Annotated in this window: 44 protein-coding genes (2 of these 44 running past the window's edge); 26 read left to right on the top strand and 18 right to left on the bottom strand. The window is 71.9% G+C overall.

Annotated features, from left to right (window positions below):
• Together ACSSS0_RS10635 and ACSSS0_RS10630 are read right to left on the bottom strand one after the other, a co-directional pair.
• Window positions 1–2043: the 5' portion of a DUF6049 family protein gene (locus tag ACSSS0_RS10635; RefSeq protein ID WP_487231127.1), read on the bottom strand. Its footprint begins 387 nt before the window's first position; only the first 2043 of its 2430 coding nucleotides appear in the window; it begins with the start codon at window positions 2041–2043; the stop codon falls past the left edge of the window.
• 53 nt (window positions 2044–2096) lie between these two features.
• Window positions 2097–2582 carry an NUDIX hydrolase gene (locus tag ACSSS0_RS10630; RefSeq protein WP_435984004.1) on the bottom strand — a complete coding sequence of 162 codons (486 nt, stop codon included), beginning with the start codon at window positions 2580–2582 and terminating at the stop codon, window positions 2097–2099.
• A gap of 178 nt (window positions 2583–2760) precedes the next feature.
• Here ACSSS0_RS10630 and ACSSS0_RS10625 point away from each other — a divergent pair, with 178 nt between their 5' ends.
• The 15 genes from ACSSS0_RS10625 (at window position 2761) to ACSSS0_RS10555 (ending at window position 29477) form a co-directional block, all read left to right on the top strand.
• On the top strand, window positions 2761–4260 hold the full coding sequence (locus tag ACSSS0_RS10625; protein WP_435984005.1) for a CCA tRNA nucleotidyltransferase: 1500 nt from the start codon (window positions 2761–2763) through the stop codon (window positions 4258–4260).
• Window positions 4261–4492: 232 nt separating this feature from the next.
• The gene (locus ACSSS0_RS10620) at window positions 4493–5029 is read left to right on the top strand and encodes a hypothetical protein (RefSeq protein ID WP_487231126.1); all 537 of its coding nucleotides are present in this window, start codon (window positions 4493–4495) and stop codon (window positions 5027–5029) included.
• On the top strand, window positions 5026–5838 hold the full coding sequence (locus tag ACSSS0_RS10615) for a PP2C family protein-serine/threonine phosphatase (RefSeq protein WP_487231125.1): 813 nt from the start codon (window positions 5026–5028) through the stop codon (window positions 5836–5838). The genes ACSSS0_RS10620 and ACSSS0_RS10615 overlap by 4 nt, the downstream gene beginning before the upstream one ends.
• A gap of 2 nt (window positions 5839–5840) precedes the next feature.
• Window positions 5841–8534, top strand: a complete 2694-nt coding sequence (locus ACSSS0_RS10610) for an FHA domain-containing protein (protein WP_487231124.1) — start codon at window positions 5841–5843, stop codon at window positions 8532–8534.
• A 43-nt stretch (window positions 8535–8577) separates the two neighbouring features.
• On the top strand, window positions 8578–10278 hold the full coding sequence (locus ACSSS0_RS10605; RefSeq protein WP_435984009.1) for a serine/threonine-protein kinase: 1701 nt from the start codon (window positions 8578–8580) through the stop codon (window positions 10276–10278).
• A gap of 176 nt (window positions 10279–10454) precedes the next feature.
• Window positions 10455–11240, top strand: coding sequence for a hypothetical protein (locus tag ACSSS0_RS10600; protein ID WP_487231123.1), 786 nt, complete (start codon window positions 10455–10457; stop codon window positions 11238–11240).
• Complete coding sequence (locus ACSSS0_RS10595) at window positions 11237–17584, top strand: Ig-like domain-containing protein (RefSeq protein ID WP_487231122.1); 6348 nt, start codon at window positions 11237–11239, stop codon at window positions 17582–17584. Before ACSSS0_RS10600 ends, ACSSS0_RS10595 begins: the two co-directional genes overlap by 4 nt.
• Window positions 17585–17648: 64 nt before the next feature.
• A complete protein-coding gene (locus tag ACSSS0_RS10590) occupies window positions 17649–18641 on the top strand; it encodes an AAA family ATPase (protein ID WP_435984012.1) in 993 nt (330 codons plus the stop codon).
• A gap of 31 nt (window positions 18642–18672) precedes the next feature.
• A complete protein-coding gene (locus tag ACSSS0_RS10585; RefSeq protein WP_487231121.1) occupies window positions 18673–20172 on the top strand; it encodes a DUF58 domain-containing protein in 1500 nt (499 codons plus the stop codon).
• Window positions 20169–22928, top strand: a complete 2760-nt coding sequence (locus ACSSS0_RS10580; RefSeq protein WP_487231120.1) for a transglutaminase domain-containing protein — start codon at window positions 20169–20171, stop codon at window positions 22926–22928. The genes ACSSS0_RS10585 and ACSSS0_RS10580 overlap by 4 nt, the downstream gene beginning before the upstream one ends.
• Window positions 22925–27325: a type VII secretion EssC family protein gene (locus ACSSS0_RS10575; protein WP_487231119.1), complete on the top strand. Its 4401-nt coding sequence runs from the start codon at window positions 22925–22927 to the stop codon at window positions 27323–27325. Before ACSSS0_RS10580 ends, ACSSS0_RS10575 begins: the two co-directional genes overlap by 4 nt.
• A gap of 284 nt (window positions 27326–27609) precedes the next feature.
• The gene (locus ACSSS0_RS10570; protein WP_081633740.1) at window positions 27610–27885 is read left to right on the top strand and encodes a WXG100 family type VII secretion target; all 276 of its coding nucleotides are present in this window, start codon (window positions 27610–27612) and stop codon (window positions 27883–27885) included.
• Between the two features lie 54 nt (window positions 27886–27939).
• Window positions 27940–28215, top strand: a complete 276-nt coding sequence (locus tag ACSSS0_RS10565) for a WXG100 family type VII secretion target (RefSeq protein WP_435984016.1) — start codon at window positions 27940–27942, stop codon at window positions 28213–28215.
• 192 nt (window positions 28216–28407) lie between these two features.
• Window positions 28408–28992, top strand: a complete 585-nt coding sequence (locus tag ACSSS0_RS10560) for an RNA polymerase sigma factor (protein WP_435984017.1) — start codon at window positions 28408–28410, stop codon at window positions 28990–28992.
• Window positions 28992–29477: a carboxypeptidase regulatory-like domain-containing protein gene (locus ACSSS0_RS10555; RefSeq protein ID WP_487231118.1), complete on the top strand. Its 486-nt coding sequence runs from the start codon at window positions 28992–28994 to the stop codon at window positions 29475–29477. Before ACSSS0_RS10560 ends, ACSSS0_RS10555 begins: the two co-directional genes overlap by 1 nt.
• A 22-nt stretch (window positions 29478–29499) precedes the next feature.
• Here the strand turns inward: ACSSS0_RS10555 and ACSSS0_RS10550 are convergent, their stop codons facing one another.
• Window positions 29500–31872: a CHAT domain-containing protein gene (locus ACSSS0_RS10550; RefSeq protein WP_487231117.1), complete on the bottom strand. Its 2373-nt coding sequence runs from the start codon at window positions 31870–31872 to the stop codon at window positions 29500–29502.
• A 322-nt stretch (window positions 31873–32194) separates the two neighbouring features.
• Between ACSSS0_RS10550 and ACSSS0_RS10545 the strand changes: the two genes are divergently transcribed.
• Window positions 32195–33517, top strand: coding sequence for a S8 family peptidase (locus ACSSS0_RS10545; protein ID WP_487231116.1), 1323 nt, complete (start codon window positions 32195–32197; stop codon window positions 33515–33517).
• Window positions 33518–33590: 73 nt separating this feature from the next.
• Here the strand turns inward: ACSSS0_RS10545 and ACSSS0_RS10540 are convergent, their stop codons facing one another.
• Complete coding sequence (locus ACSSS0_RS10540) at window positions 33591–34229, bottom strand: peroxiredoxin (RefSeq protein ID WP_487231115.1); 639 nt, start codon at window positions 34227–34229, stop codon at window positions 33591–33593.
• Between the two features lie 174 nt (window positions 34230–34403).
• On the opposite strand from ACSSS0_RS10540, the gene ACSSS0_RS10535 reads away from it, so the two are divergent.
• Window positions 34404–35078: a DedA family protein gene (locus ACSSS0_RS10535; RefSeq protein WP_487231114.1), complete on the top strand. Its 675-nt coding sequence runs from the start codon at window positions 34404–34406 to the stop codon at window positions 35076–35078.
• A gap of 126 nt (window positions 35079–35204) precedes the next feature.
• Window positions 35205–36038, top strand: a complete 834-nt coding sequence (locus tag ACSSS0_RS10530) for a DUF4190 domain-containing protein (protein WP_487231113.1) — start codon at window positions 35205–35207, stop codon at window positions 36036–36038.
• 92 nt (window positions 36039–36130) lie between these two features.
• On the opposite strand, the gene ACSSS0_RS10525 is transcribed toward ACSSS0_RS10530, so the two are convergent.
• The 4 genes from ACSSS0_RS10525 to ACSSS0_RS10510 form a co-directional block, all read right to left on the bottom strand.
• Window positions 36131–37222, bottom strand: coding sequence for an inositol-3-phosphate synthase (locus ACSSS0_RS10525; protein ID WP_435984024.1), 1092 nt, complete (start codon window positions 37220–37222; stop codon window positions 36131–36133).
• Between the two features lie 3 nt (window positions 37223–37225).
• Window positions 37226–37882, bottom strand: a complete 657-nt coding sequence (locus ACSSS0_RS10520) for a PadR family transcriptional regulator (RefSeq protein WP_487231112.1) — start codon at window positions 37880–37882, stop codon at window positions 37226–37228.
• Window positions 37883–38037: 155 nt separating this feature from the next.
• Window positions 38038–39117, bottom strand: coding sequence for a hypothetical protein (locus ACSSS0_RS10515; protein ID WP_487231111.1), 1080 nt, complete (start codon window positions 39115–39117; stop codon window positions 38038–38040).
• Entirely contained in the window at window positions 39114–39629 is a 516-nt protein-coding gene (locus ACSSS0_RS10510; RefSeq protein ID WP_487231110.1) for a SigE family RNA polymerase sigma factor, read from the bottom strand. The genes ACSSS0_RS10515 and ACSSS0_RS10510 overlap by 4 nt, the downstream gene beginning before the upstream one ends.
• Before the next feature lie 261 nt (window positions 39630–39890).
• Here ACSSS0_RS10510 and ACSSS0_RS10505 point away from each other — a divergent pair, with 261 nt between their 5' ends.
• From ACSSS0_RS10505 to rplI, 6 genes are all read left to right on the top strand, one after another.
• Window positions 39891–42125, top strand: coding sequence for a transglycosylase domain-containing protein (locus ACSSS0_RS10505; protein ID WP_487231109.1), 2235 nt, complete (start codon window positions 39891–39893; stop codon window positions 42123–42125).
• A gap of 45 nt (window positions 42126–42170) precedes the next feature.
• Window positions 42171–43514: a glycosyltransferase 87 family protein gene (locus ACSSS0_RS10500; RefSeq protein WP_435984036.1), complete on the top strand. Its 1344-nt coding sequence runs from the start codon at window positions 42171–42173 to the stop codon at window positions 43512–43514.
• A 261-nt stretch (window positions 43515–43775) separates the two neighbouring features.
• Window positions 43776–44063: a 30S ribosomal protein S6 gene (rpsF, locus tag ACSSS0_RS10495; RefSeq protein WP_028785248.1), complete on the top strand. Its 288-nt coding sequence runs from the start codon at window positions 43776–43778 to the stop codon at window positions 44061–44063.
• Between the two features lie 60 nt (window positions 44064–44123).
• Window positions 44124–44741, top strand: a complete 618-nt coding sequence (locus tag ACSSS0_RS10490; protein WP_487231108.1) for a single-stranded DNA-binding protein — start codon at window positions 44124–44126, stop codon at window positions 44739–44741.
• 115 nt (window positions 44742–44856) lie between these two features.
• Window positions 44857–45093, top strand: a complete 237-nt coding sequence (gene rpsR / locus ACSSS0_RS10485) for a 30S ribosomal protein S18 (RefSeq protein WP_013494395.1) — start codon at window positions 44857–44859, stop codon at window positions 45091–45093.
• Between the two features lie 27 nt (window positions 45094–45120).
• Window positions 45121–45567: a 50S ribosomal protein L9 gene (gene rplI, locus ACSSS0_RS10480; RefSeq protein ID WP_435984038.1), complete on the top strand. Its 447-nt coding sequence runs from the start codon at window positions 45121–45123 to the stop codon at window positions 45565–45567.
• Between the two features lie 216 nt (window positions 45568–45783).
• Here the strand turns inward: rplI and ACSSS0_RS10475 are convergent, their stop codons facing one another.
• From ACSSS0_RS10475 to ACSSS0_RS10455, 5 genes are all read right to left on the bottom strand, one after another.
• Window positions 45784–46812 carry a LacI family DNA-binding transcriptional regulator gene (locus tag ACSSS0_RS10475; RefSeq protein ID WP_487231107.1) on the bottom strand — a complete coding sequence of 343 codons (1029 nt, stop codon included), beginning with the start codon at window positions 46810–46812 and terminating at the stop codon, window positions 45784–45786.
• On the bottom strand, window positions 46809–48344 hold the full coding sequence (locus ACSSS0_RS10470; RefSeq protein ID WP_487231106.1) for a GH1 family beta-glucosidase: 1536 nt from the start codon (window positions 48342–48344) through the stop codon (window positions 46809–46811). Before ACSSS0_RS10470 ends, ACSSS0_RS10475 begins: the two co-directional genes overlap by 4 nt.
• Entirely contained in the window at window positions 48341–49222 is an 882-nt protein-coding gene (locus ACSSS0_RS10465; RefSeq protein ID WP_487231105.1) for a carbohydrate ABC transporter permease, read from the bottom strand. Before ACSSS0_RS10465 ends, ACSSS0_RS10470 begins: the two co-directional genes overlap by 4 nt.
• Complete coding sequence (locus ACSSS0_RS10460) at window positions 49219–50214, bottom strand: carbohydrate ABC transporter permease (RefSeq protein ID WP_435984042.1); 996 nt, start codon at window positions 50212–50214, stop codon at window positions 49219–49221. Before ACSSS0_RS10460 ends, ACSSS0_RS10465 begins: the two co-directional genes overlap by 4 nt.
• An 81-nt stretch (window positions 50215–50295) precedes the next feature.
• Window positions 50296–51621, bottom strand: coding sequence for an ABC transporter substrate-binding protein (locus tag ACSSS0_RS10455; RefSeq protein WP_487231104.1), 1326 nt, complete (start codon window positions 51619–51621; stop codon window positions 50296–50298).
• Between the two features lie 200 nt (window positions 51622–51821).
• Here ACSSS0_RS10455 and iolC point away from each other — a divergent pair, with 200 nt between their 5' ends.
• Window positions 51822–52787 (top strand): 5-dehydro-2-deoxygluconokinase, encoded by a 966-nt coding sequence (iolC, locus tag ACSSS0_RS10450; protein ID WP_487231103.1) that lies wholly within the window; start codon window positions 51822–51824, stop codon window positions 52785–52787.
• A 270-nt stretch (window positions 52788–53057) separates the two neighbouring features.
• On the opposite strand, the gene ACSSS0_RS10445 is transcribed toward iolC, so the two are convergent.
• On the bottom strand, window positions 53058–54029 hold the full coding sequence (locus ACSSS0_RS10445) for an AraC family transcriptional regulator (RefSeq protein ID WP_487231102.1): 972 nt from the start codon (window positions 54027–54029) through the stop codon (window positions 53058–53060).
• An 89-nt stretch (window positions 54030–54118) separates the two neighbouring features.
• Between ACSSS0_RS10445 and ACSSS0_RS10440 the strand changes: the two genes are divergently transcribed.
• Window positions 54119–54601 (top strand): anthrone oxygenase family protein, encoded by a 483-nt coding sequence (locus ACSSS0_RS10440; protein ID WP_435984046.1) that lies wholly within the window; start codon window positions 54119–54121, stop codon window positions 54599–54601.
• 3 nt (window positions 54602–54604) lie between these two features.
• On the opposite strand, the gene ACSSS0_RS10435 is transcribed toward ACSSS0_RS10440, so the two are convergent.
• The 4 genes from ACSSS0_RS10435 to ACSSS0_RS10420 all read right to left on the bottom strand — a co-directional run.
• Window positions 54605–55945 carry an MATE family efflux transporter gene (locus tag ACSSS0_RS10435; RefSeq protein WP_487231101.1) on the bottom strand — a complete coding sequence of 447 codons (1341 nt, stop codon included), beginning with the start codon at window positions 55943–55945 and terminating at the stop codon, window positions 54605–54607.
• Window positions 55946–55952: 7 nt separating this feature from the next.
• The gene (locus tag ACSSS0_RS10430; RefSeq protein WP_487231100.1) at window positions 55953–56663 is read right to left on the bottom strand and encodes a DNA alkylation repair protein; all 711 of its coding nucleotides are present in this window, start codon (window positions 56661–56663) and stop codon (window positions 55953–55955) included.
• Between the two features lie 109 nt (window positions 56664–56772).
• On the bottom strand, window positions 56773–57402 hold the full coding sequence (locus tag ACSSS0_RS10425; protein WP_487231099.1) for a class I SAM-dependent methyltransferase: 630 nt from the start codon (window positions 57400–57402) through the stop codon (window positions 56773–56775).
• A 21-nt stretch (window positions 57403–57423) separates the two neighbouring features.
• Window positions 57424–57671, bottom strand: the end of a protein-coding gene (locus ACSSS0_RS10420; protein ID WP_487231098.1) for a metallophosphoesterase. The gene runs 877 nt beyond the window's last position; 248 of the gene's 1125 nt are visible here — the last part of the coding sequence; its start codon lies beyond the right edge, outside the window — the gene reads right to left on this strand; it ends in the stop codon at window positions 57424–57426.

The raw sequence follows: 57671 nt of genomic DNA, 5'->3' as shown, positions 1-57671 counted from the left end.
GACGGTGTAGTCGAGGCCGTTCTCGACGGTGATGCGCAGCGTGCCGTTCTCGGCGAGCAGGTTGATCGTGCTCGTGCGGGGCACGACGCGGATGGCGCTCGTCGCGGCTTTGATGTCGGCGTCGACGGAGTTGGCCAGGGTGACCCACCCGGCAGGGTTCCAGCGCCACCGCGCGCTCGCGAGCTCGTCGAGCACCTCGCGGTAGGTGCGCTCGAACTCCTCCCCGTCGCGCAGCACCGACGAGACGCTGAGGAGCGTGTCGCGCTGCTCGGCCATCCGCGCGAGGCGGCGCGCGTTGAGTACGGGCCTCGGCGCGGCCGAGGCGACGGGGGCGACCGGCTTCGTCTGTGGCACGGCCTTGTCGTTGCCGCTGTCGGTGAGCAGTGACGCGGCATCGACGGTCTGGAGCCACGGCGCGCTCGAGGTGGCGGAGAGGAACGTCGCGAGGCCCGCGGCGTCGGGGTCGTAGGTACGCGGAGCCGCGACGAGCACGGAGCGCGGCGTGCCGGCGCGCTCGCCGAGCAGCACGAGCGTCTCGGCGAGGTAGCGCTGCACCGACAGGACGGGGCTGGCGTCGGTGCGCTTGGGCAGCAGGGCGGACAGGCGCGTGTCGTACGCGAGCAGCCGGGTCCCGCTCGCCGTGACCCGCCGCGCGGTGGGGGTGTATGCCGTCGCCTTGGTCACCGCGGGCGCGCTGACGACGATCCCGGCGGGCCTCTTGACCGTCGTGCCGGACAGGAGCGTCTTGATGCCCTGCTCGCGCCCGGCCGGCATCAGCCCGTCGACGGGCCAGACGATGTCGGCCCGCGCCGGCTGCCCCAGGCGGGCCGCGAGGGTCGAGGCCCGGCTGACGAGGTCGCGCACGAGGGAGTTCGCCGGGTCGATGCCGACGGTGGCGGCGATGTCGGCATCGGCGTACGGCAGGGCCCAGACGCTGCGGCCGCTCAGCTGCGCGGCGACCGCGTCGCCCAGGCGCGCGATGGCGAGCGTGGCCTCGGACGGGGTGCCGCCGGGTGGAGCGGACGTGGTGGTGGACGGAGTGGCCGACGGGGTGGGTGTCGTGCCGCCCGGGGCCGGGGTGCTCGTGGCGGACCCCGGCGCGGGGGTGCCCGTGGCGTCCGGGGTGCCGGTCGCGTCCGGGGTGCCGGTCGCGGACGGGGAGGGGGTGCCGGTCGCGGACGGGGAGGGGGTGCCGGAGGTGGCGGACGGCGACGTGGTCGTGCCGGTGCCGCCGGGTGTGGACGTCCCGGTCGGCGTGGGGCCGGTCGTGCCGGAGTCGGCGACGAGATCGGGACCGAGCACGGACGGGTCGACGGCGAGGTCGACCGGCGTGCCGCGAGTGCCCTCGAGGATGCGGGACACGCGCGAGTCGGGACCGATGGCCTGCTCCCAGGCCGACTGCCGCACCGCGTCGTCACGCGAGGCGAGGTCGACGTCGGGGTCGAGCGTCACGGGCACGACGGTCGCGACCTTGAGCGGGACGTACTCCTTGCGGCCGTTCCAGGCGATGAAGGTCCGCGTCATCCCGGTGGGCTCGCTCGCACCCTCCTGGACGACCTCGACGGAGATCGGCAGCGCCGCGAACGCGTCGTCGGACCTCAGCCGCTCCCACGGGACCGTCGCGGTGAAGGGCCGCGTCTGGCCTGCGGCCACCGTGGCCAGGGACGTCGTGTCGACGGTGCGCCCGGAGGTGTCCGTGCGGCCGCTGGCCCAGTCGTCGAGGGCGCTGCGCTGGTTGACCGTCACGTCGCCGCGCACGACCCGGACCTCCGGACCCGAGAGCGGTCCGGTCAGCGGCGCCGTCACCGTGCCGGTGATCGTGACGTCCTTGCCCGGGCCGACCACGGCGGGCGTCAGCGTCTCGAGCACGATGACGGCGACGTCCTTGGCGGGCACCACGGCGGGTCGGTGGGCGGTGGACGAGCCGGGCCCGGCGGCATACGCGCTCGGCACGGCGGCGGACGGCGCGGCGCTCGCCAAGGCACCGCCGGCCGTCATCCCCAACGCCACCAGGGTGGTCGCCGTGGCGGTCAGGTGGCGCACGAGGCGGGTCCCGCGGCGCCCGCTGGTGTCCGGACGCCGCGACCTTCGAAGGATCACGCCGTCCCCGCCAGCCGGTTCCACGCCGCCTGCGCGATGCGGCGCTCGTTGGGGAAGGTGAGCCTGCGGTGCACCTCGTCGAGCCGCATCCACGCGACGTCGATGGCCTCGTGGTCGGGGTCGTTCTCGATGGAGAGCTCACCGCCCGTGGCCTCGAGCAGGTAGTGGTGCACGAACTTGTGGACGCGCTTGTCGGTCGTCGCGAACCAGTAGTCGATGGTGCCGAGCTCGACGAGCACGCGGCCGACGATCCCGGTCTCCTCGGCCACCTCGCGCGCGGCCGTCTCGACGAGCGTCTCGCCCGGCTCGACGTGCCCCTTGGGCAGGCACCACTCGACGCGCCCCGCACGGTTGCGCCGGGCGATGATCGCGATGAGGGCCAGACCCTCCTGGACGTCCACGACGATGCCGCCCGCAGAGCGCTCCTCGACGGCGGGCAGACGCCTCCCCGGCACGGGGCTGGGGACGGGCTGCGCGCTCACATCGCCACCATAACGGGCGGGGCCCGGACCGCTCTCGTCGTCGCGGAGACCGGCACGCGAGCGGTGCGTCCGGCGGTTCGGGTCGGGTGCCGGTCGTCTCCCTCGCGCGTGGGTCCGCGCCCACCCCTCGCGGATGCGGGCGGTCAGGAGCCGGGCGAACGCTCACTAGGCTGGTCGCGTGCCAGACCGACCCGACACGCCTCCCGCCGACGGCCACGAGCCGGCCGACGCCGGACTCCCGCTCCTGCGGGCCGCCGTCGCCCGGCTCGCGCCCGTCCTGCCGATGCTCACCGAGCTGGGGGAGCGGTTCGCCGCCGCCGGGCACGAGCTGGCGCTCGTCGGCGGGCCGGTCCGAGACGCCTTCCTCGGGCGCGTCTCGCCCGACCTCGACCTCACCTCGGACGCCCGCCCCGACGACATCCTGGCCATCGTCGTCGGCTGGGCCGACGCCCACTGGGACATCGGTCGCGAGTTCGGCACCATCGGGCTGCGCAAGGGCTCGCACGTCATCGAGATCACGACCTACCGCGCCGACACCTACGACCGCACGTCGCGCAAGCCCGAGGTGATGTTCGGCGACAGCCTCGAGGGCGACCTCGTCCGGCGCGACTTCACGGTCAACGCCATGGCGATCCGGCTGCCGAGCCTCGAGTTCGTCGACGTCCACGGCGGCCTGTCCGACCTCGTCCGGCAGCGGCTCATGACACCTGCCGCGCCCGAGGAGTCCTTCGCCGACGACCCGCTGCGGATGATGCGGGCCGCGCGCTTCGCCTCCCAGCTCGGCTTCGACGTCGCGCCCGAGGTGCGGGCTGCCATGGTCGAGCGCGCCGGGACCCTCTCGATCATCTCGGCGGAGCGGGTCCGCGACGAGTTCGTCAAGCTGCTCCTGTCGCCCCGGCCGCGGCTCGGGCTGACGCTCCTCGTCGACACCGGCCTCGCCGACGTCTTCCTGCCGGAGCTGCCCGCGCTGCGTCTCGAGCTCGACGAGCACCACCGCCACAAGGACGTCTACGACCACTCGCTCATCGTCCTCGAGCAGGCGATGGACCTCGAGGGCCCCGCCGACGGCCCGCCGGAGTCGGTGCCGGGCCCCGACCTCGTCCTGCGTCTCGCCGCGCTGCTCCACGACATCGGCAAGCCCGCCACCCGGCGTTTCGAGGACGGCGGCGGGGTCTCCTTCCACCACCACGAGCTCGTCGGCGCCAAGCTCGCGAGCAGGCGGATGAAGGCGATGCGCTTCGACAAGGACACGACCAAGCAGGTCGCCCGCCTCGTCGAGCTGCACCTGCGCTTCCACGGCTACGGCGACGGACAGTGGACCGACTCGGCCGTCCGGCGCTACGTCAACGACGCCGGACCCCTGCTGACGCGGCTGCACCGGTTGACGCGCTCGGACTGCACGACGCGCAACGCCCGCAAGGCCCAGCGGCTGTCGCGGGCCTACGACGACCTCGAGAAGCGCATCGAGCGCCTCGCCGCCGAGGAGGAGCTGGCGAGCGTCCGCCCCGAGCTCAACGGCAACGAGATCGCCGAGACGCTGGCGATCCGTCCCGGGCCGGTGCTGGGCGAGGCCTACGACTTCCTCCTGTCGGTCCGCCTCGACGACGGACCGATCGGCAAGGACGCCGCCCGCGAGAAGCTGCTCGCCTGGTGGTCCGCGCGCGAGTCGGTGGACTGACGGTCGGGTCGGTCGACCACGGCCGCACGGCCGCACGGCCGCACGGCCGCCATGGGGAGCTCTCCCCATCGCGACGCCCGGCGACGCCGTCGTACGCTCGACGGGACCTCGCTCCCGCGCCGTCATCGCCGCCGGGACGGGTGCGTCGCCCGATCTGACACGGCACCTCGTGAATGATTGACTGACCGCGCCGTCCCCGACCCCTGCGGGAACGACCGAAAGGAACGAGCCCATGAGCACCCTCGCCTACCCGAGCGCCGACTTCCCGGGCCAGCCGTCGGTGGCCCTCGAGGTGCCGGAGGGATGGGAGCCCGCGCACGCACCGGGCACCACGATGGCGGCCCGGCTCCCGCGCGAGGGTGCGTTCGCGCCCAACGTCGTCGTCACCATCGAGCAGTGCGGGCCGTCCTTCCGCATCGAGGACTCCCTCGAGCAGATCGCCTCCCTCGCCACCTCGCGGGGCGGCGCCGTCTCCGAGCCGTATGCCGCCGACCTCGGTGGCGCCCGGTTCGTCGGGTGCGACGCGACCTGGCCCGACGACGACGTCGAGACCGTCCTGCAGGCCAACCTCTTCCACCTCGTGACGTCCGGTGCCTCGGGGCCGTCGGACGCCCCCGCGCACCTCGTCCAGCTGACCGGTGCCGTCGGCGGCGCCGATGCCGTGGCCGACTACGAGCTCATCCGCCAGGTGCTGACGACGGTGCGCGTCACGCCGTGGGGGGCTGCTGTCGATGCCGGCGCCGACACCGGGACGGACGCCGACGCATGAGCACGACCCTCCCGGCCATCGCGGCGGGCCTGGCGACCGACGTGGGTCGCGTCCGAGCGCACAACGAGGACTCGGCCTGCACCCGGGGCACCGTCTACGTCGTCGCCGACGGCATGGGTGGCCACGCTGCCGGTGAGGTCGCGAGCCGCATCGCCGCCGAGACCGTCGCCGAGCTCGCCGACCGACCCGTCGTCCAGGTGCGCGACATCGTCGCCCAGGTCGGCGAGGCCAACCGCCGCATCCTCGCGTCCGCGGCCCGGCACCCGGAGCAGACCGGCATGGGCACCACCGTCGCTGGCCTCGCCCTCGTGTCCGTCGGCGGCTCGCGCCACTGGGCGGTCTTCAACATCGGCGACTCCCGGGTCTACCGCTGCCTCGACGGCCGGCTCTCCCAGGTGACCGTCGACCACTCGGAGGTCTGGGAGCTCGTCGAGCGTGGCCTCATCACGCCCGAGCAGGCGCACCGGCACCCGGGACGCAACGTCGTCACGCGGTCGCTCGGGCGCGACCCGATGGGCGTCGTCGACACCTGGGTCTTCCCGCCCTACCCGGGCGAGGTCTTCGTCATCTGCTCCGACGGCCTCTCCAACGAGCTCACCCGCGAGGAGATCGAGGCCGTCCTCGCCGAGCACCCCGACGCCGCCGCCGCCGCGAACGAGCTCGTGCGCCGTGGTGTCGCAGCCGGTGGACGCGACAACGTCACTGCTATCGTCGTCGCGGTGCAGGGCGAGGACTCAGACTCCGACGTCGACGAGGACACGACCCCGCGCGAGAACGTGAACGGCTCATCAGGGGAGAGCAGGTCGTAGACGTGAGTGGCCCGTCCGTTGTGGTCGACCGGGCCCCCGAAGGCTGGACGCACATCGGGGGCCCCGGCATGCACCTGCTCATCGGCCTCGACGAGGACGACGAGCGCACCATCGCCGCGAGCGACGCGGCTGACGGCGGTGACATCGACGACGTCGTCGAGGTGCTGACGGCCGGTGGGATGCGCAAGGCGCACCACTTCGTCGGCGTCCACTGGCAGCCCCGCACCCGCATCGTCGCCTTCGGCCCGGTGTCGGCCGTCGTGACGCTCGCCGACGGCAGCGAGCACGACGTGCGCGCCACGAGCAGCAAGGTCTGGACCGACCTCGAGCTGCCCGACCACCCGGACCGGGTCGTGCTGCGGGTGCTCGAGGAGTCCGAGCGCGCCCAGCCCGTGCCGCCCCAGGGCCTGACGGCCGGACCGCCCTCCGCGGGTGCCGGAGCAGTGTCAGGTGCCGGCGACGAGGCGGTGCCGGTCGCGGTGCCAGACGAGCCCACCGAGCCCGCCGAGCCGCCCACCGAGGCGACCCCGGCCACCGAGACCATGCCGCAGTCCGCCCCGGTGACGGAGGCCCACTCGGAGGCCCGCTCGGACGCCCGGCCCGAAGCGGCCGCCGCGTCCGCCTCGGTGCCCGTGCCCGACGGCGCCGCACCGTCCGGCGGCATCCCGACCTTCGCCGCGTCCGTGGCCGGCGGCGTCACGTCGACGGATCGCCCTGACGGGCAGGACGGCCCGAGCCGGTCGCCGTGGGGACGCAGCTGGGTCCGGGACGACTCCGCGTCCACGACCTCCGACGATGGTGCGCGTGGCGTCGAGTCCGGCGCTGCCACAACGAGGCCCGATGGCTCCGACGCGAAGGCGCTTGTGGCACAGGCAGATTCGGACGTGCAGCCCGAACGGGCGCTGGCGGCCGAGTCCGTGGCACCCGAGCCTCCTGCCGCTCCGGTGCCTGCGCTCCGCCCGTGGACGTCGGTCACCCCTGCCGTGCCCGTGCGTGCCACGCCGCAGACCAGTGGAGGCGTGAGCGGCGAGGCCGGCGCGTCCGGCGGGGCGCCGACGCCGCCGGCCCCCGTCCGCGACGAGGCCGCACCGGAGCCGGGGCGCGCGGAGCCCTCGGCTCCCGCGTCGCCGGAGCCGGCCGCGGCCCCGGCGTCACCAGAGCCCGCGGTCCAGGCGCCCCCGGCGTCACCCGCGCCGACGCCGACAGCAGTCGCGGCACCGGCTGCACCAGCCGCACCGACGGCACAGCCGGCACCCGCGTCACCCGTGGCCGACGACCTGCCCGTCGCGGCACCCCGTGACGTCGACTCGACGTGGGCGGCCCGCCCGGTGCTCGACGCGGACCCCGCGTCCCCGCCGTCCTCGGCACCATCGGCCCCGGCCGCGTCCGGCCCCGGCCGTCCGCCCGTCCCCTCGGCCGACCCGGCCGAGACCGATGGCGCGGACGACGACCAGCCCGCTGCACCGCCGAGCTACGACTACCTCTTCGGGCACACCACGGCCGCCGACGAGCACCGCAAGGTGCTCGCGTCGCTGACCCGGCCCGACGACGACGAGACCGGGCACGACGAGGACGACCACCTGCCGGACCCGTCCGTCCCCGTCGTCGCCGACGCGTCCGACGTCGCCGTCACGAACGAGCCACCCGCGCCCGAGGTGCCGGCGCGACCGATCCCCTCGGCCCCCGTCGTGCCCGAGGGCGGTCTCATCTCCTCGGTGCCGTGGGCCCGTTCGACCCCGGCTGCAGAGGTCCCCAAGCTCGAGCCTGAGCCACAGGTCCCGACGTTCTCGGGTCGGCACACGCCGCCGCCCGCCCCGAGCCTGCTGCCCCCCATGAACACCCCGCCGCCCGGGGTCCGTGCGCCCGAGGCGACTCCGCTCATCTCGACCGGACCACCACCGGCGACCACCGGCCCCGCGCCGACTCGGGCACCCACCTCGGTGCCCGCTAGCCCCGCCCCCCCGCCTGCCACGCCCTCGACGCCGACGGCATACTCCGGCACGGCCCAGCCGCCCGCGGAGCCGACCTTCGACGTGCCCATCTCGCTCCCCGGCGCCGTATCCCCGGCCGCACCGGTCGCCCCGGCGACCCCGGTCGCGGAACCGATCACGCCCACGTCCGCTCCCACCCCCGACGTCGGCGCCGTGACCGACGAGGACGAGACGGAGCTGACCGTGGACCGAAGCGCCCTGCTCGAGGCCCGCAACGCCGCGCAGAACCAGACCTTCTCCGGCCCCAGCGTCCTGGCCGTCCTCTGCTCCACCGGTCACCCGACGCCGCCCCACAGCGACCGCTGCCGGGTGTGCGGCTCGAGCATCCCGCCCCAGGAGCCGTTCACCATGCCGCGCCCACCGCTGGGCGTGCTGCGCCTCTCGACGGGCGACGTCGTGACCCTCGACCGCAGCGTGCTGCTCGGCCGGGCGCCCAAGCTCGGCGACGGCCTGGCCGTCCACGACCGACCGCACGTCGTCAAGGTGCCGAGCCCCGAGCGCGACGTCTCGCGCAACCACGTCGAGGTCATCCTCGAGGGCTGGCACGTGCTCATCCGTGACCTCGGGACGACGAACGGCACGACGGTGACGCTGCCGGGCGAGAGCCCGCTCCGCCTGCGCGCCAACGACCAGCAGGTGCTCGAGCCCGGGTCGCTCGTGTCCATGGCCGACGAGGTCTCCTTCATCTTCGAGGCGGCGTCGTGACGCGCACGCCCGACCACCTGCCGGCCGCGGACGGAGGTGTCTCGTGAAGAAGGGCGCGCCTCCGAAGATCCCGGGCCTCGTCTTCGTCCAGCCGCTCGGCTCGGGCGGCTACGCCGACGTCTTCCTCTACGAGCAGCAGAGCCCCCGCATGCCGGTCGCGGTCAAGGTGCTCAAGTCCGAGGGCCTGACCGACGCGCTGCGCCAGCAGTTCGTCGAGGAGGCCGACACCATGGCCGCCCTCGGCGACCACCCGTACATCGTGCAGGTCTTCCGTTCCGGTGCCTCCGACGACGGCCGTCCCTACCTCGTCATGAAGTACTACCCGCCGCCCAACCTGGCGATGCGGGCCCGCGCCGAGCGCTTCTCGGTCGAGGACGTCCTGCGCACCGGCATCCAGCTCGCGAGTGCCGTCGAGACGGCGCACCGTGCCCGCATCACGCACCGTGACATCAAGCCGGCCAACGTCCTCATCAGCGCCTACGGCGCGCCGGGCCTGACTGATTTCGGCATCGCCGGTCGCGGCGCCCGCGAGGGTGACGTCGAGGCCGAGACCACCGACGACGTCGGCGTCTCGGTGCCGTGGGCTCCGCCGGAGGTGCTCTACGGCCAGAGCAACGGCGACGAGCGCTCCGACGTCTACTCGCTCGCCGCGACGCTCTGGCAGCTGCTCGTGGGCCGTTCACCCTTCGAGATCCCGGGCGGCGACAACTCGGCGTACGCGCTGATGCCGCGGATCCGCAGCACGGCGCCGCCCGCGACGGGTCGCCAGGACGTGCCGGCCGGCCTCGAGCGCCTGCTGGCCCAGGCGATGGCCAAGGACCCCGCGCACCGACCGGCCTCGGCCCTGGAGTTCGCCCGGGCGCTGCAGGCGGTCGAGCAGCAGCAGCGTCTCAACCGCACGCCCATCGTCGTCCTCGACGAGCAGGGCCACACGACACTCGTCAGCCAGACCCAGGGCTCACCGACCGGCCGGGGCGGTGACGACGACGACCGGACGCGCATCAAGGCGCCGCAGACCGTGGTCGCGCAGCCCGTCGGTCCGTCGCCGACGATGCTCGACGACGAGACGCGACGCCGCTCGGAGGCCGGGGCGCAGCGCTGGTCGCCGGCCCCGATGCCGAGCCCGAGCCGCCCGGCCGCGGCCGCTCCGGTCCGCCCGGCCGCCGTGACCGATCCGGTCAGGAGCCAGACCGCACCGCTCGGGGCGGACTCGGCCGAGGAGGCGACGGTCCGCCGCGCCGCGAGCGCGCCCGGGACACAGGCCCTTCCGGCTGCCGCGCCGGCATCGACGTCTCCGCTCGCGAAGCCGGCAGTGCTCTGGGGCCTGGCCGCCGGTGTCGTCGTCCTCGTCGGTCTCGTCGTCTTCCTCCTGCTCCGATCGGGGTCCGGCGACCCGACCCCGGCGACGCCCACACCGAGCGCCACCGTCTCGATGCCGGGTGACGACAGTGCCATCGGCGACGGGGTCTTCGAGAAGCCGACCATCTCGGCGAGGTCCGGTCAGGGCAGCGTCAGCTTCACGTGGAGCTACCCGCAGCCCTCGAAGAAGGACACCTTCCGGGTGTCCTACGGACCGACGCCGTCCGACGCCGGGAACCCGGAGCGGGCCAAGCTCGTCTCCGTCACGGCCAGGACCTACACGGTCAAGGCCCCGAAGGGGACCAAGGTGTGCGCCACGGTCGTCGTGGCCCGCTCGGGCCAGGCCTCTCCGGGGTCCGACGTGCAGTGCGAGACCGCGCAGTGAGGCGGGCGGTGTCAGCTGCCTGAGTATGCCGGCGGGTGGACACGAAACGGTCGGAACGGCAACCTCGACACAGACACCAGCAAACCACCACAGACGTCCGTAACGCGCAGCGACTGGACATCGTTAGCCGCAGCGCCCGCGCGAGAGCGTGTCGACAGGGATTAGGGGACCTGATCGTGATCCACAGCAAGGTGACCGTCGTGTTCTGCGGCGAGGAGTACTCCGTGTCACCCGACACCGGACTGACCATCGGTCGGACCGGCGACGTCGAGGTGGATGACAACCCCTACCTGCACCGCACCTTCCTCGTCGTGTCGTTCGAGAACGGCTTCTGGTGGCTGAGCAACACCGGCTCGACCCTGACGGCCACGGTCGCCGACGAGCAGGGCCTCTTCCAGGCGTGGCTCAACCCGGGAGCGAAGATCCCGCTCGCGATGAAGCAGCTCATCGTCTGGTTCACCGCCGGCCCGACGACCTACGACTTCGAGATCCACGTGGCGAGCCCGGCCTTCAAGTCGGTGACGGCCGAACCTCCGGCCGAGTCCGACGACGACGAGGTCGGCGCGGCCACGGTCGGGCGGGTGTCGTTCACCCCCGACCAGAAGCTGCTCATCGTCGCGCTCTGCGAGCCGTTCCTGCGCCGCCGTGAGGCGGGTACGAGCCAGATACCCTCCTCGGCGGCCGCCGCCGACCGGCTCGGCTGGACCATCACCCGTTTCAACCGCAAGCTCGACAACGTCTGCCAGAAGCTCGCCGACGCCGGCACGCGCGGCCTGCACGGCGGCGTCGGCAAGCTCGCCACCAACCGCAAGGCACGGCTCGTCGAGCATGCGCTCTCGACCAAGCTCGTCACCGAGGACGACCTCGCCCTCCTCGACGACCCGGACACCACCGTCACCACGCCAGATGAAGAGAACCGGCCCGACGACCGCATGGCCGTCGCCGAACAGGGGAACGCATGAGCACCGCCGCCACCAAGCGACGGGTCGGAGTCATCTCCACCGTCGTCGTCGCCCTCGTCGCGAGCCTGCTCGTGTGGCTCGCCACCCGCAGTGACGGTGAGATCGTCCGCAAGGCCGACCTCAACGACGGCGGCATCTGGGTCACGAACTCCGAGCAGGCGCGCTACGGCCGCATCAACAAGCCGGCCGGCCAGCTCGACGCCGGTGTCCTGTCCGACGGCTCGACCGGGTCGGGTCTCGACATCTTCCAGGACGGCGCGGCGATCGTCGGCTACTCCAAGGCGAGCAACCAGATCGTCCCGATCAACCCGGCCGAGGGCACCCTCGCCCCCGAGCAGTCGATCGTCGTGCCGAAGCCGAGCACGGCGACCGGCAACCGCGTCTTCACCGCTCCTCTCGTCGACGTGCGGGGCGGCACCATCGCGATGATCGACCCGGCCAAGGGCGAGCTGCGGGCGCAGCGCGTCGACGACCGGAGCGGCATCACCGGCCTCGACGCCCTGCAGACGCAGGCCAAGCCGCTCGCCAAGGTGGGCGGCAACTCCGCCGTCGCCGTCGGCGTCGACGGCACGGTGTATGCCGTGTCCGCCGAGGTCGGCACGGTCACCCTGCTGAGGCCCGAGGGCAACGCGTTCGCGAAGCCCGTCACGACGAAGCTCGGGTTCACGTCGAAGTCGGCGCAGGTGACGGCCGTCGGCAGCCACTGGGCCGTCTGGGACTCCGCCACGGGCAAGCTCTACTCCGACGCCCTCGCCGAGCCCGAGCAGCTGTCGGTCGGCAACGCCGAGCCCGGCAACCCCGCCTTCGCGGCGCTCCAGCAGCCCGGCCCCGACGCGGCCTCCGTCCTCATCCAGGACGAGACGCAGCTGACACAGGTCTCCCTGACCGGCGACAGTCCGACCACCGATGGCGTGAAGCTGAGCCAGGGCGCTCCGGGGCAGCGGCTCTTCCTCTCCGCGCCCGTGCGCCTGGCGAGCTGCATCCACGCAGCGTGGGCCGGGGCGTCCAACGTCTACTACGGCCGCAACTGCGGCGCCCCCACCGACGCCGACACGGTCGACCTCGGCGCGATGAAGAAGGGCGTGCGCACCGACGGCGTCAAGCTGCGCGTCAACCGCGGACTCATCGTCCTCAACGACCTCGACTCCGGTGACGTGTGGGACATCGACCGCAACCGCGTCAAGATCGACAACTGGAACTCGGTCATCCCGCCGCCGCAGACCGACGACAAGAACAAGAAGAAGGACGAGAACCTCGTCGACGACGAGGTGAGCCGCACGCCGCCCAAGGCGCAGCCGGACAACCTGCAGGTGCGCCCGGGGCGCACCTCGACCCTGCACGTCCTCGACAACGACTCCGACTCGCAGGGCTCGATCCTCGCGATCTCGCCCGGTGACGTCAGCCAGCCGGGGGCCACCGGCATCTCGACGAGCGCCTCGGCCGACGGCCAGACCGTCCAGGTCACCGTGCCCGAGGAGGCCAGCGGCTCGTTCTCCTTCGACTACACCGTCAACAACGGCACGACGGCCAAGAACGGCCGCGCCACCGCGAAGGTGAACGTCCGTATCGTCGGCGCCGACGTCAACACCGCGCCCAAGCTGCGCTCGGGCCAGGCGAAGCTCGCGCAGGCGAAGTACCCCGTCGTGGCCAGCGGCTCGGTGCGCGTCGGCGTCATCGCCGACTGGCGCGACGCCGAGAACGACCCGATCCAGGTCTCGGCACTCGACCCGACGACGACCAGCGTCGACGGCTCGGGTGCCCTCACCGTCAAGGCGCAGGGCGACAAGGGCGACCAGGTCGTCGACTACCAGGTCGACGACGGCCGCGGTGGCACGCAGAAGGCGTCGGTCACGCTCGACGTCCTGAGCGAGCAGGACAGCAAGGCGGTGCCGCCCAAGACCCAGCCCGACGTGCTGCGCGCCGTCGTCGGCAAGCCGGTGCAGCTCCAGCCGCTCGGCAACGACATCGCCGGTGCCGACCCGACCGACCCGCAGGCCCGCATGCGCCTCGCGCAGGCCGTCAAGGGTCCGGGCCAGCTGACGCTCGACACCAACCTCGACACCAACGTCCTCACCGTGACGGGCCAGACGCCCGGCACCTCGACGGTGACGTATGCCGCCCAGGTGGGTTCCGGTGTCAGCGTCGGTCGCATCCGCGTCGACATCATGCCCAACCCCTCGGTCGACCTGCCGCCGGTCGCGACCCCCGACGCGGCCGTGCTGCGCGGGCAGACGCCGGTCATCGCCGACGTGCTCTCCAACGACTACAGTCCGCGCAGCGACGTGCTCGTCGTGCAGCGCGTCGTCACGGGTGACTCTTGGCTCCGCGTCTCGGTCGTGCAGGGTCGCTGGGTCCGGGTTCAGGCACTGGAGCCACTCGAGGCCACGTCCGCACGACGGGGCACCGTCAGCTACACGATCAGCGACGGTACGAAGTCGGCGGTCGGCCAGCTGTCCGTCGTCCAGAAGCCGGACCCTACGGACAAGGTGCTGCCGACGGTCGTCGACGACGTCGCGACGGTCCGGGTCGGCGACGCCGTGACCATCCCGGCTCTCGACAACGACTCCATGAGCGAGGGCATCCCGCTCAAGCTCGACCCCGCCAGCGTCAAGGTGCTCTCCGGTGGTGGCCAGGCCTTCGCGTCGGGCACCGTCGTGCGCTACGTCCCGGACCAGGAGACCCTCAAGGGTCCCAAGTCGGCGATCCTCGAGTACGCGACCTACCCCGAGGGCCTGCGGGCCCGGGCGGTGACCGGTCGCATCAACGTGACGATCAACCCGCTGCCCGACGCCGTGAAGTACCCCAACCAGCCTCCGGCGGCGCGCAGCTTCTCGGCCAGCGTCACCGCCGGTGACACCCTGGCGATCACGGTGCCGACGAGCGGCGTCGACCCGGACGGTGACCTCACCTTCGTCAGCGGCATCGTCGGTGAGGACGGCAAGGCCGTCGACCTCAAGCTGGGCCGCGTGCTCGGCTTCGGGGCGGCGACGATCCGCTACGAGGCCTACCCGCGCAGCGCCGGCACGGAGGTCATCCGCTACCAGCTGCGCGACCGCTTCGGCCTGACGAGCGAGGGCTTCGTCCGTGTCGGTGTCGTCCAGCCGGGCGACCCGCAGCCTCCGGTGGCCGTCGAGGACGACATCGTCGCCGCCCCCGGTCGCACCGTGCGCGCCGACGTCCTGTCCAACGACCTCATCGCGGCCGGCGACTCGGTCTCGTTCGTCGACCTGTCGACGCTCAACGACGCCGACGTCCTCAAGGACTTCCAGAAGCAGAAGGACGACACCTTCAAGGTCGTCGCGCCCGACGACGGCCCGGCCAAGGTGCTGACCTACGGCATCACCGACGGGCTCTTCGACGCCTCGAAGTCGACGCTGACCGTCCGCGGCCAGAAGGACTTCAACAACCCGCCGATCGCCGTCGACGACACCGGTCTGGCCAAGCAGGGCGAGACCTCGATCCTCGTCGACGCGCTCGCCAACGACCGCGACCTCGACGGGGACCAGGCGAGCCTCAAGATCACGAAGTTCATCGGCGACGGCGTCGTCCGCGAGGGACGCAAGCTGCGCATCCAGCTGCGTCCGCAGGCCCGCGTCGTGCCCTACGTCATCGAGGACGCCGACGGCGCCTCGGCCATGGCGCTCATCTACGTGCCGGCCGGCACCAACGGTGCGCCCTACGTCGTCGACGGGAAGACCATCAAGATGGGCGCCGACTCCACGGTCGACGTCAGCCTCGCCGACTTCGTCGTCGACCCCCGCGGCGGCAAGGTCTCGGTCACGTCTCCCGAGACGATCTCGACGTCGCCCGACGAGGACCTCCAGTCCGCGCTCTCGTCCGGCACCGAGCTCAAGCTCACCTCGACCAACGGCTACGTCGGTCCGGCCGCCCTCATGCTCGAGGTGACGAACGCGACGGGTCCGGCCGACAAGGCGGCCCAGACGACCTACGTGACGGTCCCGGTCCAGATCGGGCCCGACGTGCCGGTGCTGCGCTGCCCCGACCACGAGGTCAGGCTCGTCGCCGACGGCCCGGCCCGCACCTTCGACATCCCGCGACTCTGCCACGCCTGGCTGCCCACCGGGATGGACGCGAACAACGCCCAGTACGAAGCCACGTGGGACCCGGCCATCGACCGCGTCGACCTGAACCAGGCCGGCGCCGGTGGGCGCCAGGTCGTCCTCCGGGCCGAGCCGGGCGCCCAGGAGGGCTCCACCGGTGCGGTCACGGTCAAGGCCAAGGGTGGCGCGGAGTCCTACAAGATCAAGGTCCGGGTCGTCAGCGCCCCGCCCGCCGCGACCCTGCGTCCCGTGCGGATCGAGGGCCTCATCGCCGGGACGAGCCGCACCGTCAACCTGTCGCAGTACCTCGACAGTCCGCTCACGGCCCCCCGGTGCCAGGTGCAGTCGGCCCGGGTGATCTCGGGCACGGGAGTCAGCGTCACGCAGAACGTCTGCCAGATCACGGTGTCGGCATCCGACAAGGGCCGCGGCGACGCTCGCATCGCGGTGCAGGCCGTCGACGCACCCGGTCGACCCGCGGCGCTCGGCCAGGTCTCCGTCAGCGTCCGCAGCAAGCCCGACCCGATGGCCGCCCCGACCGCGGTCGCCGACCGCATCCTCGGCAGCAGCGCGCGGGTCGACTTCCGCCCGCCCGCCTACGACGGCGGCCTGCCGATCCAGGGCTTCGAGGTCACCGCGATCGGACCGGGAGGCGGCACGAAGGCGTGCTCGTCCTCCCCGTGCACGATCACCGGGCTGACGAACGGTCAGGACTACTCGTTCACCGTCCGCAGCCTCAACCCCGTGGGCTGGTCCGACCAGAGCCCGCGGAGCAACACGGTGCGCCCGGACACCAAGCCCAAGGCGACGTCGATCACCGACATCACGCCGGGCGACCGCAAGCTGACGGTGCGCTGGAGCGAGCCGCCGAACGAGGGCAGCAAGGTGCTCAAGTACCGCGTCCAGTGGGTCAACATCGGCGGCAGCGCCGGCGCGACCGGCCAGGCGGAGGTGCCCGCGCCGGGCCTCACCAAGGTCATCAGCGGCCTCATCAACAACGACGCCTACAACGTCCGCGTCCAGGCCAACAACGAGGCCGGCTGGGGCCCCTTCGGCGCCCAGGTCAAGGCCCAGTCCTTCGGCAAGCCGGCCGCGGTGCCCGCTCCGACGTTGAGTCCCCGGGAGCCCGTGCCCGGCGAGACCAACGCCCAGGTCTCCATCGCCTGGCCCTCGACCGACCCGAACGGCCCGCCCATCACGAAGTACGACGTGTTCCGTCGCACCGCCGGAGGGGGGTGGAACCTCATCGCGACCCGCTCCGGCGGTGACTCGCGCGTCGCGAGCGACACCATCCCCTACGAGGGCCAGACGGTCCAGTACGTCGTGACGGCCACCAACGGCGGGCCGGCAACCTCCGACAAGGCCAACTTCTCGAGCTACACGGCCAACGGCTACCCGGACACCCCGACCCTCCTGACGGCAACGACGCCACGTGAGGACAAGACGATCGACATCACCTACCGGATCGGGAGCCCGCACGCCGCCGGCTACGACCGGATCCACTGGACGACCGACGGAGTCACCGGCTCGTTCCCGTGCTCGGGTGCCAGCTGCCCGACGGCAGGGACGACGCGGCCCCTCGACACAACGTCGAGGACCATCGCCATCCGGGCCTGCAACTCCGCCGGCTACTGCTCGCCGATGTCCAACGCGATCCGGGTGCACCCGTACGGGCCGACCAACGCCATCCGCAACCCGGGCGAGAACCACGACAACAACAGCATCACGTTCACGTGGAACGCCCCGGTCAACAACGGCCGCCCCATCACGCAGTACCAGGTGGCCGGTGACAAGAGCGAGACCTTCGGCGCCAGCCGTGAGTCGACGACGATCGGCGGCCTCGGCTACAGCGACACCCGCACCATCCGGGTGCGCGCCTTCGCGACCGACTCGGGCTGGGGTCCGTACACCTCGATCACCGGCAGGACGAACGCCGCGCCTCCACCTGTGAACCCGACCGTCGACTCCGTCGGCCACGGAGACAGAACGGGCACCGTGGCCGGGTGCGACAGCGGTGACTGTTACAAGATCAGGTACCACTTGTCGAACTTCAAGCCTGGTACCCCGATCAGTTGCTTCATCACTACGGATCACTACCCCGGGGACTTTCCAAACAACTACGACGACGGTACGAACTACACCCACGAACCGACCAATGGCCCGAATCAGTCCAGCAAGTATTACGGATTCGGCAGTGGGTGGGTGAACGTGGAGTGCACCGGTACCGGTCTGGACGGGAAGAAGCACTCGCCGTCTGGTCGGGCGCAACCTTGGGGTTGGTGAACGGCAGCGCCTCCGCATTCCAATCCCCACGATCGATGAAACACATGACAGGAGAACGACACCCATGACGGCCACGCCCACCACAGGTCGCATCACGCAGGAGCAGGTCACCTGGTTCGCGCACACCTTCGACCAGCTCGTCGGCAACATCGAGAAGGCCGTCCTCGGCAAGCAGCACGTCACGCGCCTCGCGCTGACCTGCCTGCTCTCCGAGGGCCACATGCTCCTCGAGGACTTCCCGGGCACCGGCAAGACCCAGCTCGCCCGCGCCCTCTCGGCGACGGTCCAGGGCACGCACAGCCGCATCCAGTTCACGCCCGACCTGCTCCCGAGCGACGTCACCGGCGTCACGATCTACGAGCCGACGAAGCAGACCTTCGAGTTCCACCCCGGCCCGATCTTCGCGACCATCGTCCTCGCCGACGAGATCAACCGCGCCTCGCCGAAGACCCAGTCGGCGCTGCTCGAGGTCATGGAGGAGGGGCGGGTCACCATCGACGGCAAGCCGCACTCCGTCGGTGAGCCCTTCATGGTCATCGCGACGCAGAACCCCATCGAGCAGGCCGGTACCTACCGCCTCCCCGAGGCGCAGCTCGACCGCTTCCTCATGAAGGCGAGCGTCGGCTACCCCGACCACGAGGCGACGATCGCCGTCCTCGCCGACGCCAAGACGCGTGACCGCGCCAAGACGCTGAGCCCACTCATCGCGAGCAACGTCATCGTCGAGATGTCCAAGCTCGCCGACGAGGTGCACGTCGACCCGGCGATCCTCGGCTACGTCAGCCGCATCGCCGAGGAGTCGCGTCGTCACCCGTCGCTCAAGCTCGGCCTGTCGGTCCGTGGCTGCCTCGCCTACGTGCGCTGCGCCAAGACGTGGGCCGCGAGCCAGGGCCGCACCTACGTCGTGCCCGACGACATCAAGCTGCTCGCCGAGCCGATCCTCAGCCACCGCCTGCTGCTCAACGCCGAGGCGCAGTTCGCCGGCACGACCGTCGAGCAGTGCGTCGACCAGATCCTCGGCGACATCGCGCCGCCGGCCGAGCGCGCCTCGGCCTGACCGCGTCCGCAGAAGCAACCAAGGGGACCGCATGACCCAGCAGGACCAGGGGGCCACGTCGTCGCGTCGCGGCGGCCGCTTCCGTATGCCGTCACGCAAGGGAGCGCCGGCCGGTGCCGGCGCGCCCGTGGCGGCGTCCGCGTCGGCGGCAGGCCCGTCGGCCGGCTCGTCCGCAGCCACGACCGGCGGACGCGCGCGGGCCGTCACGGGCACGACGAGCCGTGGCATCCGCCAGATCACCGCGCCGATCACGCGCTCCATCGAGCAGGTCGCGGGTCAGACCGAGGACGTGTGGCGCCCGGTCGCCGGCGTCCTCCGGTGGGTCTCGCCGCTCGGGTGGACGATCCTCGCGCTCGGTCTCGTCTGCTGGTTCGTCGGGGCCCGCTGGGGCTGGACCGAGCTGCTCATGGTCGCCGCGGCGGCCCTGCTCCTCTTCGCGATCTGCTTCGTCCTGGCCCTCGGTCGCACCAAGGTCCGCATCCTCGCCGAGGTCGACCCGCGCCGGGTCGTCGTCGGCGACCCCGCGACCGGTCGCATCCTCGTCACCAACGAGGCCCGCACCCCGATGCTGCCGATCCTCGTCGAGCTGCCCGTGGGGCTGTCGGCCGCGCGCTTCGCGCTGCCGGCCCTGACCCCGGGCAACGCCCACGAGGAGCTCTTCGTCGTGCCGACCTCGCGCCGCGGCGTCATCCAGGTCGGCCCTGCCACGACGGTCCAGGGCGACCCGCTCGGCCTCATGCGCCGCACGCTGACGTGGACCGAGCGCACCGAGCTCTTCGTCCACCCGCGCACCGTCGCGCTCGAGTCCCTCGGCGCCGGCCTGCTGCGCGACCTCGAGGGCAGCACCACCGAGGACGTCTCGATGAGCGACCTCGCCTTCCACGCGCTGCGCGAGTACCAGCCCGGCGACGACCGCCGCTACATCCACTGGCGCAGCTCGGCCAAGGCGGGCAAGCTGCTCGTGCGCCAGTTCCTCGACACGCGCCGCTCGCACGTGACGATCCTCGTCGACCCCGACCCGGAGCAGTACCGCTCGGGTCACGGCAAGACGGGCCGGGCCGACCGCGACGTCGAGCGCGACGTCATGGCGGCGAACGCCCCGACGGCGATCCAGGCCGACGTCGAGACGGCCATCTCGGTCGGCTCCTCGATCATGGTCCGCGTCATGCTCGACGAGCAGGACTGCACCATCGTCTGCGGCCCGCAGAAGGTCACGAAGTCCGTCCCGCAGATCGGTCTCGACGCCATGTCGCGCGTCGAGCCCGGTCCCGTCGACCTCTTCACGACCTCGCTCGACGCCGCCGAGCTGGCCCCCGACACAAGCACCTGCTTCATCGTCACCGGTCCGCACCGTCCGTTCATCGAGCTGCAGCGCGCGGCCGGGCAGTTCCCGCCCGAGGTGACGCGCGTCATCGTCGTCATCGACCCGCAGGCCGACCACGGCATCCGTCGTGGTGGCGGCCTCGTCATCCTCACGCTCGCCGCGCTCGAGGACCTCCGCACGCTTCTCGTCTCAGGGGTGGCCCGATGAGCTCTCCGCTGTCCGCCGGCGCCGCCGGGTCGATCCCGGCCCCGCCCCCGTCCGCACTCGTCACGCCCCCGACCGCGGGTGAGCGCGTCCGCACGCAGCTGGCCCGCCTGCGACCCAGCACCGCCCACCTCGTCGACGCCGGCTTCACCGTCGTGCTCGTGGGCCTGGCCCTCGTCGGCTTCCGCACGACGTTCTTCGGCCTCGGCTGGCTCTGGGTCGGCCTCGCCGGTCTCGTCATCGGAGTGCTCGTCGCGCACGTGACGGCGACCTTCCGGGCACCCGGGGTGCTGACGCTGCTCGCGGTCGCGGCGGCATACCTCCTCCTCGGCGGGCCGCTCGCCGTCCGCGAGGACCTCATCGCGGGGTTCATCCCGTCGGGCGAGACGTTCGCGACCCTCGTGCACATGGCCGTGCCCGGCTGGAAGGAGCTGCTGACCGCGCTCCCGCCCGTCGACTCGGAGGGCCCCTACATGGCCCTGCCGTTCCTCTTCGGGCTCGTCGGGGCGTCACTGACCTACGGCGTCGCGCGCCGGTGGACCGGCGCCGTCACGGCCCTCGTCGCCCCGGTGCTGCTCCTCGTCGCGTCGATCGTGCTCGGCACGCTGACGCCCGCGGCCGTGCTGCTCCAGGGCGCCGTCTTCGCGCTCGTCGCCATCGGCTGGACGGCGCTGCGCAGCAACCGCAACCGGCCCGCCCTGCAGAACGGCGCCGGGCGCACGACCCGCGCCGTCACGACGGCGGCGCTCCTCGCCGTCGCCACCGTGGGTGGCTTCTTCGTCGGCCCGATGCTGCCCGGCGCCGCCGGCGCGGAGCGCACCGTCTTCCGTGCCTCGCTCGTGCCGCCCTTCGACGTCACCCAGTACGCCTCCCCGCTCGCCGGCTTCCGCCAGTACACCGAGCCCAACGGGGCCGAGCTCTTCGACAAGACGCTGCTCACCGTCAAGGGGCTGCCGGCCGGGGTGCCCGTGCGCATCGCGGCGCTCGACTCCTACGACGACTTCGTCTGGGGCGCGGGCAACGTCGCCAACCTCGGCACGGGCGACGACCCGGAGGGGACGAGCTTCCGCAAGGTCGGCAGCCACATCGCCGCCGAGGGTGTGGGCGACCCGGTCACCGCGACGGTCGGCGTGCCGGCCGGCGGCTACAGCGACGTCTGGCTGCCGACCTTCGGCACCGTCACGGGCCTCGACTTCGGCGGCTCGCGCGGGGACCAGCTCGCCGACGACCTGCGCTTCAACGTCGACAGCAACACCGGTGTCCTGCCCGAGAAGCTCCAGGCCGGCGACACCTACACCGTCAGCGCGCTGGCCCAGAAGGTCGACGCCGAGCTGCCCAAGAACGTCGAGGTGGCCGACGGCACCGTCGTCGACAGCCAGAACCTCACCTTCGTCGACGACAAGATATCGCCGTGGACCGAGCGCGTCGACGGCCAGTGGCAGAAGGTCGTCGCCGTCGCCAAGGCCATGCAGGACGGCGCCTACACCGACGGCGGCGCCCCGGGCGACTACCAGAACGTCTTCCTCCCCGGCCACAGCCTCCGGCGCATGACCCAGTTCATGAAGGCCACCCAGCTGGCCGGCAACGACGAGCAGTACGCCTCCGCCCTGGCCCTGGCCGCCAACCGCCTCGGCGTGCCGGCCCGCGTCGTCCTCGGCGCCGAGCCCGACGCCACCGGCGCCATCAAGGGCAAGGACGTCCACGCCTGGGTCGAGGTCGCCAGGGCCGACGGATCGTGGCAGCCGATCTACTGGAAGCAGTTCATCCCGGACCGCAACAAGAAGCCGCAGCAGCTGATCCAGAAGTCCGAGGAGAAGAAGACCGGCGCCCAGGTGCCGCCGCCCGCGGCCAACAACCCGCCGAGCGTCCTCCAGGGCCCCGACCAGGCGCAGAACGCGACGCAGCTGAAGAACCCGCCCAAGGACGACGAGAACCCGCTCAACCCCGACAACTGGCCGGACTGGCTGCGCTGGCTCATCTTCTTCGTCGTGGTGCCGCTGCTCGTCCTGCTCGTCGTCTACGGCGCGATCCGGCTCGCCAAGTGGCTGCGGCGTCGTCGCCGGCGCACGATCGGCGAGACGGCGAGCCGCGTCAGCGGCGGGTGGCGCGAGGTCGTCGACACCGCCCGGGACATGCGGATGCCGCTGCCGGTCAAGGGCACCCGTCTCGAGCAGGCGCGTGCCCTCGAGGAGCACGTCTTCGGGCCGCCGCCGCAGAAGCCGAGTCCCGTCGTCGACGGTGCCCTCATGGGCGCCCCCGTCCGTGCGACGTCGTCGGTCTCCGAGCTGACCGACCCGGGCCGCACCGAGCCGCTCCGCCCGGGCGAGGCCCCACAGACCCAGGCGGTGCCCACGGCGGCCCCGAGCCTGGCGCTCGTGCCGCTGGCGGCTGCGGCCAACGGGCACGTCTTCGACATCGCGCAGCCGACCCCTGAGGAGGTCGACGCCTTCTGGGCCGACGTCGAGACGGCGCGCAAGCGGATCCGCAGCGAGCAGTCCTTCTGGCAGAAGCTGCGCGGCGACGTGTCCTTGCGCACCTTCCGCGACCACCTGCCCACCGGCGCCGGTCTCGGCCCCGCCCTCGCACGGACCTCGCGCCGGCAGGATCGGCCGCAGCAGCCCACCCGTCGGGGCAAGCCCACCAAGGCCGGGATCGGCACGACCGCACCGAGCACCGGTGACGCAGGACGCCGCGGCGGCAGCCGTCGCGGACCGGGCTCGACCTCGAACGCCTCGAAGAGCACGAAGGGTGACGCGTGAAGCTGAAGTTCGTCCTCCGGTCGGGAGACCGTGAGACCGACCTCGTCGCGACGACGGACTCCGCCACGACGGTCGGGGACCTCGCCGCCTACCTCGCGGCGGCCGACCCGCACCGCTCGACCGTGCTGGGTATCGACGCGGCGATGACACTCGCACTCGTCGACCAGGACATGCGCGGCCTCGACCCCCGTGCGACCGTCGCCGAGAGCGGACTCCAGTCCGGCATGCGCGTCACGACGACCCGCGCCGGGGAGGGCTTCGTCGACCGCGGCCGTCCCGCGGCCGTCGCCTCCATCCGGTCGGGCCCCGACGCGGGGCGCGAGTTCCCGCTCACCCGCGGGACGGCATACATCGGCCGCGGACGCGGCTGTGAGGTGCAGCTGTCCGACGAGTCCGTCTCGCGCAAGCACGCCAAGCTCGTCATCCAGGAGGTCGTCGAGGTCGTCGACCTCGGCTCGGCCAACGGCATCACCGCGGGCGGCCAGCAGGTCACCCGCGCCCACCTCAAGAGCGGCGACGTCGTGCGCGTCGGCGACACCGAGCTCGAGGTGCACCTGCAGGGCGACGGCGTCGTCAGCCGCCCCGGCAGCGGCGTGCTGTCGGGCGACGCCGGCACGGTGGCGTTCTCGCGGTCACCCCGCGTCGCGCCCCTCTTCGCCGGCCAGGAGTGGCAGGTCCCCGACCTGCCCGAGCGCGGCAAGCTCCAGCCGATGCCGCTCGTCGCGATGATCGTGCCGCTGCTCATGGGCATCGTCATGTACCTCATCACCCGCAGCGCCTTCTCGATCATCTTCATGCTGATGATGCCGATGATGATGGCGGGCACGTACTACGAGTCCCGCCGCCAGCAGAAGAAGGACTTCAAGCAGGCGATGGAGGACTTCACGGAGGACCTCGCCCTGCTCTCGCAGCGCATCCGCGGCTCCCTCGAGGTCGAGGGCCACACCCGTCGCGGGGAGCACCCCAGCGGCGTCGACTGCCTGACGGCCGTGCGCGACCGCAGCGCCCTGCTCTGGACCCGCCGTCGTGACGGCAACGGCTACGCCGAGCTGCGGCTCGGGCTCGGCACCCGCCCGTCCCGCTCGGCCATCAAGATGCCGGCCGTAGGCCGCTCCAAGGCCGAGGCGTGGCTCGAGGTCTCCGAGCAGCTGCACGGCCTCGAGGTCGTGCACGACGTGCCGATCGTCGCGACCCCGCTCGCCGACGGCGCCATCGGTGTCGCGGGCCAGCGGGCCAACGCCCTCGGTGCCGCGCGCTCGGTCGTGCTCCAGACCGCGGCGCTGCACTCGCCCGCCGAGCTCGTCGTCTGCTCGTTCGCCTCCGGCAGCTCGGCCCGCGACTGGGACTTCCTCAAGTGGCTGCCGCACACGACCTCGCCCCACAGCCCGATCGGCACCGACCACCTCGCTGCCAGCGCTCCGGCCTGCTCGGCGCTCGCCGACGCCCTCGAGGACATCATCGAGGCCAAGGGCACCGCGAAGGAGCGGGAGCAGGCCAGCGCCGAACGCCCGACCGTCCTCGTGCTCGTCGAGAGCGACGCGCCGATCGACCGCAGCCGCCTCGTCGCCATCGCCGAGCGCGGCCACCACCAGGGCATCGTCGTGCTCTGGGTCGCCGAGACCCAGCAGCTGCTGCCGGCCGCCTGCCACACCTTCCTCGTCGTCAGCGACGACCAGAGCTCGCTCGCCGGCTACGTCCACGCCGGCGAGGAGGTGCAGCCCGTCGCCGTCGACCGCATCGGCTACGACGAGGCGATGGCCTGTAGCCGCCAGCTCGCCCCCGTCGTCGACGCCGGCGTCCCCGTCGACGACGCGAGCGACCTGCCACGCGCCGTCTCGCTCCTCACCCTCGCCGGCACCGACCTCGCGAGCTCCGAGGAGGCCGTCATCGAGAAGTGGGGCGAGTCGCGCTCGATCCTCACCGGTCCCTACGCGCCCGCCGTCCTGCCCCGCAAGCCCGGCAACCTGCGCGCCATCGTCGGACAGTCGAGCCAGGGCACCTTCTCCGTCGACATCCGCTCCGACGGCCCGCACGCCCTCGTCGGCGGCACGACCGGTGCCGGCAAGTCCGAGCTGCTCCAGGCCTGGATCCTCGGCATGGCCGCGGCCCACTCGCCGCAGCGCGTCACCTTCCTCCTCGTCGACTACAAGGGCGGATCGGCCTTCCGCGACTGCGTCAAGCTGCCGCACACCGTCGGTCTCGTCACCGACCTCTCGCCGCACCTCGTGCGCCGTGCGCTCGCCTCCCTCGCGGCCGAGCTGCACTACCGCGAGCACCTGCTCGCGCGGCACAAGGCCAAGGACCTCGTCGAGCTCGAGCGCCGCGGCGAGGTCGACGCCCCGCCGTCGCTCATCATCGTCGTCGACGAGTTCGCGGCCCTCGTCCAGGAGGTGCCGGAGTTCGTCGACGGCGTCGTCAACGTCGCGCAGCGAGGCCGGTCGCTCGGCCTGCACCTCATCCTCGCGACGCAGCGACCCGCGGGCGTCATCAAGGACAACCTCCGGGCCAACACCAACCTCCGCATGGCGCTGCGCATGGCCGACGAGAACGACTCCGACGACGTGCTCGGCTCCAAGGAGGCCGCCTTCTTCGACCCCGCGCTGCCCGGCCGCGCCGTGTCCAAGACCGGCCCGGGGCGGCTCGTCCCCTTCCAGACGGGGTATGCCGGTGGGTGGACCTCCGACGTCCCGCCGCCGCCCGACATGAAGGTCGAGACGCTCACCTTCGGCCGAGGCGTCGAGTGGGAGCCGCCGCGCGTCGAGGGCGCCGACGAGGCCGCCGACCTCGGGCCCACCGACATCCAGCGGCTCGTCAGCACGCTCGGCCGCGCCGCCCGCGTGGCCGAGCTGCCCAAGCCCCGCAAGCCGTGGCTGCCCGACATGCGCTCGGTCTACGACCTCGCGACCCTGCCGACGCAGCGCCGCGACGACGAGCTCGTCTTCGGCGTCGCCGACGACCCCGACAACCAGGCCCAGCCCGAGATCGCGTTCCGCCCCGACAAGGAGGGCAACATCGCGATCTACGGCACGTCGGGCTCCGGCAAGTCCGTCTTCCTCCGGTCGATGGCGATCGCGGCCGGCTACACGGTGCGCGGGGGGCCCTGCCACGTCTACGGCCTCGACTTCGGCAACCGCGGCCTCGCGATGCTCGAGTCCCTGCCGCACGTCGGCTCGATCATCCCCGGCGGCGACCACGAGCGCGTCATCCGCCTCATCCGGACGCTCCGGGCCACCATCGACGAGCGCGCCTCGCGCTACTCGGCCGTCAGCGCCGCGACGATCACCGACTACCGGCGCCTCGCCGGCCGTCCCGACGAGCCGCGCGTCATCGTCCTCATCGACAACATGACGGCCTTCCGCCAGGCCTACGAGGTCGGCGGCCGCTTCCAGTGGCTCGACATGCTCGCCGGTCTCGCGGCCGACGGCCGACCCGTCGGCGTGCACTTCATCATCGCGTCCGACCAGCGCACCGGACTGCCGACGAACCTCGCCGCAGCCGTGCAGGGCCGGATCATCCTGCGCATGAGCAACGTCGACGACTACTCCGTCTTCGGCGTGCCCGGTGACGTCCTGACGATGGCCTCGCCCCCCGGCCGCGGTCTCATGTCCGGCTCCGAGGTCCAGGTCGCGGTGCTCGGCGGCTCGTCCGACGTCACCGTGCAGGCCGCTGCGATCGAGGCCTTCGCCGACGCGACCCGCAAGGCCGGCGTCAGCCAGGCCCCGCCGATCGAGAGCCTTGCCGAGGTCATCCCGCTCGGAGACCTCCCGTCGGAGTTCGGCGGGCGTCCCGTCGTCGGGGTCGCGTCCTCGACGCTCGAGCCGATCGGCTTCGACCCCAAGGGCACGTTCATCATCACCGGCCCGTCCGGCTCGGGACGCACCACGGCCGTGGCCACGACCGCAGCCGGCCTCTTCCGGTTCAGCTCGGGATCGGCGCTCTACCTCATGACGCCGCGTCGCACGTCCGAGCTGCTCGACCTCGGCATCTGGGCCGAGACCGCCGTCGGTGGCGAGGCCACGACGGCCCTCGCGGGCCGGCTCGCTGCCGAGATCGAGGAGGGGCGCGTCACGAGGCCGATCGCCGTCTTCGTCGAACGCATCGACGACCTCGCGCCGTCGGGTGCCGAGAACGCGCTGACGACCCTGGCCAAAGCCTGCGTCGACAACGACCAGCTCGTCGTCGCCGAGGGCGAGGCCGCCTTCTTCAGCAGCAACTTCGGCCTCCAGGCCCTGCTCAAGACGTCGCGCTCGGGCCTCGCCCTGCACCCCGACGGCAACGAGGGCTTGTCCGTCTTCAAGGCCAACCTCCCCGCCCTCAACCGGGCAGAGCTCCCCCCGGGCCGTGGTTTCATCATCGAGAAGGGCAAGTTCGAGCTCCTCCAGGTGGCCCGCCCGTGAGTGTGAAGACCACACCGAAAGCATTGGCGCACAAGGGAATCGGACGACGCACACGGCATTCGCCATCGGTGTCCGACGCGGCCCTCGAATCATGGGGAGTGCTCCCCATCGACACCCCCCGAGGGCTGACATAGGTTTCTGCATGTCGACGAAAGCCGCCCATCGGGACGAACTGCCCGAAGGCGCAGCGGACGTCGAGGAGTTGGCACAGCGCGGGCCTGCACGGTTGGTCCGGAAGAGAACTTCCCGAATCAGTCGGGGGAACACAGGCAAAGGAGAAGGTCATGGCTTGGCTCGGAATGAACGACGATGAGGTCAACGCCCAGGGCAACGTCCTGCAGCAGCAGGCGGAGGCCATCCAGAAGCTCATCACGAAGGTCGACCAGGAGGTCGAGTCCCTGAAGCAGAACTGGCAGGGTGACGACTCCAAGCAGTTCGAGCAGGAGTGGACCGGCACGCACCGTCCCGAGCTCCAGAAGGCCCAGAAGCTGCTCACCGAGATGAAGTCGACGATCGACCACGAGGTCCAGCAGCAGCGCAGCACCTCGTCGCAGTACTGATCCACCTCATCTCCAGACCAACCCACACACGCAGACTTCTGAAGGGGAACTGACATGGCTGTTTACAAGAAGGGTATGAACGCCGACGCGGTGTCCGCGTCCGGTGACAAGCTCGTCGGCTACAAGGGCGAGCTCGAGGGCATCGTCGAGGCCGTCAACGGCGCCGTCTCCACGATCAAGAGCAACTGGGGCGGCACGGACGCCGACCGCTTCCAGAGCGACTGGCACGGCCAGCGCCAGGTCGTCTCGGCCGCCGGCGACAAGCTCGACGCCATGGGCAAGAAGTGCAAGACGAACGCCGAGACGCAGAAGCAGACGTCGTCGAAGTGAGCCCGGCTGCCGCGTGAGCCACGAGCTCCGCAGCACCCGTCGCGAAGGGTGGTCGCTCCCGTACAGGGGAGGAGCGGCCACCCTTTCGCATGCCCCGGCCCACCACGTGTCGACCTGCACGTATCAATTCGCTTGACAGCCGCGTCTGCCCGGTGTGAGACCTAGACTGAGCACCCAGAGGAGGGGCGACGCATGGGCGAACCTGGTGAACTCACCGAGCTGGTCGCCCGCGCCTCCCACGGAGACGCCACCGCGTGGAACACCATCGTCGAGCGCTTCTCGTCGTTGCTCTGGGGCGTCGCGCGCGGCCACCGGCTCCGACAGGAGGACGCCGCCGACGTCGTGCAGAACACGTGGCTCAAGCTCCTCGACCACCTCGACTCGATCAAGCAGCCCGAGGCCCTGGCCGGGTGGCTGTCGACGACGGCCCAGCACGAGGCCCTGGCCGTCCTGCGCAAGGGCAAGCGTGAGCACCTCGTGCGCGACGACGACCTCGCGACGGACGTTCCCGACGAGCAGGCTCTCGCTCTCGACGCGGCGCTGCTCGACGACGAGCGCGACGGTGAGCTCTGGTCGTGCTTCCGCCACCTGCCGGAGCGCTGCCAGGTCCTCCTCCGGGCGCTCATGGCGAGCGACCGACCCAACTACAAGCTCATCTCGGAGGCGCTCGGGATGCCGGTGGGCTCGATCGGGCCGACGCGGATGCGCTGCCTCGAGGCACTCAGGACGATCGTCCGGGAGTCCGGCTCCGACCTCGACACGGAAAGGAGGGCGTGATGAGTGACCACGACCTGCACGTCGACGACGAACAGCTCCTCGCGCGACTGCGGCGCGTCGCCGACGCGGTCGACCCGGTCCCCGATGACGTCGTCGAGCTGGGCCGAGCCGCCTTCGCGCTGCGACACGCCGACACCGCCCTCATGGCACTGGTGACCGAGGCCCTCTCCGAGGTGGCCGTCCGCGAGGCGGACGGGTCGGGGACGGCCTCTCACCTCATCGTCTTCGAGCACGAGGGCACCTCGATCGAGATCGAGGTGAGCCGCCGTGGTGACTTCACGCGCGTCATCGGCGTGGTCATGGACGGCACCGAGCCGTATGCCGCCGGGTCGGAGGTCGTGCTCGAGACCTCCGCGTCCCAGACGCGAGTCGCCCTCGACGAGGGCCGGTTCACCTTCGAGCGGGTGCCCCTGGGGCTCGCGCGCGTGGTGCTCGAGCACGCCGGGCACAGGGTCATGTCGACGCGGTGGTTCGAGGCGCGCTGAGCCAGCAGGCCGGCATACCTCCTCAGCTGCCCCACACGGTGAACGACGCCGCCGTGGCCGCGAGCATCGGGTCGCCGCCTGCGGCGGACCGAGCCGCGCGCAGACCGTCCGCGAGTGAGCCGCCGGCGGCGACGGCGGTGTGCACGATGGTCATGAGCCGCACGGTGGCGGCGTCGTTGACGGGGTTGACGCTCGCGACGACCGAATGGGTGCCCATGGCGAGCAGGCTCGACACGAGACCGAGGGCCTCGTCGGCGCCGATCGGGTGGACGCCCCCGGAGTCGCAGGCCGACAGCACGACCGAGCGCGGCGGACGGGACAGGCGATCGAGGTCGTGGACCATGAGCGGTCCGTCGGCGAGCATGAGGGAGGAGAAGAGCGGCGCGTCGCCCCGGAAGGTGCCGTGGGCGGCGATGTGGGCCAGGCGGGCGCCCTCGAGCACCTCCAGCGTGCGGTCGACGGTCGCCGCGCCGCCGCCGAGCACGACGGCGTCGGCGTGGAGGCGCCGCAGGTCTGCGACCTCTCGCTGCTCGGTGCTGAGCCCCGGCCCCGTCACGAGGGCGACGTGGCCGCCGTGGCCTCGGCCCGCCCGGACGTCCTGCGCGCGGTTCCACAGGGCGATGGACGGCGACACCGTCAGGGCGGAGTCACGCATCGCGGGCATCATCCCGAACGGCACGGTCAGCAAGGACGCGGCGGGCACGACGAGGACCGATGCCCGCGACCAGGCGGGGTCCGGGTCGCCCAGGATCCCGGCCTGGAGACGCTGTCCGACGGCCGTCACGTCGACGACCCGGCCGTAGGCGGCCCGGCGCAGGGCGAAGCGCGCATGGGCCGCCTCGCGCTCGGCCGTCACGGCATCTCCGAGACGTCGGAGCCGCGCCCGGCCGTCGGCCACGGTGACGGCGAAGAGGCTCCCGCGCACGATGGCGACGTAGAGCAGCGTCGTGCCGCCGAGCCGTTCGGTCAGGCGGGTCAGGTCCGGCCCGGGCGCGTCGGAGCTCTCGGCGCGAAGGCGGCGGTAGCGACTGCGCACCGCCGTCTCGAGGCGGTTCCGCTCTCGGACGAGGTGCCCCTCCTCGCCCCGGAGCGTGAGCCGGCGGGTCACGTCCCGCAGGGCGGAGACCTGGCTGGCCAGCTCGGGGTCGTCCGGCGGACGCGCGGCCGGGCCGGTCAGCGCCGTCGCCCGCCAGCGGTCGGTCCACCACAGCACGGCCCGCGCGTCCCCGGCCCGCTCGGCGTCCTCGACGGCGAGCGAGACGAGCTCGAGCCCGTAGCCGCTCGCGAGGGCCCGCAGCTCGAGGTCGCCGATGAGCGACCGGTGCTCGTCGACGGCATCCAGGCCGCGGCGGCAGGCGTGGCGCAGGGAGCGACGGTCGCCCACCTGCTCGGCGAGCATCGCCTGTGCGAGCCACGCCGCTGCCCGCGGAAGCGGCGCCCCGTCATGCCGTCGCGCCGCTGCGTCGTCGAGCGCCTGCGACCGGACCCGCACGTGACCGGTGTCCCCGGCCACCTGCGCGAGGAGCAGGAGCGCCTCGGGCAGAGCCGGGTCCTCGAGGCGGCGCAGGACGCGTACGAGCGCGCGGACGCGCTGGAGCAGCTCGGGAAGGGAGGGCCGGTGCCGGGCGCTGACGCCGTCCGTGGACCTGCGAGCCTCCTGCTCCGCGGCATACGCCGCCTCGAGGCCGAGCAGGGTCGAACGGGCAGCCCAGCGGGGTCGGCGGTGGGCGCGGAACGTCTCCTCCGCCTCGTTCGCGCGGGACGCGGCTGTCTCCCACTGCTCCTGGAGCAGAGCGGCGCGTGACGACGCCAGCAGGAGGTCGGCGCGCCAGACGGCGGCGAGGTCGGGCCGGGAGAGTGCGGTCTCGAGCATGACCTGCGCCTCGGCGGCGAGGCGTGCCGTGAGCAGGGCGTCGGCGTGGTCGACGAGCTGCTCGACCTGGTCGACCCCCGCCGCGCGGTAGCGCTCCTCGGCCTGCTCCATGAGAGTCAGGGCCGCGACGACGTCACCGCGCTGGAGGGCCACGAGCGCCCGGTTGCGGGCCGAGAGCGTCGCCTCGAGGACCGCGCCGATCTCGAGGTGCGCGGCCTCGGCCGCGGCGTAGTCGGCGCTCGAGCCGGCCGCGTCGCCGAGGGCCCGCCGGGCGTCCCCACGCGACCCGAGCGCCCGTCCCTCCCAGAGCTTGTCGTGGGCGCGCCGGCTCAGCTCGACGGCGCGGGTGAGGTCACGGACCGCCTCGTCGTAGCGCCCGAGGAGCCAGAAGGTGCAGCCGCGCAGATGCAGCACGCGGTGCCGGGCCGGCCCGGTGCTGAGACGCAGGGCGCGCTCGAGCTGCAGCAGTCCCTTCGTGGTCTGTCCGGCGAAGACGAGCGTCGTCCCGAACGTCGCACGCACCTCCGCCTCCCGGTCCGGGCCGGCGCGACGCGCATACCGCAAGGCCTCTCGGCACTGAGCCAGCGCAGGCTCGGTGCGGCCGCGATCTCGCTCGACGATCGCGATCGCATGGTGCGCCAGCGAACGCTCGCGGGGTGCGGCTGCCCGGGCGAGCATCTCCAAAGCCGTGGTGGTGGCGAGTGCCGGCTGGGATATTGCCAGAGGTAGGAGGTCCTCGGCGAGCGGCCTCGGGGGAGATGTATCAGGCGCGGCGACCGCCTCGTCTGCTGCATGTCTGGCGCTCATGTCGGACCTGTTTCATGTCCCCGCCCCGGAGGTACTGATGACTACTAGTGATGATGGCACCACCGATGCCCCGCTGCCCCAAGGATTTCCCGAGCCCGCGCCGGACGAGCTGTGGTGGGGTCCGCCGCCGAACGACCCGCTCAAGGTCCGCCGCTCCATCGTGCAGGCCCGGCTCATCCAGCAGGCCTGGGAGGCCCAGGGCGTCGACCTCGTCGTGGCCCGTGATGCCCAACGGACCGCGGTGTCGATGTATGCGCCCCGGCGGGTTCTGGTGCGCACCGCCGCCGTCGATGCCGTGTGCGGGCAGCTCGGCATCGAGCCACCGGGCCAGCGGACGTCCAGGCTGGAGGGCCTGACGGTCCTCGGGATCCCCGACGACCCGCGCCCCCTCGAGGTCATCCTGCGCGAGCTCGACGAGAGCGTCGGCGAGGGCGTCGCCACCCCGGACCACCTCCTGCACGTCTGCAAGACCTGGTGTGCCCCGGCCGAACCCGTGCCCGGCTCGGGTAGCGTGCCGACCGGCTTCAACCTCGACGTGGAGCTGGACGGTCATGACCGCCGCGTCGCCGTCGTCGACACGGGGCTCTTCGAGGACGTCGTCGCCGAGCACTCGTGGCTCGCGGGCGTGACGGGCGAACCGGAGCCCACGGGCGTCGGCCACTACCGCGGTCACGGCACCTTCATCGCCGGTGTCGTGCGGTCGTACGCGCCGGCGGCAGCAGTGAACGTCGAGGCGGTCCTGACCGTCGGTGGCACCGTCTTCGAGAGCGACATGGTCGACGGGCTGTGCGACTCGATGGACCTCTCGCTCGTGGAGTCGCGTCCCGAGGTCATCAGCTTCTCGGGTGGCACCTGCACGCGCCTCGACCGTCCGCTGCTGTCGTTCGAGGTCTTCTGGGAGGAGGTCCTCCAGGGCGCCGAGGGCGAGACCGTTCTCGTGGCCGCGGCCGGCAACGACGGCGACGAGGGGCCGTTCTGGCCGGCTGCCTTCGAGTGGGCCTACGGCATCGGGGCGCTCGACGGGCCGGGCGACGCCCGGGCGGGTTTCTCGAACTTCGGGCCGTGGGTCGACGCCTATGCCCTCGGGACCGACATCCTCAACGCCTACCCGACCGGCCCGTACGAGTACCTCGAGCCGCCGCGGACGGGGCAGGTCGAGGACTTCCCGGACGGCCTCGCCGTCTGGAGCGGCACGTCCTTCGCGACCCCGATGGTCGCCGGCCTCATCGCCGCGCGGGTCACCCTCCGGGGCGGCAGTGCCCGGGACTCGGCGGACGCGCTCGTGGCGTACGCGGCCGCCAACCCGGGCTCGGACGGTTCCCCTGCCCTGACGAGCGCCGAGGCCGCGCGCCTGTCGTGACGGGGCGGGTCGCACGACGTCGGAGCGGTCACTCCTCGGGGAGGGTGACCGCCCCGTCGTGTCGTCCGCGCGCTCAGGCGGGGGCGCTGGTGAAGCGCAGGTAGGGCTTGACCTCGTCGACGGCGTCGGCACCGAAGCGCTCGCGGGCGTCGGCGGTCGAGACGGTCGGGGCGACGATGACCTTCTGGCCCTCACGCCAGTCGGCCGGCGTCGAGAAGGGGCCGCTGTCGGTCAGCTGGAGCGCGTCGACGGCGCGGAGGATCTCGTCGAAGTTGCGGCCGACGCTCTTGGGGTAGGTCAGCGACAGGCGGACCTTGTGGTTCGGGTCGATGATGAAGACCGAGCGCACGCCCGAGGTGTCGCCCTCGCCGGGGTGGATCATGTCGTAGAGCTCGGAGACCTGACGGGAGTCGTCGGCGATGATCGGGTAGCCGACGGTCGCGCCGCTGACCTCCTCGATGTCGCCCTTCCACTCCTCGTGCTGCTCGATCGGGTCGACCGACACGGCGAGCACCTTGACGCCGCGCCGGGTCCACTCGTCGTCGAGGGCGGCGACGCGGCCGAGCTCGGTGGTGCAGACCGGCGTGAAGTCTGCCGGGTGGCTGAAGAGGACGGCCCAGCTGGCGTCCTTCCAGTCGTGGAAGCGGATCGGGCCCTCTGTCGTCGTGGCCTCGAAGTCGGGGGCGATCTCGCCCAGTCGCGGTGTTGCCATCGGCTCGTCCTCTCGCGGTCGGGCGCACGGCGCGCCCTGGTCTGCGACTCATTGTCGCCACAGAACCATGCATCGCGTTATGGGTGTCCAAATGTTGTGACGCACATCCAGCGGGCGCCCAGCCGACTCGCCGAGACTGCGCGTGGAACCTGTCGCCGTCCCGAGGAGCCCGACGTGAGCGCCCTGCTCGACACCATCACGAACCAGGTGCTCCACGCCCCGGTCTGGCTCGTGCTCCTCGTCGTCGGGGGCGTCGTCTTCGTCGAGGACGCGCTCTTCGTCGGCTTCGTCGTGCCCGGCGAGACCGTCGCCGTCCTCGGCGGCGTCGCGGCCTCGCTCGGGCACGTGCCGCTCGCCGCGGTGCTCGTCGTCGTCGTCGCGGCCGCGATCGTCGGCGACACCGTCGGCTTCGAGGTCGGCCGCCACCTCGGGGGCCGGGTCGTCGCGCTCCGCGCCTTCGACCGGCACCGCGAGCGCATCGACCAGGCGCAGGGCTTCCTCGGCCGGCGCGGCGGCGCCGCCGTCTTCCTCGGCCGCTGGACCGCGTTCCTGCGCGCCGTCATGCCGGCGCTGGCCGGGATGTCGAAGATGCACTACCCGACCTTCCTCGTGTGGAACGCCGCCGGCGGGATCGCCTGGGGGAGCGTCGTCGTCACGGCCGGCTACCTCGCGGGCCGCTCCTACGCCCGGGTCGAGACGTGGCTCGGCCGCGGCGCCGCCGTCGCGGTGGGCGTCGTCGTGGTCGTCGCGCTCGTCGTCTGGCAGGTGCGCCGGCACCGTGACGAGGGCGCCGGGGCTGCCGAGGCGGAGCGCGCTGAGAACCCCTCGCGTATGCCGTCAGCCGGCTGAGCGAGAAGCCTTCCCGCCCGCTCGCGTGGGCGCGGTTCGCCGCGCCGGACGCGGTGCTCGTCACGATCCGGTCGCGGACGTCCCCATTCGTCCCGAGTCGCGCGGTGACCTGCGATGCTCCCCGTCGTGACCGCCGAACTGCCGCCGCCGAGCGGCCCGCCACAGCCGAACCCGGACGCCGACGCGCCACCCGTGCAGACCGCCGACGCTTCGAGCCCAACCGGCTACCCGGCACCGCCGCCGATGATGCCGCCCGGCGCCCCGGCGCCGTGGACGGTTCCGGCCGGGATCGGGCTGCCGCCGACGGGAGCGATGCCCTCGTCGGGCTCCCTGTCGTTCGAGCCGGTGCCGACACCGGGCACCAACGGGCTCGCCATCGCGGCTCTCTGCTGCGGCCTCGTCGGCATCTTCCCGATCGCGGCCATCGTCGCGATCGTCCTCGGCGCCGTCGCCCTGAACCAGCTGCACAGGCGGATCCAGCGAGGCCGCGGCATGGCCGTCACGGGCATCGTGCTCGGCGTGCTGTGGCTGCTCGGCTGGGTCGTGCTCTTCGTCGCCGCGGTGGTCACGAGCGGCCCCGAACGCACCGCATCAGGTGCGGTCACGCAGACGACCGATGCCTACGTCGAGGACCTCGAGGCCGGCGACTGCTTCTCCGGCGCCGGCCGCGACGAGGTCGACAGCGTCACGATCCTGCCGTGCACGACGGCCCATGAGAGCCAGGTCGTCACGATCTTCGCCATGCCCGCCGGCCGGTGGCCCGGCGAGGACAAGGTCGTGCAGGCGGCCGAGAAGGGCTGCTCGGAGAAGGCCGACCCTCTCATCACCGACCGGGCCTACGACGACCTCAGCCCGTCCTTCATCTACCCGACGGACGAGTACTCCTGGCGCGGCAGCCGCGAGATCATCTGCGTCGTCGACGCACCCAGGGGCACGACGACCGGCACGGCCCTCAGGTAGCCGCTCCGCACGTCACGCGGCGCGCGTGAGGCCCCCTTCCGGACGGAAGGGGGCCTCACGGCATACCGGATCATGCGGTCGTGACCGGAGGGTCAGCGCTCCTCGGTGCCTGCGATGAAGGCCTCGAGCTTGGCGCGACCGAGGTCGTCCGGGCGCTGCTCCGGCGGGGACTTCATGAGGTAGGACGAGGCGGACAGCAGGGCGCCGCCGATGCCACGGTCCTTGGCGATCTTCGCCGCACGGATGGCGTCGATGATGATGCCGGCCGAGTTGGGGGAGTCCCACACCTCGAGCTTGTACTCGAGGTTCAGCGGCACGTCGCCGAAGGCGCGACCCTCGAGGCGCACGTAGGCCCACTTGCGGTCGTCGAGCCACGCGACGTAGTCGGACGGGCCGATGTGGACGTTCTTGCTGTCGACGAGACCCGAGAGCGGGCCGGTCAGGTTGCTCGTGACGGCCTGCGTCTTGGAGACCTTCTTGGACTCGAGGCGCTCGCGCTCGAGCATGTTCTTGAAGTCCATGTTGCCGCCGACGTTGAGCTGGTACGTCCGGTCGAGCACGACACCGCGGTCCTCGAAGAGCTTGGCCATGACGCGGTGCGTGATCGTCGCGCCGACCTGGCTCTTGATGTCGTCACCGATGATCGGCACGCCGGCGGCCTCGAACTTCGCGGCCCACTCGGGGTCGGAGGCGATGAAGACCGGCAGGGCGTTGACGAAGGCGACCTTCGCGTCGATGGCGCACTGGGCGTAGAACTTGTCGGCCTGCTCGGAGCCCACCGGGAGGTAGGAGACGAGGACGTCGACCTTGCGGTCCTTGAGGACCTGCACGACGTCGACCGGCTCGGCACCCGACTCGTCGATCGTCTGGCGGTAGTACTTGCCGAGACCGTCGAGCGTGTGGCCGCGCTGGACCTCGACGCCCGTCGTGGGGACGTCGGCGATCTTGATGGTGTTGTTCTCCGAGGCGTTGATGGCCTCGGACAGGTCCTTGCCGACCTTCTTGTCGTCGACGTCGAACGCGGCGACGAACTCGACGTCAGAGACGTGGTACTCGCCGAACTTGACGTGCATGAGGCCGGGGACACCGGTGGTCGGGTCGGCGTCCTTGTAGTACTCGACGCCCTGCACGAGCGAGCTCGCGCAGTTGCCGACGCCGACGATGGCGACGCGTACGGATCCCATGGATCACTCCTTGTTGTTGGTGGTCGTGCTCTGGGGGGTGGTGATGTCTGTGGTGGCCGGTGCCGCGGGCTCGTCGTATGCCGCCGGGCCCGGGTCGAGGGCGGCGCGGCGTTCGGCGACGATGAGCTCCTCGAGCCAGCGCACCTCGCGCTCGGCGCGCTCCTCGCCGTGCTGCTGGAGGGCGAGGGTGTAGCTGTCCATCCGCTCGCGGCGGGCCTGTGAGGCGTCGCGGATGTTGGCGAGGCGCTCCTCGAGCCGGGAGCGCCGGCCCTCGAGGATGCGGAGGCGGACCTGTGCCTCGGTGCGGGAGAAGAAGGCGAAGCGGACGTCGAAGTCGTCGTCGTCCCAGGCGTCGGGGCCGCTGGCCGCTACGAGGTCCTGGAAGTGCTCCTTGCCGTCGGCCGTCAGCTCGTAGGTGATGCGGGGGCGCTTGCTGCTGCCGGTCGCGGCCTCCGTGGTCTCGTGGATCCAGCCGGAGTCGACGAGGTGGCGCAGCGCCGGGTAGAGCGAGCCGTAGGACAGCGCGCGGAAGATGCCGAGCGCGGTGGTGAGGCGCTTGCGCAGCTCGTAGCCGTGCAGCGGGCCGTCGTGGAGCAGGCCGAGGACCGCGAACTCGAGCAGCGCGGCGCGGCGGCTCTGGGGGCGTTCGGACTTCGGCACGGCTTCACCATACACGCAGATATATCGCTGCGATACATCGTCGTGACTGTCGGGTCAACCGGCAGGACCGAACCCGGTCTCGGCATGTGTCCGACGCCTGGGTGGTTCGTGCCTGTTGGTTGACCCGGCCGCGGGTCGGGCTCAGCGGCTCGGCGTCAGGGCTCGGGGGTGTAGACCGCGACGAGCCGCACCCCGGACGGTGGCAGCTGACCCTCGTGCCGGAGGGTCACGGTGCCCTCGGCCCGGGCCGGCTGCGCCGCCGTCGTCAGGCCGCCCGAGATCTCGGTGCCCTGGTCGGCGAGGCCGTCGAGGCGCTCGGCCCCGACGGACGGGCTGCCGGTGCCGGCATACCCGTAGGTGACGAGGAACGGCCGACCCCCGGGTGTCGGGACGACGAGCTCGTCGCGCGTCGTCGCGTCGGCCACCGAGACGCGGCCCTCGAGGCGGTAGCGGTAGCCCTGACGCTCGATGACGTCGGGGAGGGCCGCCACGGGCGTGCCGGACAGGTCCTTGACCGTCGTCCGTGCGCCCATCTCGTAGACCGCGCCGGTCAGCTGGGCACCGTCGACCGCGGCCGGCTTGTTCGTCGTCGCGTCGACGAGCTGGATGCGGACGGAGGCGGCGCGGCCCACCGTGAGCTCGGACCAGCCCTGGCCCGGCTCGCCGGGGACGGTCCCCCCGGCGGGCAGGTCGCGCAGCTGCGGTCGGCCACCTGTGCACGAGCTGCCGAAGAACCCCGGGGTCCCCCGGAGACTGACGCTGACCATGTATGCCGAGGCCTTCTCGGCGGTCAGGCCCGGCAACCAGCACTCCGCGCCGACGGACACGTGCGTCGTCGTGGGCTCCCAGAGCAGCGAGAACTGCCCCTGGCCACGGTCACCGATGAAGCCGGCGACGAGGGTGTCGTCCGCGACCTCGGCCCGGTAGCGCAGGCCGTCCTTGACGACGTCGCCGGGAGCGTCGGGGACGGAGCGGAACGGCATGCCGTCGGCCCCGATCATCGGGGCGGCGCTCGACGGCGACCCGGCGGGGACGGTCGGCGCCGGTCGGCCGAGCGAGGTCACGACCCCGACGGCGAGGGCCGCGACGGTGAGCGTCGCGACCGAGCCGGCCGCCACGGCGCGGCGGCGCCTGGTCGTGCGCACCCGGCCGGCGACACCGGCCGAGAAGTCGGGGGCGGTGCCGAGGTCGGCGGCGTGCGTGGTCAGCTCGTCGCGCAGGTCGGAGAGGTTCATCGGACACGCTCCTCGTCGGAGATCGGGCTCAGGGTGGGGTCGATGCGGAGCTTGGCGAGCGCGCGGCTCGCCTGGCTCTTCACGGTGCCGACCGAGCACTGCAGGATCTCGGCGGTCTCGATCTCGGACAGGTCCTCGTAGAAGCGCAGCACGACGACGGCCCGCTGGCGCCTCGGCAGGCGAGCGAGGGCCCGCCACAGGTCGGTGCGGTCGTCCACGCGCCCGTCCTCGGTGGCGCGGTGCCCGGCCCCCGCAGCCCGCTCGGGCAGCTGGGCCGTCGCCTCCTCGCCGTTCCAGCGGCGCCGCCACCAGCTCGAGTACGTGTTGACCATGACCCGGCGGACGTACGCGTCGGGCTGGCCCTCGATGCGGCCCCACGCGAACCACGCCTTGGCGAGGGAGGTCTGCACGAGGTCCTCGGCGAGCGCGCGGTCGTGCGTGAGCAGGTATGCCGTCCGCAGCAGTCGGGTCGAACGCGTCGCCACGAAGTCGTCGAAGGAGGCTCGGTCCACGGCTCGTCCCCCTGTCAGCGGCCCGGCGGAGAGGGCGCTCGCCCCGGCCTCGGTGCCTGTCACTGTCGTCACATCCTGCAGGACCGGCTGACCCCGGAGAAAGGTTGCACGCCGCCCGCGGGTATGTGAAAACAGTCTGTGGGGCGCTTGTGCCGGTCGTGTGAGCCGCCTCCGTCGTTTCGTCGTCACGGCGCCGGTCAGGTCATACTGAGTGGCGGCCCGGGACGGTTTCTCGGGCCTGATCAGTGAATGGAGCAGGTTGTGACGCAGAGCAGGCGCGACATCCGCGCTGCCCAGCTGGCGGCCGACAAGGGCCGGGCCCAGCGCGCAGGCAATGGCAAGGGCAACGGCCGGTCCGCGGGAGGCACAGCCTTCCAGGACGGGGACGGCGAGGGCCGCACCGGCTGGAAGAAGTGGGTGCTCGGCACGCTCAAGTGGGGCTCGATCGCCGCCGCGGTGCTGCTCGTCCTCGGCGTCGTCGGCGTCGTCATCGCCTACAACCAGACCGCCATCCCGCAGCCGAACGAGCTCGCCAACAAGCAGGTCTCGATCGTCTACTACAGCGACGGCAAGACCGAGCTCGACCGCATCGCCGTCCAGGACGGCAACCGCGAGTCGGTCAAGCTCGACCGGGTCCCGAAGTTCGTCCAGGACGCGCACATCGCCGCCGAGGACCGCACGTTCTACCAGAACAACGGCATCTCGGTCGGCGGCATCCTGCGCGCCGTCAAGACGAGCGTCACCGGTGAGTCCCAGGTCGGTGGCTCCACGATCACCCAGCAGTACGTCAAGAACTACTTCCTGACCCAGGACCGCACGATCTCCCGCAAGGCCAAGGAGATCCTCATCGCCGTCAAGATCGACGGCCAGCTCTCCAAGTCCGAGATCCTCGAGAAGTACCTCAACACGATCTACTACGGCCGCGGCGCGTACGGCATCCAGAGCGCCGCCAAGGCGTACTTCGGCAAGGACGTCTCCAAGCTCACCGTCGGCGAGGGCGCCGTCCTCGCGTCGGTCATCAACGCTCCCTCCCTCTACGACCCGGCCAACGGCGACTCGGCCGAGGCCAACCTCACCAAGCGCTACGCATACGTCCTCGACGGCATGGTGCAGGAGGGCTGGCTCAGCGCGGCCGAGCGGGCCAAGTACACCGAGCTGCCGAAGATCCAGGCCTACAAGGGCAACAAGTTCTCGTCGGGCCCCAACGGCTACATCACCGCCCAGGTCAAGCGCGAGCTCGTCTCGACCGGTCTCTCGGAGCAGGACATCGACAACGGCGGTCTGCGCATCGTCACGACGATCGACAAGAAGGCCCAGACCGCGGCGATCGCCGCGATGAAGGACAACCTGCCCAAGAAGGTGCAGGGCGGCCTCGTGGCGGTCAAGCCCGGCGACGGTGCGGTCGTCGCGATGTACGGCGGCGCCGACTACGCCAAGTCGCAGTTCAACACCTCGACCCAGGCGATCATGCAGGGCGCCTCGAACTTCAAGCCCTTCGCCGTCCTCGCGGCCGTCCGCGACGGGATCTCGACGAAGACGAAGTTCGACGGTGACCAGCCCCAGGAGATCGACGGCACGAAGATCACGAACTTCGGCGAGCGCTCCTACGGCATGGTCGACATGCGCCGCATGATCGGTCGCTCGATCAACACGGCCTTCGTCAACCTCAACAACACGATCACGCCGGCGCTGACCCGGCAGGCGGCCATCGACGCCGGCATCCCGGAGCGGACCCCCGGTCTCGACGAGACGCTCACCAACGTCCTCGGCACCGCCTCGCCGCACGTCATCGACATGGCCACGGCCTACTCGACCATCGCGTCGCAGGGCGTGCGGGCCAAGCCGTACTTCGTCAAGAAGGTCACCTCGACGACCGGTGACTTCACCTACGAGGCGAAGCCGCAGACGAAGCGCGCCTTCGACAAGGACGTGACCGCCGACGTCACCGACGCCATGACCTACACCGTCAAGGACGGCGGCACCGCGACGAAGCTCCAGCGGCTCGACCGGCCGGTCGCCGGCAAGACGGGCACGTCGTCCTACGCCAAGTCGATCTGGTTCTCCGGCTTCATCCCGCAGCTGGCCGTGTCGATCGGCATGTACAAGCCCGACGCCGACGGCAACCCGCAGACGCTGACGAACGCCGAGGACACCAACCTCACGGGTGGCACGATCCCGGCCGACGTCTTCTACGACTTCATGAAGGTCGTGACGGAGAACATGGAGGTCCAGGACTTCCCGGACCGCGTCGGTGTCGGCGACGACAAGATCCCGACCCCGACGACGACGTTCACGCCGCCGCCGCAGACGACGACCCAGGCGCCGACCACGACGACGCAGGAGCCGACGACCACGGCCCCGACGACGACGCAGGTGCCGACGAAGACGAACGGCACGGGCAAGCCGCAGCCGACGACGACGACGGCGGAGCCCACGATCACGATCCCCCTGCCCGGACCGTCACCGACCTCGACGAAACCCGGCAACGGTCCATGACGCGGGCGCGAGCATCGAGTGGCGGGGTGACGGGGTGACCGCCCGGTGACCGAGAAGGTCGACGACCCCGTCGTGCGGGCGGCCTCCGAGGTCATCGGAGGCCCCCGCGGACGGTATGCCGCGGCCCGTGAGCTCCCGTGGGTGCTCACGGCCGCGCTGCTGTCCGCCCTGACGGCGGTCACCGCCGGCCTCGCGATCCTGCTGCGCGCGCCCTGCCTGCGCACCGGCTTCACGGGCGACACCCAGTTCTGGAGCGCCTGCTACGCCGACCTGCCCACCGCGTACCGCGACTCGAAGGTCAAGGCCGGCCTCGCGGCATACCTCCAGGGTGGCGACGGGGCGCCGCTCACGGGGCAGCCGCCCCTGACCGGGCTGGTGCTCACCGCCGTCGCGAGCCTCGGGCCCGACGACGGCTCGCTCAAGACGCGCGCCGCGTGGTACTTCGCGCTGTGGTCGGTGCTGCTGACCCTCCTGCTGCTCGCCATCGTGTGGCTCGTCGCGTCGTCGGCCGCGCGCCCCTTCTCGGCCGCGCACGTCGCGCTGTCGCCGGTCGTCGTCCTCGCCGGTTTCATCTCGGCCGACCTGCTCGGGGTGGCGCTCGCCAGCGCCGGCATGTGGGCGTGGTCGCGGCGCAACCCGACGCTCGCGGGCGTCCTGCTCGGACTCGCGATCGGGGCGCGGTCCTATCCCGTGCTCATCCTCGTGGCCATCGCCCTGCTCTGCGTGCGGTCCGGGCGGCTGCGCGAGATGGGTCGCGTCGTCGGCTACGCGCTGCTGACCTTCGGCGCCCTGCTGTCGGCGCTCTGGCTGCTCAACCGCGAGGCGGCGGCGTCGTCCTACCAGAGCTGGGCGTCGGCCGGGGCCGGCTACGGCTCGCCGTGGCTGCTGCCGCAGCTCGCCGGGCACCCGCTGCCCCCCGGGGCCGTCACGGCGCTCGCCGTCGTCGGCTGGCTCGTCGCCCTCGTGGCCGGTGCGGTGCTCGCGCTGTCGTCGGCCCGGCGCCCGACGATCGCCGAGGTGTCGCTCGTCATGGTCGGCCTCGTGCTCGTGACCGGCAAGTCGTTCACCGTGCAGAGCTCGCTCTGGCTGCTGCCGCTCGTCGCGTGGTGCGCCCTCCAGTGGCGTGACCACCTCCTCTGGGCGGGCGCCGAGGCGCTCAACTTCGTCGCCGTGTGGCTGACGATCGCGGCGACGACCGTGCCCGACCGGGGGCTGCCGGCGCCGTGGTACGCCTTCTTCTCGATGCTGCGCGTCGTGGCCGTGCTGTGGCTCGTGGCGGTCGTGTGGCTGCGGGCGCGCGACCGGTGGAGCCGGTCGAAGGGGGAGCCCGACGACCTCGCCGGCCCCATGAGCGGCGCCGAGGACCGGCTCATCGTCCGCTTCTCCTGAGCGGAGGCGGCGCGGTGGCGGCGCGGGTGGCGTTGCGGAGGCCCTCCGAATTCGGCGTATGCCGTCCGGCCCGGTAGTCTTGCCCAGTTCGCCGTGTGCCCGGTGGCCTGTGGATCGAACCGACCGATGTCGGTGAGGTCTGCGAGGCTGAACCCGGCTGGAAGATCAGGCCGGGCCCCAGGCTCGCGGCGGGACGAATGCAACCCTCCTGTCACGAGAGAGACTCGTGACCGCCAAGACCAGAGGAGGTGGGTTAGAAGCATGCGTCAGTACGAACTCATGGTCATCCTCGACCCGGAGACCGAAGAGCGCACCGTCGACAAGACGATGGACAAGTTCCTCACCGTCGTGAAGAACGACGGGGGCACCGTCGAGAACGTCGACATCTGGGGCCGCCGCCGTCTCGCCTACGACATCAAGAAGAAGTCCGAGGGCATCTACGTCGTCGTCAACATGACGACCGAGCCGGCCACCGCGCAGGAGCTCGACCGCCAGCTGAACCTCAGCGAGTCGGTCATGCGCACCAAGCTGCTGCGCCCCGGCGCCTGATTCAGCGACAGTCACTGAACCCGCTCGATCACCCGACGAAGGACTGAACGGAGCCCACGCATGGCAGGCGACACCGTCATCACGATCATCGGCAACCTGACCGCCGACCCCGAGCTGCGTTTCACGCCGTCCGGAGCCGCGGTCGCGAACTTCACCGTGGCCTCGACGCCGCGGCAGTTCGACCGCCAGAGCAATGAGTGGAAGGACGGCGAGACGCTGTTCATGCGCTGCTCGGTGTGGCGCGACGCGGCGGAGAACGTCGCCGAGTCGTGCCAGCGGGGCATGCGCGTGATCGTGTCCGGCCGGCTGAAGTCTCGTTCCTACGAGACCAAGGAAGGCGAGAAGCGCACCGTCGTGGAGATGGACGTCGACGAGATCGGCCCGTCCCTGCGCAGCGCCACCGCCAAGGTCAACAAGACCCAGCGCGGCGCGGGCGGTGGCGGCGGCTTCGGCGGCGGCCAGGGTCAGGGCGGCGGCTGGAGCGGTGGCTCCGGTGGCGGCCAGGCCGAGGACCCGTGGGCGACCGGCGGCTCCGCCGGTGGCCAGGCGGCCCCGGCTGCGGGCGGCCAGCAGGGCGGCGGCTGGAGCGGTGGCTCCGGTGGCGGCCAGCCGGCTGCCGGTGGCCAGCAGGGTGGTGGTTGGGGCGCAGCCCCCAGCTACGACGAGCCCCCCTTCTGATCGAGCAGGTCAGCACCGTCGTCCGGTGACCCAGCCGGACGGCATACCCCAGTAGTTCTTTAACCCATCCCGGGGCACGAAACCCCGGGCTCTCATCAAGAAGGAGAGCACCACGATGGCAAAGCCCGTTGTGCGCAAGCCCAAGAAGAAGGCCAACCCGCTGAAGGCGGCGAAGGTCGAGAACATCGACTACAAGGACACCGCGCTCCTGCGCAAGTTCATCTCCGACCGCGGCAAGATCCGCGCGCGTCGCGTGACCGGTGTGTCCGTCCAGGAGCAGCGCCTCATCGCCACGGCCGTCAAGAACGCCCGTGAGATGGCCCTGCTGCCCTACTCGAGCTCGGCTCGCTGAGCTAAGTTCGGGAACGAGGAGAACACCATGAAGCTCATTCTCACGCACGAGGTCACCGGCCTCGGTGCTGCTGGTGACATCGTCGAGGTCAAGGACGGCTACGGCCGTAACTTCCTCATGCCGCGCGGTCTCGCGACCCCGTGGACCAAGGGTGGCCAGAAGCAGGTCGACGCCCTGACCAAGGGCCGCGAGGTCCGCGAGATCAAGGACCTCGACACCGCCAAGGGTGTCAAGGGCCAGCTCGAGGCCACGTCGGTCAAGGTCCCGGCCAAGTCCGGCCAGTCCGGTCGCCTCTTCGGCGCCGTCAGCAACGGCGACATCGCTGCGGCCGTCAAGGCTGCCGGTGGCCCGGAGCTCGACAAGCGCAAGATCGAGGTCAAGCAGGCGATCAAGACGCTCGGCTCCTACGAGGCGACCGTCCGTCTGCACCCCGAGGTCGCGGCGACCCTCAAGTTCGAGGTCGTCCCCGCCTGAGGCACGCCTCTCGCACGGTCGAAGGGCCGGGACCCGGATCGCGGGTCCCGGCCTTTCGCCATGCCCAGCCGGACCCGCCCGACCCGCAGCGAACCGCCCCTGCCCGTGCCGAGCCACGCCGACGGCACGAAGCCACGGGCGTGCCGGTGGCTCGGGCCCGCGAGGGTGGCTCGGTGCTCGCCAGGTGGCGTCACGTGACGACGTCACCGGGCGGGGTCAGGTGGAGTCGCGGACGATGAGCTGGGTGTCGAGGGTCGTGACGCGGGGCGGTGACTCGCCGGCGAGCAGGCGCAGCAGCGTGTCGGCCATGACGACGCCCATCTCCTGGGCGGGCTGGGCCACGGTGGTCAGCCCGACCTTGCCGCGCGTGGCGTACTTGCTGTTGTCGAAGCCGACGATGGCCACGTCGTCGGGCACCCGCAGCCCACGCTCGTCGAGCGCGAGCAGTGCCCCGCTCGCCATCAGGTCGCTCGCGACGAAGAGCGCGTCGATGTCGGGGTACTCGTCGACGAGGGCGAGCGCGGCGCGGATGCCCCCGGCCTCGGTGAAGTCGCCGCGGGCCAGCCGGTGGTCGGACAGCCCGGCCTCGGCGAGGGCGTCGCGCCAGCCCTGCTCGCGGTCGACCGAGGCCGGCATGTCGGCCGGGCCGGTGATCGTCGCGATCGCCCGGCGTCCACGTTCGATGAGGTGCTGGGTGCCCCGGACGCCGCCGAGCCGGTTGTCGACGTCGATGTAGTAGTCCCTGTCCTTGGCCTCGCCGATCGGGCGTCCGCCGAAGACGACGGGCAGCGACCGGCTGAGGGTCGTGAGGAAGTGGTCGCCGGAGTGGTGCGAGACGACGATGGCGCCGTCGACGTTGCCGCCGAGCAGGTAGCGCTTCGTCTTCTCCGACGGCGAGCTCGGGTGCGTCAGCTGGAGGTTGAGCACGTAGTCGCTGTCGTCGAGCCGGTCGCTGATGCCCTGGACGACGTCGGCGAAGTACGGGTCGCCGAAGAAGCGGTGCGTGTCCTCGGGCACGACGAGGGCGATCGACATCGTCGCGCGCGCGACGAGGGAGCGGGCGGCCCGGTTGGGCACGTAGTCGAGCTCGGCGATGGCCTTCTCGACGACGGCGAGCACGTCCGGGCTGACGCGGGGCGAGCCGTTGATGACGCGCGAGACCGTGGCACGGGACACGCCGGCCACCCGGGCGACCTCCTCGAGGGTGGGTCGCCCGACGGGGTGGGCCAGTGTCCCGTCGCTCATGGTGTCGATTCTCCTGCGGGTTCGTCGCCGCCTCCGTCCGCGTCCAGATCGGCCCACGGAGCGGGCAGCCGGCGCGTCGAGATGGTGCGGGCGTAGTCGAGGGCGCTCGCCTTGGGAGTGCGCACCTGGGTGTCGTAGTCGACTCGGACGATACCGAAGCGCTTGGCGTAGCCCCACGCCCATTCGAAGTTGTCGAGCAGCGACCAGTAGAAGTAGCCGCGCACGGGGACCCCCGCGTCGACGGCGTCGAGGATCGCGCCGAGGTGCGCGCGGACGTATGCCGTCCGGCCGCGGTCGTCGACGAAGCCCTCCTCGTCGGGGGCGTCGTCGAAGGCGGCGCCGTTCTCCGTCACGTGCAGGGCGACCCCGGCCGGGCCGGCATACTCCTCGTGGAGGCGGACGAGCAGCCGGGTCAGTCCCTCGGGCTGGATCTCCCAGTCCATCGCGGTGACGGGCAGGCCGCGCGGGTGGCGGTGGGCGTCGTCGGCGGCGGGGAACGGCGACCGGGTGAACCGGCCTCCGTTGACGCTGTCGGCGAGCGCGGCGGGGGGCGCCTCGTGCCCGATGGCCTCGCCGTTGTAGTAGTTCACGCCGAGCACGTCGATGGGCGTGGAGATCACGTCGAGGTCGCCGTCCATGATGTGGTCGGTCAGTCCCAGGTGACGGACGTCCTCGAGCAGGTCGGCCGGGTACTCGCCGCGGAAGATCGGGTCGAGGAAGACGCGGTTCATCTGGGCGTCCACGCGTCGCGCGGCGTCGACGTCGCGCGGGTCGGACGGGTCGAGCGGGTCGGCGACGGTGAAGTTGAGCGTCAGCCCGAGCTCGAGGGCGGCGTCGCGGGCGCGCAGCTCCTGCACGACCCGGCCGTGGCCGAGCATGAGGTGGTGCGCAGCGGCGAGGCCGTCGGCGGGCGAGGTGCGGCCCGGCGCATGCATGCCGGCGGTGTAGCCGAGGAAGGCCGAGCAGAACGGCTCGTTGAGGGTCGTCCACGTGCGCACGCGGTCACCGAGCCGGTCGTGCACGGCGAGGGCGTAGTCGACGAAGCGGTCGACGGTCTCGCGCGACGTCCACCCGCCGCGGTCCTCGAGGGCCTGCGGCAGGTCCCAGTGGTAGAGCGTCAGCCACGGCGCGATGCCCGACCCGAGGAGCGAGTCGACGAGCCGCTCGTAGAAGTCGAGCCCCTTGGCGTTCACCGGACCGCCGTCGGGGCAGACCCGTCCCCACGACGTCGAGAAGCGGTAGGACTGCAGGCCGAGCGAGGCCATGAGGGCCACGTCGTCGGCGTACCGGTGGTAGTGCTCGCAGGCGACGTCACCGGTGTCACCGTCGACGACGGCACCCGGCGTGTGCGAGAAGGTGTCCCAGATCGAGTCGGTGCGGCCGTCCTCGTGACGGGCGCCCTCGATCTGGTAGGCCGCGGTGGCAGCGCCGAGGATGAAGTCCTGGGGCACCGGGCGCCCTTGCGCGACAACGAGACCCGTGGTCGGGGTCGGGATCGGGAGTGGCTGGTGGGTGCGCGTCTGGGCGGTCATCCCTTGACTGCTCCTTGCATGATGCCGGAGACGAGCTGCCTCCCGGCGAAGACGAACAGGACGATGAGCGGCAGTGCCATGAGCACGACGCCGTTGAGCACGAGCGAGTAGTCGACGAAGTAGGCGGCCTGCAGCTGCTGCAGTGCGACGGGCAGCGTCGGGTTGCCGGGGTCGAGGATGATGAACGGCCAGAAGAAGTTCGTCCACGTCGCGATGAAGGTGAAGAGGCCGAGCATCGCCGCACCCGGGCGGGCGGCGGGCAGTGCGATGGACCAGAAGGTGCGCAGCGTCGAGGCGCCGTCGACGCGCGAGGCCTCGATGAGCTCGTCGGGCAGCGCCTCCTGGAGGTACTGGGTCATCCAGAAGACGCCGAACGCGCTGACGGCGCTGGGCAGGATGACGGCCCACAGGCTGCCGATCCACCCGAGCTTGCTCATGACGATGAAGAGCGGCACGATCCCGAGCTGCGTCGGCACGGCCATCGTCGCGATGACGAAGACGAGCAGCCCGTTGCGCCCGCGGAAGCGCAGCTTGGCGAAGGCGAAGCCGGCCATCGCCGAGAAGAGCACGACGAGCACGGCCACCGTCGAGCTGACGAGGATGCTGTTGCCGAGGGCCTTCCAGAAGGGGATCGTCGTGACGACCGTGCTGGCGTTCTGGAGGAAGTGCCCGCCGGGGACGAAGGAGAACGGGTCCTGCACGATGGAAGCGGAGTCCTTGCTGCCGATGACGTAGGACCACCAGAGCGGGAACGCCGAGCCGACGAGGACGATCGCGAGGAAGACGTATGCCGTCGGGCTGGCCTGGGTGCGGCGCACGAGGCGGGTGCCACGGCGCGGCTTGACCGCGGGTCCGGGGGTCAGGGTCGGGGCGGTCATCGCTGTCCCTTCGAGGCGATCCGGCGCGTGACGAGGAAGTTGACGACCGCGAAGACGATGACGATGAGGAAGAGCATCCACGCCACGGCGGCCGCGCGGCCGAAGTTCTTCTGCGTCCAGCCGAGCTGGTAGAGGTAGAGGGTCAGCGTCTGCCACTGCCGGTCGGCGCCGCCGAGGCCGTACTGGTCGTACATCCGCGGCTCGTCGAAGATCTGCAGGCCGCCGATCGTCGAGGTGATGACGACGAAGATGATCGTCGCGCGCAGCTGCGGGATGGTGATCGAGAAGAAGGTGCGGACGCGGCCGGCGCCGTCGATCATCGCGGCCTCGTAGTAGTCGCGGGGGACGGCCTGCATGGCGGCGAGGAAGATCAGGGCGTTGTAGCCGGTCCACCGGAAGTTGACCATCGTCGCGATGGCGACGTGGCTCGGCAGGACCTCCTTGTGCCACTGGATCGGGTCGATGCCGACGAGGCCGAGCAGGTGGTTGACGAGCCCGAACTTGTCGCCGAAGAGGTCGCTGAAGATGAGGGCGACGGCGACGGGGGCGACGACGTAGGGCAGCAGCACCCCCATCCGCCAGAAGGTGCGGGCGCGCAGCCCGCTGTCGAGGGCGGCCGCGATGAGCAGCGCCGCGATGACCTGCGGCACGCTCGAGAGCAGGAAGATGCTGACGGTGTTCTTCAGCGCGTTCCAGAAGTAGGGCTGCGCGAGGACGTCGGCGTAGTTCTTGAGGCCGACGAAGTCGCCCTGGCCACCGATGAGGCTCCACTTGTGGAGCGAGACCCACGCCGTGTAGAGCAGCGGGAAGAGCCCGACGACGCCGAAGAGGATGAAGAACGGCGAGACGTACGCGTAGGGCGCGCCCTTCTCGTCGAGCCTCGTCAGGCGGCGGCGCCACCCCGACCGGGGCTGCAGCGGCGAGCGGCTCACGAAGCCGGGTGCATCGCCGGGGGCGGGCCCGGTCGCCCGGGCAGGGGTCTGGACGGTCATGGTCTTCCGATCGTCGGGTGGACGGCCCGGTGCGGGGAGGGGAGGTGCTCCGGGCCGTCCACGGCCGGCTGGTGGGTCAGGTCAGCCGAGGGCCTTGACGTCGCCGACCCACTTGTCCCAGGACTCCTGCGGGGAGGTGCCCTGCTCGACGCGGGTCAGAGCCTGCTGCATCGCGTCGTTGATCGCGAAGTAGTGGGTGCCCTTGTACGGCGTGATGGTGACGGCCTTGGCGCGGTCGGCGAAGATCTGGCCGGTCGGCGCGTTGTTGAAGGAGGCGACCGTGAACGAGAGCAGGTCCTGGCTCTCGAGGGCCTGCTTCTGGCTCGGGAAGGCGCCGACCTTCTTGAAGGCCTTGATCTGCTGCTCGGGCGCGGTCAGCCACGCGGCGAGCTCCTGGGCCTCCTTCGGGTGGGCGCTCTGCTTCGGCACGGTCAGGTACGAACCGCCCCAGTTGCCGCCGCCACCGGGGAAGGTGTTGGCGACGTCCCAGCCCTTGACGCCCTTGGCGTTGCCCTCGATGACGCCGACCATCCAGCCGGGGCAGAGCATCGTGGCGAAGCCGTTCTTCTGGTAGCTCGCGGTCCAGTCGTCGCCCCACTGCTGGAGCTTGGCCGAGAGCCCGTCGGTGATGCCGGCCTGGATGACCTGGTCGTAGATCTTCTTGACGGCGGCGTTGTCGGTCGCGGTGATCGCGTCGTCGCTCGGGTTCTCGTAGGCGGCCTCGAGCTGGTTGACCATGCCCTGGTACGTGGCACCGATGCTGTCGAAGTAGGGGACCTTCGACTTGGCCTTGAACTGCTTGCCGGCGGCGAAGTAGCTCTCCCACGTGTTGCCGAAGAGCTTGGCGACCGACTCGCGGTCGCTCGGCAGGCCGGCGGCCTTGAAGAGGTCGCTGCGGTAGCAGATGGCCTCGGGACCGGAGTCCGTGCCGTAGCCGATGAGGTGACCCTCGGCGTCGGTGGCGGCCTTGGCCTTCCAGTCGAGCCAGCGGCCCTGGACGTCCGCGGAGTTGAGGTCGTTGAACTTGTCGGAGTACTGGAGCATCTCCGGGAGCCAGTCGACCTCGACAGCCTCGACGTCGGCCATGCCGCTGCCGGCCGAGAGGCGGGTGAAGAAGTTGTCGCGGGCCTCGTTGGACGTCGCGGCCTTCTTGTGGGTGACCTTGATGTTCGGGTGCGACTTCTCGAACTCGGGGATGAGCTCCTCGTAGCCGAACTGGTTGAAGGTGGCGAGCGTCAGGGTGACCGGTCCACCACCTCCGGTGCTGCCGGCCTGCGTGGAGGGGCTGTCGCCACCCGAAGCCGAGCTGCAGGCCGAGAGGGCCAGCAGTCCGACGGTGAGGGTGGCGAGTACGGCGTGGCGAGAGCGCACGGAGGGCGCGCCGATCCGGGTGGAACGGGATGTCATGGAGAGCTCCTTTGGTCTCATCCCCAGTGTGGGTGTGGGAGCGCTCTCCGTGCGTGAGACGTGGCCGTGAGAGCGCTCTCACGAGGAGAATGGGGGTGCCGGCACCCATCGGTCAAGGGCCGTGACCATTCCGTGACCTGATCGCCGCTAGCGTGGAGGTCCAGACGCCGGCGTGGGCCCGGCGCCAATGGGAGGCTTCCGTGACCGTCTACGACCTCGTCGCGATCGGTCGCGTGGGCGTCGACCTCTACCCCCTCCAGCACGGCGTCACGCTCGACGAGGTGCGCACCTTCGAGAAGTTCCTCGGGGGCAGCGCGGCCAACGTCACGGTCGCCGCGGCTCGCCACGGCCGGCGCGCGGCACTCGTCAGCGCCACGGCCGACGACGCCTTCGGACGCTTCGTCCACCGCGAGCTGCTCCAGCTCGGCGTCGACGACGCGTACGTCCAGACCATCACCGGTGGGCCGCCCACCCCGGTCACCTTCTGCGAGGTGTTCCCGCCGGACCACTTCCCGATCTGGTTCTATCGCTACCCGATCGCGCCGGACCTGCTCATCACCGCGGAATCGCTTCCCCTGCAAGCGATCCGAGAGGCCCGGGTCTACTGGTCAACCGTGACCGGACTGAGTCAGGAGCCGAGCCGCGCGGCGCACCACGCCGCCTGGGAGGAGCGAGGCCGGGCGCCGCTCACCGTCCTCGACCTCGACTACCGGCCCGTCTTCTGGAGCGATCCGGACGAGGCCCGCAGGCAGGTGCGCGACGCCGTCGGTCACGCGACGGTCGCCGTCGGCAACCTCGAGGAGTGCGAGATCGCCACGGGAGAGACCGACCCCGAGCGTGCCGCCCGGGCGCTGCTCGCGGCGGGCGTCGAGCTCGCCGTCGTCAAGCAGGGTCCGCGTGGCGTGCTCGCCATGACGCCGTCCGAGCAGGTGAGCGTCGGGGCCTTCCCCGTCCGGGTCGTCAACGGCCTCGGCGCGGGGGACGCCTTCGGCGGCGCGCTCGTGCACGGCCTGCTCGAGGGGTGGGACCTCGAGCGGACCCTCCACTTCGCCAACGTCGCGGGCGCCCTCGTCGCCGGCCGGCTCGGCTGCTCGACGGCGATGCCGACGACGGCCGAGGTGCAGGCGCTGCTGTCGGACGTCGAGGTCGCCGACGGGGCGATGTGAGGCGACGCGCGGGTGCCCGGATACGAGAAAACCCGCCCCCGCTGGTCACGTCGCCGAACTCGACCAGCGGGGGCGGGTGCCCTTGACCCGGTGATCCGACAGGGGGAGGAGATCACCGAGTCGCACAGGAGCAACTCACGAGATCGACTATGGACGCCGGACCTTAAAGAACGCTGGGAAACCCGTAGCAGTTCGCCCTGACTGCGCCCACGTGTCGGTCAGGGACGTGCGGGAGCGGGCGAGACGGCATACGACATCCGTCGTGGTGGGTCAGCCGGGGACGGGGCTCGACGCGCCCGGCCGGCCCGTCGCCGAGCGGAACGCCCGTGGCGAGGTCCCGTGCTCGCGCTTGAAGGCGGCGCTGAAGGCGAACGCGTTCGCGTAGCCGACGGCGTGCGCGACCTGCTCGACGCTGAGGCTGCCCGTGCGGAGCAGGTCGGCGGCACGGGCCAGTCGCCAGTGGGTGAGGTAGGCCATCGGCGACTGGCCGACGAGCTCGGTGAACCGGCGCGAGAGGGTCGCCCGCGAGACGTGGACGTGGGCGGCGAGGGCGTCGAGGGTCCAGGCGTGGCCGGGCTCGTCCTGCATCGCGCCGAGCGCACGGCCGACGAGCGGGTCGGAGCCCGCGCTCCACCACGACGGAGCCGAGCTCTCGGCGCGCGAGAACCACTGGCGGACGGCGCCGATGAGCACGAGGTCGACGAGGCGGTCGAGCACGACGTCCTGGCCCGGGAGGTCGCGCTGCACCTCGCGCGCGAGCAGTCCCGAGAGCGTCGGGTCGCCCTCGTCGGCCGGGACGACCGCCACGTCGGGCAGGGCGTCGAGCAGGCGACCCGTGAGCTGGCTCGCGAGCTCCCACGACGCCGTGAGGAAGGTCGTGTCTCCCGGCACGTCACCCGCGTTACCCCACGTGCGCGTCCCGAGGCCGAGCGACACGGCGAGGTGCTCGCCCGTCAGGGACCGGCAGACGTTGCCGGGCTCGATGACGACGGTGGGCTCGGTCGCGGCGTCGTCGGCGAACACCCACGGGTGGGTGCCCTTGACGAGGGCGAGGTCGCCGGCGTCGAGCCGGATCGGACTGCCGTGGGTCGGGACGAGCCGGGCGCTGCCGGAGACCATGACGACGAGCCCCAGCGCGGCCTCGTCCTCGATGCGCAGGGACCACGGCGCTCGCATCTCGCACCGGAGCAGCGAGGCGCCCCGAGCCCGGTGGCCGTCCATGACGGTGCTCAGGGTGTCCATCGCCCCACGGTACGCCGGTGAGACGATCACAGAGGTTGATGAGCCGGATACGCATTCACCTGCTCACGTGAGCGCGGTCTCATGGAGACATGGACACCACCCTGATGCGCACCGTCACCCTCGCGACCGCCCTCGGCACCGGCGTGCTCGGAGGCGTCTTCGTCGGCTTCTCGACCTTCGTCATGCCGGCTCTCGACCGGCTGGCGGCCGGTGACGCCGTGCGCGCCATGCAGGCCGTCAACGTCACCGCCCCGCGCGGGCTCGCCGTGCCCCTCGTCGTCTCGGGTCTCGGGTCGCTCGCCGTCGGCGGCTGGGCGCTCGCCCGCTCGAGCGGCAGCGCCCGGGCCCTGCTCGTCGCCGGGGCGCTCACCGGGGTCGTCGCCCTCGGGGTCACCGCCGCCTACCACGTGCCACGCAACGACGCGCTCGATCGCGTCGACGCCGGCTCGTCCGCGGCGGCCGCGGCATGGCAGGGGTATGCGCCCGGCTGGGTCGCGATGAACCACGTGCGGGCGGCGCTGTCGCTCGCGTCCGCCGGCCTCCTCGTCGCCGGCGCCGTCCGGGGCGGCTGAGGGTCAGCGGGCGCCGACGACCATCCAGTCGTCGCGCCGGGCCCGCCAGCCCAGGCCCATGCCACGGATCACCATGAACCCCGTGAACGCGGCCCAGAGCACGACGACGTCGCGGGTCGGGGAGCCGCTGGGTCCCGCGGAGCGCACCGCGAGGATGAGCGGGAGGTAGGCGACGAACGTGACGACCATGCCCCAGGCGAGCCACCGGCCGTCGCCCGCGCCGATGAGCACGCCGTCGAGGACGAAGACGTAGCCGGCCACCGCCTGACCGAGCCCGACGACGACGAGGGCCGCACCGAGCGCCTCCTGCACGGCGGGGTCGGGGGTGAAGAGCGGCGGCACGACCGAGTGGAGCCCGGCGATGACGAGTCCGAGGGCCAGCCCACCCCACACCCCCCAGCGGATCATCGTGCCCATGGCGTCGCGAACCGCCGTCCGGTCGCCGGCGCCCAGAGCGCGACCGGTGATGGCCTGGGCCGCGATCGCCAGGGCGTCGAGCGCGAAGGCGAGGAACGACCAGATCGTCATCGCGACCTGGTGGGCCGCGAGGGTCACGTCACCGAGCGAGGCCGCGACCCACGTCGTGACGATGAGGATCGCGCGCAGTGCGACGGTGCGCACGAGCAGGGGTATGCCGGTGCGTGCGGCCGCGAGGACGCGCGCCGGGTGCGGGCGGAGCCGGGCCTGACGGGCCCGTGCCTTGACGAGCAGCACGGTGACGAGGGCGACACCCATGCCGGTCTGGGCGATGACGGTGCCCCACGCGGACCCGGCGATGCCCCAGTGCAACCCGTAGACGAAGACGAGGTTGAGCACGATGTTGGCGCCGAAGCCGACGACCGAGGCGACGAGGGGGGTCGTCGTGTCCTGGAGGCCGCGGAGCACGCCGGTCACGGCGAGGATGACGAGCATCGCGGGGATGCCGAGGGCGGAGATGCGCAGGTAGGTCGTCGCCTGCTCGAGGACGGCGGGGGAGGCGCCGAAGGCGGCGCTGATCGGGCCGGCCCAGACCGCGACGCAGGCCGCCGTGACGGCGCCGAGACCGAGGGCCAGCCAGAACCCGTCGATGCCGGCGCTGACCGCGGAGCGCTCGTCGCCGGCGCCGAGGTGACGCGCGACGACGCTCGTCGTGCCGTAGGCGAGGAAGACGAAGATCCCGGCCGCCGTCACGAGAGAGGCGCTCGCGACCCCGAGCCCGGCGAGCTCGGCGGTGCCGAGGTGGCCGATGATCGCCGAGTCCGCGAGGAGGAAGAGCGGCTCGGCGATGAGCGCGAGGAACGCCGGGACCGCCAGGCGGACGATCTCGCGGCGGTGGTTCGTGGGCAGCGGCGAGGTGGGGCTCACGGGTGGCTCACGTCAGCGGCCCGAGGTGCTTGAGGGCCTCGCGTCGCGAGAGGCCGGACAGGTCCGGGTGGGCGGCGACGAACGAGCGCACCCACTGCGGGTCGACGCGGGCATGGTCACGCAGCGCCCAGCCGATCGCCTTGCGGCTGAAGAAGTCCGGGTCGTCGACGTTGGGCTCGATGACGTCGGTGAGCAGCGACTGGTCGAGGCGGTCACGTGCGCCGATCTGGCAGATGATCGCCGAACGGCGCACCCACAGCGAGTCCGACCCGGCCCAGTCGCGCATCCGCAGGCCCTCGACCGCCGGGTGCGCGAGCACCGTGTCGCGGACGAGGTGCGTCGCGATGTCGTCGACGACGTCCCACCATGATCCGGCGCGGATCAGGCTCTCCCACAGCGGCATCGCGTCGCTGTCGACCCACGCGCGGTAGGCGCGGTGTCGCGCGAGGGCGATGGCGGCATACCACTGCTCCCGGTGGGTGGCGCCGTCCCAGAGGGCCCGGATCGTCGCCTCCCACTGCTCGCGCGACTCCATGGCGAGGCCGGGATCGCGGAGCAGGGGAGCGAGGGCGGCCTTGAGCTGGGGTGACGTGAGGCCGAGGTACGGCATCGCCGACTTCATGTAGCGCTGCTGGCCGGCAGCCCGCTCCGGGTCGGCCCGGGCGGCGAGAGCGGCCCGCACCTCCGACACGAGGTCGGGGTGCGGGCCGATCGTCATGCGCCAACCGTAGTCGGCGCCGCCGACGGGCCCGTCAGCGCTCGAGCACCGAGACGTCGAGAGCGGGGTCGACGACGAGGTGTGCCGGACGGTTGGGTCACGCTCGCCGTCAGGCCGGCCGGACGGCCCGCCCGAGGTAGCCGAAGACCCACGGCCGCATCAGCTTCGGCATCGGAGCGTAGGCGCGGTCGATGTCCTTGATGACGAGACCCGACTGCTCGACGAGCCGGTCGATGGGGCGGGTCAGGTGGCACCCGTCGAAGACCCGCTTCTGCACCGGTTCGATGACGCGCTGCCAGCGCTGGATGCCCTCCTCCGGGGCGATGCCGTGCTCGAGGAAGTGGAGTGCGGCGCCGGGTCGCAGGACGCGCCGGACCTCGGCGAGGGCGCGGTGGACGTCGGGGATCGTGCACAGCGTGAACGTCGAGAGGACCGCGTCGGCGCTCGCGTCCGGCAGGCTGAGCCACTGTCCGTCGAGGTCGCCGCGGTCGATGGGGATCGGGCTGCCCGCGCGGCGCTGCGCGCCCAGCTCCCACGCGACGTCGGACGGCTCGACGGCGACGATGCGCGTCACGGCAGCGGGGTACAGCCCGATGTTGAGCCCGCTGCCGAAGCCGAGCTCGACGACCTCCCCGTGGAGCCCCTCGCAGGCCCGGGCCCGGAGTGCGCGGACCTTCTCGTCCTCGCCGCCGCCGGCGGCGACGAGGCGCGGCGTGACCTGGGTCGCCCAGATTCCCATGCGGCCAGCCTAGGGCGGGACTCAGCCGGCGCGCAGGGTGATGACCGGGATCTCCGGCGGCGCGAGGACGCGAACGGGTGGACCCCAGGCGCCGGCGCCACGGCTCGTCAGGACCGGCACGTCGCCGACCGCCCCGAGACCGTCGATGACCGGCTGCTGGAGCAGGACGGCATACCGGAACGGCCACAGCTGGCCGCCGTGGGTGTGCCCGGAGAGCTGGAGGTCGACGGCCTTGCCCCGGGCCGACTCGGCGGCCTTGGGCTGGTGCG

The organism is Terrabacter sp. R4-6, from assembly GCF_057529065.1.
This window is presented reverse-complemented; position numbering and strand designations above follow the sequence as displayed.

Excerpts from the sequence above, each read along its gene's own strand:
- rpsF (WP_028785248.1), top strand. The coding sequence starts at position 43,776 with ATGCGTCAGTACGAACTCATGGTCATCCTCGACCCGGAGACCGAAGAG.
- ACSSS0_RS10430 (WP_487231100.1), bottom strand. The coding sequence starts at position 56,663 with ATGACGATCGGCCCGCACCCCGACCTCGTGTCGGAGGTGCGGGCCGCT.
- rplI (WP_435984038.1), top strand. The coding sequence starts at position 45,121 with ATGAAGCTCATTCTCACGCACGAGGTCACCGGCCTCGGTGCTGCTGGT.
- ACSSS0_RS10515 (WP_487231111.1), bottom strand. The coding sequence starts at position 39,117 with ATGAACCTCTCCGACCTGCGCGACGAGCTGACCACGCACGCCGCCGAC.
- ACSSS0_RS10585 (WP_487231121.1), top strand. The coding sequence starts at position 18,673 with ATGACCCAGCAGGACCAGGGGGCCACGTCGTCGCGTCGCGGCGGCCGC.
- ACSSS0_RS10490 (WP_487231108.1), top strand. The coding sequence starts at position 44,124 with ATGGCAGGCGACACCGTCATCACGATCATCGGCAACCTGACCGCCGAC.
- ACSSS0_RS10455 (WP_487231104.1), bottom strand. The coding sequence starts at position 51,621 with ATGACATCCCGTTCCACCCGGATCGGCGCGCCCTCCGTGCGCTCTCGC.
- ACSSS0_RS10615 (WP_487231125.1), top strand. The coding sequence starts at position 5,026 with ATGAGCACGACCCTCCCGGCCATCGCGGCGGGCCTGGCGACCGACGTG.
- ACSSS0_RS10445 (WP_487231102.1), bottom strand. The coding sequence starts at position 54,029 with ATGGACACCCTGAGCACCGTCATGGACGGCCACCGGGCTCGGGGCGCC.
- ACSSS0_RS10540 (WP_487231115.1), bottom strand. The coding sequence starts at position 34,229 with ATGGCAACACCGCGACTGGGCGAGATCGCCCCCGACTTCGAGGCCACG.
- ACSSS0_RS10595 (WP_487231122.1), top strand. The coding sequence starts at position 11,237 with ATGAGCACCGCCGCCACCAAGCGACGGGTCGGAGTCATCTCCACCGTC.
- rpsR (WP_013494395.1), top strand. The coding sequence starts at position 44,857 with ATGGCAAAGCCCGTTGTGCGCAAGCCCAAGAAGAAGGCCAACCCGCTG.
- ACSSS0_RS10555 (WP_487231118.1), top strand. The coding sequence starts at position 28,992 with ATGAGTGACCACGACCTGCACGTCGACGACGAACAGCTCCTCGCGCGA.
- ACSSS0_RS10460 (WP_435984042.1), bottom strand. The coding sequence starts at position 50,214 with ATGACCGTCCAGACCCCTGCCCGGGCGACCGGGCCCGCCCCCGGCGAT.
- ACSSS0_RS10545 (WP_487231116.1), top strand. The coding sequence starts at position 32,195 with ATGACTACTAGTGATGATGGCACCACCGATGCCCCGCTGCCCCAAGGA.
- ACSSS0_RS10565 (WP_435984016.1), top strand. The coding sequence starts at position 27,940 with ATGGCTGTTTACAAGAAGGGTATGAACGCCGACGCGGTGTCCGCGTCC.
- ACSSS0_RS10590 (WP_435984012.1), top strand. The coding sequence starts at position 17,649 with ATGACGGCCACGCCCACCACAGGTCGCATCACGCAGGAGCAGGTCACC.
- ACSSS0_RS10465 (WP_487231105.1), bottom strand. The coding sequence starts at position 49,222 with ATGACCGCCCCGACCCTGACCCCCGGACCCGCGGTCAAGCCGCGCCGT.
- ACSSS0_RS10475 (WP_487231107.1), bottom strand. The coding sequence starts at position 46,812 with ATGAGCGACGGGACACTGGCCCACCCCGTCGGGCGACCCACCCTCGAG.
- ACSSS0_RS10580 (WP_487231120.1), top strand. The coding sequence starts at position 20,169 with ATGAGCTCTCCGCTGTCCGCCGGCGCCGCCGGGTCGATCCCGGCCCCG.
- ACSSS0_RS10570 (WP_081633740.1), top strand. The coding sequence starts at position 27,610 with ATGGCTTGGCTCGGAATGAACGACGATGAGGTCAACGCCCAGGGCAAC.
- ACSSS0_RS10440 (WP_435984046.1), top strand. The coding sequence starts at position 54,119 with ATGGACACCACCCTGATGCGCACCGTCACCCTCGCGACCGCCCTCGGC.
- ACSSS0_RS10525 (WP_435984024.1), bottom strand. The coding sequence starts at position 37,222 with ATGGGATCCGTACGCGTCGCCATCGTCGGCGTCGGCAACTGCGCGAGC.
- ACSSS0_RS10470 (WP_487231106.1), bottom strand. The coding sequence starts at position 48,344 with ATGACCGCCCAGACGCGCACCCACCAGCCACTCCCGATCCCGACCCCG.
- ACSSS0_RS10560 (WP_435984017.1), top strand. The coding sequence starts at position 28,408 with ATGGGCGAACCTGGTGAACTCACCGAGCTGGTCGCCCGCGCCTCCCAC.
- ACSSS0_RS10425 (WP_487231099.1), bottom strand. The coding sequence starts at position 57,402 with ATGGGAATCTGGGCGACCCAGGTCACGCCGCGCCTCGTCGCCGCCGGC.
- ACSSS0_RS10620 (WP_487231126.1), top strand. The coding sequence starts at position 4,493 with ATGAGCACCCTCGCCTACCCGAGCGCCGACTTCCCGGGCCAGCCGTCG.